Source organism: Trichocoleus sp. FACHB-591 (assembly GCF_014695845.1).
Taxonomy (GTDB): Bacteria; Cyanobacteriota; Cyanobacteriia; order FACHB-46; family FACHB-46; genus Trichocoleus.
Map to the genome: position 1 here is coordinate 1 of NZ_JACJPA010000017.1, position 57671 is coordinate 57671.

47 protein-coding genes (1 of these 47 running past the window's edge) are annotated in these 57671 nt (G+C 48.7%); 25 read left to right on the forward strand and 22 right to left on the reverse strand.

Annotation, left to right across the window (positions count from 1 at the left end):
- Positions 1-161: 161 nt before the first annotated feature.
- From H6F90_RS01210 to H6F90_RS01220, 3 genes are all read left to right on the forward strand, one after another.
- Positions 162-734, forward strand: coding sequence for a hypothetical protein (locus H6F90_RS01210; RefSeq protein ID WP_190549510.1), 573 nt, complete (start codon positions 162-164; stop codon positions 732-734).
- A 114-nt stretch (positions 735-848) separates the two neighbouring features.
- On the forward strand, positions 849-1454 hold the full coding sequence (locus H6F90_RS01215; protein ID WP_190549512.1) for a cytochrome b/b6 domain-containing protein: 606 nt from the start codon (positions 849-851) through the stop codon (positions 1452-1454).
- Positions 1455-1506: 52 nt separating this feature from the next.
- Complete coding sequence (locus H6F90_RS01220; RefSeq protein WP_190549515.1) at positions 1507-2238, forward strand: molybdopterin-dependent oxidoreductase; 732 nt, start codon at positions 1507-1509, stop codon at positions 2236-2238.
- A gap of 24 nt (positions 2239-2262) precedes the next feature.
- On the opposite strand, the gene H6F90_RS01225 is transcribed toward H6F90_RS01220, so the two are convergent.
- Positions 2263-2751, reverse strand: a complete 489-nt coding sequence (locus tag H6F90_RS01225) for a hypothetical protein (protein WP_190549516.1) — start codon at positions 2749-2751, stop codon at positions 2263-2265.
- Between the two features lie 185 nt (positions 2752-2936).
- Between H6F90_RS01225 and H6F90_RS01230 the strand changes: the two genes are divergently transcribed.
- The 5 genes from H6F90_RS01230 (at position 2937) to H6F90_RS01250 (ending at position 10609) form a co-directional block, all read left to right on the forward strand.
- Positions 2937-4379: a bifunctional orotidine-5'-phosphate decarboxylase/orotate phosphoribosyltransferase gene (locus tag H6F90_RS01230; RefSeq protein ID WP_190549518.1), complete on the forward strand. Its 1443-nt coding sequence runs from the start codon at positions 2937-2939 to the stop codon at positions 4377-4379.
- Positions 4380-4587: 208 nt separating this feature from the next.
- Positions 4588-6522, forward strand: coding sequence for a diguanylate cyclase domain-containing protein (locus H6F90_RS01235; protein ID WP_190549526.1), 1935 nt, complete (start codon positions 4588-4590; stop codon positions 6520-6522).
- A gap of 152 nt (positions 6523-6674) precedes the next feature.
- Complete coding sequence (locus H6F90_RS01240; RefSeq protein WP_190549528.1) at positions 6675-7172, forward strand: hypothetical protein; 498 nt, start codon at positions 6675-6677, stop codon at positions 7170-7172.
- Between the two features lie 10 nt (positions 7173-7182).
- Positions 7183-7620 (forward strand): GNAT family N-acetyltransferase, encoded by a 438-nt coding sequence (locus tag H6F90_RS01245; protein WP_190549530.1) that lies wholly within the window; start codon positions 7183-7185, stop codon positions 7618-7620.
- 262 nt (positions 7621-7882) lie between these two features.
- Positions 7883-10609, forward strand: a complete 2727-nt coding sequence (locus H6F90_RS01250) for an ATP-binding protein (RefSeq protein ID WP_190549532.1) — start codon at positions 7883-7885, stop codon at positions 10607-10609.
- 217 nt (positions 10610-10826) lie between these two features.
- Here the strand turns inward: H6F90_RS01250 and H6F90_RS01255 are convergent, their stop codons facing one another.
- Positions 10827-11630, reverse strand: coding sequence for a hypothetical protein (locus H6F90_RS01255; RefSeq protein WP_190549534.1), 804 nt, complete (start codon positions 11628-11630; stop codon positions 10827-10829).
- A gap of 407 nt (positions 11631-12037) precedes the next feature.
- Between H6F90_RS01255 and H6F90_RS01260 the strand changes: the two genes are divergently transcribed.
- Complete coding sequence (locus H6F90_RS01260; protein ID WP_190549536.1) at positions 12038-13141, forward strand: lipase family protein; 1104 nt, start codon at positions 12038-12040, stop codon at positions 13139-13141.
- Between the two features lie 66 nt (positions 13142-13207).
- Positions 13208-13564 carry a DUF1304 domain-containing protein gene (locus H6F90_RS01265; RefSeq protein ID WP_190549538.1) on the forward strand — a complete coding sequence of 119 codons (357 nt, stop codon included), beginning with the start codon at positions 13208-13210 and terminating at the stop codon, positions 13562-13564.
- A 165-nt stretch (positions 13565-13729) separates the two neighbouring features.
- Here the strand turns inward: H6F90_RS01265 and H6F90_RS01270 are convergent, their stop codons facing one another.
- The 3 genes from H6F90_RS01270 to H6F90_RS01280 all read right to left on the reverse strand — a co-directional run bounded on the left by H6F90_RS01270 (position 13730) and on the right by H6F90_RS01280 (position 15887).
- Positions 13730-14071 carry a DMT family protein gene (locus tag H6F90_RS01270; RefSeq protein WP_190549540.1) on the reverse strand — a complete coding sequence of 114 codons (342 nt, stop codon included), beginning with the start codon at positions 14069-14071 and terminating at the stop codon, positions 13730-13732.
- Positions 14072-14083: 12 nt separating this feature from the next.
- A complete protein-coding gene (locus tag H6F90_RS01275) occupies positions 14084-14800 on the reverse strand; it encodes an ROK family protein (RefSeq protein WP_190549542.1) in 717 nt (238 codons plus the stop codon).
- Between the two features lie 175 nt (positions 14801-14975).
- A complete protein-coding gene (locus H6F90_RS01280; RefSeq protein WP_190549544.1) occupies positions 14976-15887 on the reverse strand; it encodes a branched-chain amino acid transaminase in 912 nt (303 codons plus the stop codon).
- Positions 15888-15984: 97 nt separating this feature from the next.
- Here H6F90_RS01280 and H6F90_RS01285 point away from each other — a divergent pair, with 97 nt between their 5' ends.
- The gene (locus H6F90_RS01285) at positions 15985-17781 is read left to right on the forward strand and encodes a glycosyltransferase family 39 protein (RefSeq protein ID WP_190549546.1); all 1797 of its coding nucleotides are present in this window, start codon (positions 15985-15987) and stop codon (positions 17779-17781) included.
- A gap of 6 nt (positions 17782-17787) precedes the next feature.
- On the opposite strand, the gene H6F90_RS01290 is transcribed toward H6F90_RS01285, so the two are convergent.
- Together H6F90_RS01290 and H6F90_RS01295 are read right to left on the reverse strand one after the other, a co-directional pair.
- Entirely contained in the window at positions 17788-18399 is a 612-nt protein-coding gene (locus tag H6F90_RS01290; protein WP_242024270.1) for a DUF3318 domain-containing protein, read from the reverse strand.
- A 47-nt stretch (positions 18400-18446) separates the two neighbouring features.
- Entirely contained in the window at positions 18447-20174 is a 1728-nt protein-coding gene (locus H6F90_RS01295) for a NupC/NupG family nucleoside CNT transporter (RefSeq protein ID WP_190549548.1), read from the reverse strand.
- Between the two features lie 292 nt (positions 20175-20466).
- On the opposite strand from H6F90_RS01295, the gene H6F90_RS01300 reads away from it, so the two are divergent.
- On the forward strand, positions 20467-20742 hold the full coding sequence (locus H6F90_RS01300) for a hypothetical protein (RefSeq protein WP_190549550.1): 276 nt from the start codon (positions 20467-20469) through the stop codon (positions 20740-20742).
- Between the two features lie 12 nt (positions 20743-20754).
- On the opposite strand, the gene alr is transcribed toward H6F90_RS01300, so the two are convergent.
- Positions 20755-21948, reverse strand: a complete 1194-nt coding sequence (gene alr, locus H6F90_RS01305) for an alanine racemase (RefSeq protein ID WP_190549552.1) — start codon at positions 21946-21948, stop codon at positions 20755-20757.
- 488 nt (positions 21949-22436) lie between these two features.
- Between alr and H6F90_RS01310 the strand changes: the two genes are divergently transcribed.
- The 9 genes from H6F90_RS01310 to nuoK all read left to right on the forward strand — a co-directional run bounded on the left by H6F90_RS01310 (position 22437) and on the right by nuoK (position 32923).
- Positions 22437-25448, forward strand: a complete 3012-nt coding sequence (locus H6F90_RS01310; RefSeq protein WP_190549554.1) for an adenylate/guanylate cyclase domain-containing protein — start codon at positions 22437-22439, stop codon at positions 25446-25448.
- Between the two features lie 83 nt (positions 25449-25531).
- Entirely contained in the window at positions 25532-26029 is a 498-nt protein-coding gene (locus H6F90_RS01315) for an HNH endonuclease (RefSeq protein WP_190435653.1), read from the forward strand.
- A gap of 263 nt (positions 26030-26292) precedes the next feature.
- The gene (locus tag H6F90_RS01320; RefSeq protein WP_190549556.1) at positions 26293-27561 is read left to right on the forward strand and encodes a bifunctional oligoribonuclease/PAP phosphatase NrnA; all 1269 of its coding nucleotides are present in this window, start codon (positions 26293-26295) and stop codon (positions 27559-27561) included.
- Positions 27562-27627: 66 nt separating this feature from the next.
- Positions 27628-28125, forward strand: a complete 498-nt coding sequence (sixA, locus tag H6F90_RS01325) for a phosphohistidine phosphatase SixA (protein WP_190549558.1) — start codon at positions 27628-27630, stop codon at positions 28123-28125.
- 160 nt (positions 28126-28285) lie between these two features.
- Complete coding sequence (locus H6F90_RS01330) at positions 28286-29422, forward strand: citrate synthase (protein ID WP_190435663.1); 1137 nt, start codon at positions 28286-28288, stop codon at positions 29420-29422.
- Positions 29423-29973: 551 nt separating this feature from the next.
- Positions 29974-31092 (forward strand): NADH-quinone oxidoreductase subunit NuoH, encoded by a 1119-nt coding sequence (gene nuoH / locus H6F90_RS01335; RefSeq protein ID WP_190435666.1) that lies wholly within the window; start codon positions 29974-29976, stop codon positions 31090-31092.
- 137 nt (positions 31093-31229) lie between these two features.
- Positions 31230-31835 carry an NAD(P)H-quinone oxidoreductase subunit I gene (gene ndhI, locus H6F90_RS01340; RefSeq protein WP_190435669.1) on the forward strand — a complete coding sequence of 202 codons (606 nt, stop codon included), beginning with the start codon at positions 31230-31232 and terminating at the stop codon, positions 31833-31835.
- Positions 31836-31875: 40 nt separating this feature from the next.
- Positions 31876-32544: an NADH-quinone oxidoreductase subunit J gene (locus H6F90_RS01345; RefSeq protein ID WP_190549560.1), complete on the forward strand. Its 669-nt coding sequence runs from the start codon at positions 31876-31878 to the stop codon at positions 32542-32544.
- Between the two features lie 73 nt (positions 32545-32617).
- The gene (gene nuoK / locus H6F90_RS01350; protein WP_190435677.1) at positions 32618-32923 is read left to right on the forward strand and encodes an NADH-quinone oxidoreductase subunit NuoK; all 306 of its coding nucleotides are present in this window, start codon (positions 32618-32620) and stop codon (positions 32921-32923) included.
- A gap of 88 nt (positions 32924-33011) precedes the next feature.
- On the opposite strand, the gene H6F90_RS01355 is transcribed toward nuoK, so the two are convergent.
- The 5 genes from H6F90_RS01355 to uvrA form a co-directional block, all read right to left on the reverse strand.
- On the reverse strand, positions 33012-33230 hold the full coding sequence (locus tag H6F90_RS01355; RefSeq protein WP_190435680.1) for a hypothetical protein: 219 nt from the start codon (positions 33228-33230) through the stop codon (positions 33012-33014).
- Between the two features lie 72 nt (positions 33231-33302).
- Positions 33303-34160 carry an alpha/beta fold hydrolase gene (locus tag H6F90_RS01360; protein ID WP_242024271.1) on the reverse strand — a complete coding sequence of 286 codons (858 nt, stop codon included), beginning with the start codon at positions 34158-34160 and terminating at the stop codon, positions 33303-33305.
- Positions 34161-34345: 185 nt separating this feature from the next.
- Positions 34346-35695, reverse strand: a complete 1350-nt coding sequence (locus H6F90_RS01365; RefSeq protein WP_190549564.1) for a hypothetical protein — start codon at positions 35693-35695, stop codon at positions 34346-34348.
- A gap of 120 nt (positions 35696-35815) precedes the next feature.
- Positions 35816-36235, reverse strand: coding sequence for a hypothetical protein (locus H6F90_RS01370; protein WP_190549566.1), 420 nt, complete (start codon positions 36233-36235; stop codon positions 35816-35818).
- 111 nt (positions 36236-36346) lie between these two features.
- Entirely contained in the window at positions 36347-39376 is a 3030-nt protein-coding gene (gene uvrA, locus H6F90_RS01375) for an excinuclease ABC subunit UvrA (RefSeq protein WP_190549567.1), read from the reverse strand.
- Here uvrA and H6F90_RS01380 point away from each other — a divergent pair.
- Positions 39375-39560 carry a hypothetical protein gene (locus H6F90_RS01380; RefSeq protein WP_190549568.1) on the forward strand — a complete coding sequence of 62 codons (186 nt, stop codon included), beginning with the start codon at positions 39375-39377 and terminating at the stop codon, positions 39558-39560. The genes uvrA and H6F90_RS01380 overlap by 2 nt on opposite strands.
- Positions 39561-39578: 18 nt before the next feature.
- Here H6F90_RS01380 and H6F90_RS01385 read toward each other — a convergent pair whose 3' ends face one another.
- The 7 genes from H6F90_RS01385 to H6F90_RS01415 all read right to left on the reverse strand — a co-directional run bounded on the left by H6F90_RS01385 (position 39579) and on the right by H6F90_RS01415 (position 51985).
- The gene (locus H6F90_RS01385; protein ID WP_206756143.1) at positions 39579-40625 is read right to left on the reverse strand and encodes a hypothetical protein; all 1047 of its coding nucleotides are present in this window, start codon (positions 40623-40625) and stop codon (positions 39579-39581) included.
- 66 nt (positions 40626-40691) lie between these two features.
- Positions 40692-42881, reverse strand: a complete 2190-nt coding sequence (locus tag H6F90_RS01390; RefSeq protein WP_190549570.1) for a serine/threonine-protein kinase — start codon at positions 42879-42881, stop codon at positions 40692-40694.
- Between the two features lie 42 nt (positions 42882-42923).
- Complete coding sequence (locus H6F90_RS01395; protein ID WP_190549571.1) at positions 42924-45239, reverse strand: response regulator; 2316 nt, start codon at positions 45237-45239, stop codon at positions 42924-42926.
- A 2-nt stretch (positions 45240-45241) separates the two neighbouring features.
- Positions 45242-48553 (reverse strand): response regulator, encoded by a 3312-nt coding sequence (locus H6F90_RS01400; protein ID WP_190549572.1) that lies wholly within the window; start codon positions 48551-48553, stop codon positions 45242-45244.
- A complete protein-coding gene (locus H6F90_RS01405; protein ID WP_190549573.1) occupies positions 48538-49338 on the reverse strand; it encodes an alpha/beta fold hydrolase in 801 nt (266 codons plus the stop codon). The genes H6F90_RS01400 and H6F90_RS01405 overlap by 16 nt, the downstream gene beginning before the upstream one ends.
- 114 nt (positions 49339-49452) lie before the next feature.
- Positions 49453-49956 (reverse strand): hypothetical protein, encoded by a 504-nt coding sequence (locus H6F90_RS01410; protein WP_190549575.1) that lies wholly within the window; start codon positions 49954-49956, stop codon positions 49453-49455.
- A gap of 475 nt (positions 49957-50431) precedes the next feature.
- Entirely contained in the window at positions 50432-51985 is a 1554-nt protein-coding gene (locus tag H6F90_RS01415; protein ID WP_190549577.1) for a YcjF family protein, read from the reverse strand.
- 275 nt (positions 51986-52260) lie between these two features.
- Between H6F90_RS01415 and H6F90_RS01420 the strand changes: the two genes are divergently transcribed.
- A complete protein-coding gene (locus H6F90_RS01420) occupies positions 52261-52785 on the forward strand; it encodes a DUF937 domain-containing protein (RefSeq protein WP_190549579.1) in 525 nt (174 codons plus the stop codon).
- 231 nt (positions 52786-53016) lie between these two features.
- Here the strand turns inward: H6F90_RS01420 and H6F90_RS01425 are convergent, their stop codons facing one another.
- Positions 53017-53292, reverse strand: coding sequence for an RNA-binding protein (locus H6F90_RS01425; RefSeq protein WP_190549581.1), 276 nt, complete (start codon positions 53290-53292; stop codon positions 53017-53019).
- A gap of 651 nt (positions 53293-53943) precedes the next feature.
- Positions 53944-55845, reverse strand: a complete 1902-nt coding sequence (locus tag H6F90_RS01430; RefSeq protein ID WP_348227743.1) for a penicillin-binding protein 1A — start codon at positions 55843-55845, stop codon at positions 53944-53946.
- A 395-nt stretch (positions 55846-56240) separates the two neighbouring features.
- Between H6F90_RS01430 and tyrS the strand changes: the two genes are divergently transcribed.
- Both tyrS and pyrF read left to right on the forward strand, forming a co-directional pair.
- Complete coding sequence (gene tyrS / locus H6F90_RS01435; RefSeq protein ID WP_190549808.1) at positions 56241-57473, forward strand: tyrosine--tRNA ligase; 1233 nt, start codon at positions 56241-56243, stop codon at positions 57471-57473.
- A gap of 6 nt (positions 57474-57479) precedes the next feature.
- Positions 57480-57671, forward strand: the 5' end (the start) of a protein-coding gene (gene pyrF, locus H6F90_RS01440; RefSeq protein ID WP_190549583.1) for an orotidine-5'-phosphate decarboxylase. Its footprint extends 558 nt past the window's final position; the window shows 192 of its 750 coding nt (coding positions 1-192); the start codon lies at positions 57480-57482; its stop codon lies beyond the right edge, outside the window.

Below are 57671 nucleotides of genomic sequence, written 5' to 3' on the forward strand. Positions count from 1 at the left end.
GTAGGTGTCAATAATCTTTTGCCGTAGGTCAAGCGAGTATGCTTTCATTGCCCCTGAAACACTAATAATTCTCTACACTCTACCTGTACCTCACTAGATTGGAAAACGCTCTATCTACTCAAAAGAATAGCTTACTAGTTTTATCTGTTTTGTATGGAACGATGTTGCCACTGATGCTGCTCGGCACTCTTTTGGGTCATGGTTTAGCTTATAAGGTTCGATATTATTTACCCGCAGTTATATTTTTTATTATCGGCATTAGCTTTTTCATTGTTCAGCAATTACACCATAGGGATCAAAGAAGACGATTTTTGGGGATAGGGCTGTTAAGCTTGATATTACTCTCTAGCTGCATCTCCACCTCTAATTTGTTTGTGAAGGTAGTGTCAAATCAGAGTTCAGGCCCTCAGCTAGGCGCAGCTTATGAGTTGGTTGCTCCAGTGATTAATCAGGCAAATAAACCATTGATCATTAGTAGCGAGGAATATATCAAAGTTTTAATGCTAAGCCACCGTCTCAAACGCAATGCTGAATTTCTTCTGCTATCTAATGCGAGCAGTAATTTAGTACAAGTCATTCAACCAAAAATTACTGAATATCAAAACTCATATAGCGAGATTTTCATCTTTAACCCATCGAAAAACATTAGTGAGTCTTTGACCCAAGCGGGCATCAACTCTAACAAATTTCCAGAGCGATGGAGAAAACCAGTTGCTTACCAAGTTCTTAAGTAGTGGTACATCAGAAGAGGCGCGATTTCTTGCCGTAAAACCTTAGTAAGCGAAGTCGGCAGCGTAGGATACAAGTATGCGTCTTTTCGTGCAATCACCCTACCCTAGCCCTACCCTATGACTGCAACGGCTCCTGCTAAAACGATTCCTCCTTGGCTGCCTCGTCAGGCATTTTTGGCCAAGAGTTTTCATTGGATTAATCTGATCAGCTTGTTTCTCATGCTGACCAGTGGGTTGCAAATTTATAATGCGAATCCTGTATTTGGGGGCCGAGCAGGTTGGCAAATTCCGCCTATCTTTGCGCTAGGAGGATGGTTAGCAGGAGGACGACATTGGCACTTTGCGGCGATGTGGTTATTCTCCTTGAATCTGCTGTGGTATGGTCTGTATGTTTTGGTTTCGCGTCGGTGGCGACATCGCTTTGTGGGCAAAAACGACCTCAAAGCTTTACAACACAGCCAGAACCAAAAACGGCGTATCTACGCTTGGCATCGTATTGCTTACACTGTCATCGTGCCAATTTTGTTGCTAGCTGTCTTGACCGGAATTGGCATGTACAAACCCGCCCAGTTTCCCTGGATTGTGGATATGTTCGGTGATTGGCAAGCCTTACGGATTGTGCATTTTAGCTCCGTGCCCATTGTGGTGCTGTTTGCGATCGCCCACTCTTGGCTAGGTTTGAAAGCAGGTGGCTCACGACTGCTGGAATCTATGTTTTGGTAGATAGTGTTTTGGTCGGCAGTGTTTTGATAGAGAGTACTTTGGTGATAGGATAATGGGTTTGATTCGGGTTCCCCAGTCTCAGTTCAATCAGCTCAATCGGCGGCAATTCCTACAAGTCTCTGGGCTTTCCAGCCTAAGTTTTCTTTTGGGCGGTTGCGGTGGGCCGTTATTTGAAGACATTGTTGGCAAAGTGTCTGAGCCGCTAAATCAGCGAGTAGAAACTCTATTATTTCAACCCCAAAAACTGGTTCCAGAATTTCCTTTAGGAGCGATCGAACCTGAAGCCTTGATTGTCAATTCCTTTCGGGGTAACCCAGTAATTGATCCAACCACTTTTCGCTTAGTGATTGATGGAGAAGTCAACCAACCTCTAAGTCTGAGTATGGCTGAGATTCAGCAACTTCCCCTGACTTCGATGGTGATTCGTCATGTCTGTGTCGAGGGATGGGCCGCGATCGTGCAATGGGGGGGCGTCAGGCTGCGAGAGCTAGTGGCGCTGGCAGAACCAAAGCAAGAGGTGAAATATGCCTACTTCCAGTCTGCGGATGGCTACTACGGCAGTTGGGATTTACCTTCGGCCTTGCATCCTCAAACTTTGATGGCTTACCAGAAGAACGGAGAACCTTTGCCTGTAGAAAATGGAGCTCCGTTACGTTTAGCCTCTCCGGTCAAGCTGGGCTACAAACAGAGTAAATGGGTGACTCGCATCACCTTAATGAGCCAATTAGGACGGGTCAAAGGTTATTGGGAAGATCAAGGTTATGAATGGTTTGCGGGATTATAATCTTCAGCTTCCAGGAGAAGTTGCTCAAGGTTGCATTCCTAAAAACTGCCGAATCACAGTGACGATCGCCTCTTTATCTTGACGACTGGCATTGAAACCGCAGTGTAGAGTCAACACGCGATCGCCTCGCAATAACAGCACACCCTGATAGATTGCATTCGAATCATGCTGCCAACTACTCAATTGCAATTGCACGTCCACAATGTCTTTTAGATCAACTTCAGTGGTTTGGGTCTTGGGTAATCTGTGATGTCGCACCGTTAATTTGTGAGCTGTTTTATCAAGCTCATAAGTGATAGCTTGACCCGCAACAATAAACAAAAGCGCTCCACAACCAAACCAAAAGACCACAAATAAGGGAAACCACCAGAGGTAGTTTAGCCAGGAATTGCTTGCACTCAGCCACAACAGCAGTATTGGCAAGACGATCGCTATGCCTGCGGCCAACCTCCAAACTTGAGTAGGACGGTGACGCAGAACCAGTTTTGTCGCAGTTTGTTCCACAGTTTTCATAGTTGCCGCCGAGTCAAGCCTAATGATTTAGTAAAAGCCTCTATGAAAACTTTCCCTAGAAGACTGATCGAATTGTTAAATGCTGTTGTTTTTCGGCGCTGAAACTGGACAATTCCGGTGCAGCCAGCCAATCTTCAGTAGGAGACCGTATCTGCAACTAGACAGCTTAGGGTGGGGAATACTGCATGAGCTTTTTCGACAAACTCAATGAAGCGATCGCTCGCAACCAGAGCTTGCTGTTTTTGGGGCTGGACCCAAACCCAGAAATGATGCCCGCCCATCCTGGCAACACGTCACCGGAAGCGATGATCGAGCAGTTATGGGACTGGCTACAATTCGCGATCGCGGAAACCGCTGATTTAGTTTGTGCCTATAAACCCACGTTAGGTTTTTACACGGCTTTAGGCGCTCCAGGTCTGGAACTACTCCAGCGCACGCTTGCGGCTATCCCAGAGCATATCCCGGTGATTCTAGATGCCAAACATGCGGACCTCAACACCAGCACTTTAATTGCTCGGACTGTGTTCGAGGAGTGGCGGGTGGATGCGATTACGCTCAATCCCTATGCAGGCCAAGACCAAATCGCGCCATTTCTGATGTATCCCGGAAAGGCAGCCTTTGTACTTTGCTGCACTTCCAACCCAGCCGCGATCGCCCTGCAAACTTATCCCAACGCCCAGGAACCACTGTATGTTCAAGTTGTGCAGGAAGCGAGAAGCTGGGGTACGCCAGAACAAGTAGGCTTAGAAGTCGGCACCACTTCACCCGAAGTATTGAGAAAAATTCGAGCGATCGCGCCAGAACGCTTGATTCTAGCCCGGAGTATCTGGGCCGAAGATAGTGATTTAGCCGCATTGCTAGCCGCAGGCTTGAGCTTCGAGGGAGATGGGTTACTGATTCCGGTGCCCCAGGATTTAGTCAGCAACAAGCATTTGGGTAGAGCCATTCAGTCGTTGAGCGAAGAAGTCAACCAAATTCGAGTAGAACTGGTGGGTCAGGCTTCTAACTGCGACCTATGGATACCCGATGTTTGCCCTTTAGATCAGCACCCACATTTAGATCTAATTCTGCAGCTCTATGACATTGGCTGCATCCTATTTGGGGAGTTTGTGCAAGCCTCTGGTGCTACTTTTCCCTACTACATCGATCTCCGCAAAATCATCTCCAATCCTCAAATCTTCCACCAAGTCCTAACCGCTTACGCGGATATTCTGCAAGATCTAAGTTTCGATCGCATTGCTGGGATTCCCTACGGTTCTTTACCGACTGCTACTGGCCTGTCACTCCGCCTCAATTACCCAATGATTTTCCCTCGTAAGGAAGTTAAAGCTCACGGAACCCGTCGCGTGATTGAAGGCAACTTTCAGCCTGGTGAAACGGTAGTAGTGGTAGATGACATTTTAATCAGTGGCAAAAGCGCGATCGAAGGAGCCGAAAAGCTGAAATCAGCAGGCTTAAATGTGGAGGATATTGTGGTGTTTATCGACCATGAACAAGGCGTTAAAACGCGACTGCAAGAGCAAGGCTATCAAGCCCACTCAGTTTTAAGCATTTCTGAAATCACGCATACACTCCACCAAGCTGGACGACTCACTGACCAGCAATTTCAAGCTTTTGTAGAACATTGAAAGTGATCGCGAATTTGGCTTTCAACCTATTAGCTTTTTCCTTGTTTTTTAGCAAAGCGATCGCGTTAGGAAAGCTGTGATTCAGGGCATTCTTGCCTTCAGAGAAATAAACTTTATGCTTAATACACGGCTGAGAAATTAATTTGGGTTGTCTCAGGAAAGCTTTACAGTCGTTCGGTAGCCCCCTTTGCAACAACTCCATAAGCCTATGTCGAGCAAGCTTGAGCGACTGGTTACGGTGCGTCCCACAGTAAATCTGCCCCAGTGCCCCCTGCGGCAGCCTAGAAATTTACCCCTGCGTGGACTGCTAATTGTCCCTTTTATCCTACAACTGGTCATTACAGTAGGGTTGGTGGGCTACTGGTCGTTTCGTAATGGGCAACAAGCGGTCAACGAACTCGTCGTTAATCTCCAAAACCAAGCAACTCAACAAATTAATCACCATCTTGACTGCTACTTAACTAACGCTCGTCAGCTCAATGAACTGAACGCTACAGCCATTAGTTCTGGCTTGGTTGATCCCAAAGATCAAGATGGTTTAGGACGCTTCTTTTGGAAGCAAGCAAAGCTCTATCAGGTCGGCTATATCCTCTTTGGGGCCAAAATCGGAGAATATGTAGATGTAGGACGACCACAAACCTATCCTCTGGAGCTGATTACCGAGCGGATGAGTAGTAAGCGATATGGAGATAATCGTCTCTATATCTATGAGCCAGACTCGCAGGGAAATCGCGGTAGGTTTGTGGAAACAGGGAAATATTACCCGTTCCAAAAGGAGGCTTGGTATACAGAGGTCATGCGGACGAGTAAACCGAAATGGACCTCCGTCTACACGTGGCAGAGCCTTGCGACTAATCCTTTAGCGATCGCCATTAGTAGCCCAGTTTATGACAAAAACAAAAATCTAATTGGAGCGATCGCGATTGAGCAACGTTTGTCTCAAATTAGCGAGTTTCTCCGGCAACTCAAAATCAGCGCCTCTACTACCATCTTTATTGTGGAAAGAGACGGACGGATGATTGCCAGTTCCAGCTCTACAGAGTCTTTCAAGGTTGTCAATGGCACCCCCACCCGCCTCAAAGCCTCAGACAGCCCTGATTCCCTCATTCAATCAACCGCTACTGCTTTAAATCAGCAATTCGGTAGCCTGCATGGAATTCAGCATCGTCAACAACTGAGGCTTGTTTCACAAAACCAGCATCAGTTTGTGCAGATCATGCCCTGGCAAGACGACCTGGGTCTGGATTGGCTAGTCGTAGTTGTCATCCCAGAATCAGATTTTATGCAGCAGATCAACATTAATACTCGTCATACGATTCTGCTCTGCACGATCGCCCTGATGATTGCCATTCTGACTGGGATTGTCACAGCTCACAAAGTTATCCAGCCGATTCTACAAATCAATACCTCAGCTAAAGCGATCGCAGATGGCAATCTAGCCCAAACCGTGAACACACAAGGAGTCCATGAATTAGAACTGCTCAGTCATTCATTTAATCGCATGGCTGATCAATTGCAACAATCTTTTACCGCTCTAGAAAACGCCAACTATGTGTTGGAACGACGGGTCGAGGAACGCACTGCCGAACTAGAGAGAGCCAACCGAGAACTGCAACGCCTCTCTGAAGTAGATGGATTAACCCAAATTGCCAATCGTCGCTATTTCGATCAATACCTGGCGCAGGAGTGGCATCGCTTACAACGCGAACAGCAGGCTTTATCGCTAATTCTCTGTGATGTTGATTTTTTCAAAAAATACAATGATTTCTATGGACATCAAGGCGGAGATTGTTGTTTGCGCCGAGTGGCTCAGGTGCTACAACAAACCGTGAAGCGGCCAGCTGACTTAGTAGCTCGGTATGGTGGTGAGGAATTTGCCATTGTTTTGCCATCTACAGATTTCAAGGGAGCGATCGCGGTGGCCCGATCCATTCAGCACGAAATCTACCAATCTCAATTCCCACATCCTAATTCAGAGGTGAGCGAATTTCTCACCATTAGCATAGGTGTGTCCAGTGTGGTGCCAACTAACACAGCTTCTCCAGAACAGTTGGTAGCAGCAGCAGATGAAGCTCTCTATGAAGCCAAACGCCAAGGCCGCGATCGCTACATCTTTCACTCCATTACCCAGCCAACCGCCTAATTTCTCCCCATAGCAAGTTTCTACCCGAAACCTGGCTCCGTCAGCTTGTATCCCTTCACTGGAGTGAATAAACTTCAGGCTCCAAGCGATAAGTCAGCATGAGAAATTTTCAGGGTAGATTTGGAAAACACCGATCGGGATATAGCTCATTTATGCTTCAAGGCGCTTCCACCGAATTGGGGCAAGCGTGTGTGACAACGCTGTTCACAATCCTTTTGCTGACTCAAGGTGGAATATTCTTAACCCATCCTCAGCTTGCAACCTTAAGCTGCGATCGCCCCAACTCCAATCTCGGCATTTGCAAGCTAATGCTATCTAGTTTATTAGGAAAAAAAGTCGTTCCGTTCCCGCTGACGCAACTAGAAGGCGCAGAGGTTAAACACCACGGAAAATTAAGACAGCTAGTTTTGCTCTTACCCGATGGCAAACTTCATTTTCCAGTGAATCATGGCTTTAGCGATACGGAAGGAAAAGCTGCTCAAATCAATGCGTTTCTACAAAATTCAGAAATCCAATCTTTGTCACTGCGGCAAGATAGCCGTTGGGCCACATATTCAATGGGGCTAATTATGACAGGGTTTGGTAGCTGGTTGATATGGTCTTACATCTCCAATTTACTCAAACGTTTTTCCTCCCGCCCTGATCTCTAAGGTTCTTTAAATGCATATCCGAGTCGGGCAACTTGAAGACATCGAAATTCTATTTGAAATCAGAACCAGCGTCACTAAAAATCATCAATCCCGTGAGGAGATTGCGGCGCTAGGTATTACTCCAGAAACCGTGGCTGGGATGTTGCAAACTGATTGCGCTGCCTGGCTTGCGGAAATTGACAATCAACCCATTGCTTTCTCCATCGCCAATGCCACAGAGAAAACTATTTTTGGGATGTTTGTCCTCCCCGCTTATGAAGGTCGAGGAGCAGGCCGCGCCTTGATGCAACAAGCTGAAGCATGGCTATGGTCGCAGGGAGCTGAAGAGATTTGGTTACTGACAGGGAATGACCCAACCCTAAGAGCCTATGGGTTCTACCTCCACTTAGGTTGGCTGCCTACCAGTGTTGAGCCAGATGGTGAAATGAAATTTGTCAAACAAAGATAACTTGCGTTGCGATCGCACTTCAACCCCTAACCCACTCACCTAATTGACCATCGTTGAAAATTTTCCGGACGTAGTTTAATTAGCTAGGAATAAAGGAGTGGTAGATGCACCCTGATTTCAGCCCCTGGCCTCGGCTAGGGCTTTTTTGTTAGGAAGCAAATTGGTTTCAGGAAAATTTGCGGCTCAGTTCTTTAAGAACAGCGTTCGATCGCTTGCAGTGGGCATACTAGAGACGTAAACTGACACAGGCCAGACGCTCACTATGAAGCCCTTGAAGAGAGTCACCTCTGAATTGGTTGGTTTAGCGGCAGACGATCGCGAACCCATCCACATCATTGGGCAAATCCAACCGCATGGATTACTCTTGGCCTTGCAAGAGCCAGACCTCACGATTACCCAACTCAGCGAGAACACCCAAGGATACTTTGGTCTAGCTTCAGAGTCTTTACTGGGTCAGCCGTTATCGCATATCTTTACTGACGAAACAGTCGAGTCTATTACAGCGCTGTTGCAAAATGGGGCGGACACTTCTCATCCCTTTGCTATCAACCTCAAAGCACCACCCGCTTGCGAGGCCTCTAGCTCACAAGCAGCGGCCTTTCTAGCCACGATGCATCGAAATGATCAGGCGATCGTGTTGGAACTAGAACCGATGCCGTCAACCAATCCAATTCAATCGGGTGAATTCTATAGCCAATTGACTCAGGCTTTGGTCAACATCAAACAAGCTTCCACCCTCACAGAGCTGTTTCAGAATGTGGCAAAAGAAGTTCGCAAGGTGATTCAGTTCGATCGCGTGATGATCTACCGCTTTGATGCCGACCACAGCGGTATTGTCGTAGCGGAGGAACTGAATTCCGGCTTAGAGAGTTACTTGGGCTTACGCTATCCTGCCGCTGACATCCCCTCTGTCGCTAGGAATTTATTTACCCGCAAGTGGCTGAGAGTCATTCCAGATGTGCATTATCAGCCTGTCAATTTAGTTGCGGTTGAAAGTGTTGAGGCTCCTCTTGATCTTAGCCAATCAGGATTGCGTGGCGTCTCTCCCTGCCACCTAGAATATCTGCGAAACATGGGAGTTTCGGCCTCTCTGTCTATCCCTTTGATTGATCAAAATCAATTATGGGGATTGGTGGCTTGTCATCACTACAGCCCTAAGTTGGTGGGATATGAAACGCGGCGGGTATGCGAGTTGCTAGGGCAACTGGTTTCTGTCGAGTTGGTTTTGCAGCAAGAGCGAGAACTACAAAACTATCGTGAACGCATTAGACGCATTGAAGAAGGATTCAGACAAGATCTGCTGAAGTATCCCAACCGGATTGACACCGTACTCAAACGCAACCAAGAGACGCTCTTAAATCTAGTACAGGCCCAAGGAGTCGCGATCGCCCTAGGTAATCAAGCTATTTTGGTAGGTCAAACTCCCAGCAACACCCAAATTCAAGACCTGTTGAATTGGTTACTCGTAGACAAAAAACAGGAGATATTTTACACAGACAGCCTCGTTGAAGAATACCCAGAGGCTGAACCTTTCAAAGAAGCCGCTAGCGGAGTTTTAGCCATCTCCATCATGGTGAGACATACGTCTTATCACATCATTTGGTTCCGCCCAGAACAGCGTTACACCGTTAAGTGGGCGGGCAATCCTAGTGATGCAGTTTCAGTCACCGCCGAGGGAGTAGTACGGCTCTCTCCTAGAGGCTCCTTTGAAGTGTGGAAAGAGCTAGTCCGAGACCACTCCTTACCTTGGGAACCCTTAGAAATTGAAGCGGCTCAAGAACTAAGACACAGCCTCCTAATTGCGGCCCTAGAATCCTCTCAGACAGCCCTGCGAGAAGCTGCAGCCCAGGCAGAGAAGGCAAACCAAGCCAAAAGTGAGTTTCTTACCAACATGAGCCATGAAATTCGCACTCCCATGAATGCGATTTTGGGCTTTACGCAGTTGCTCGAAGTCACTTCCTTGGATGAACAACAACAAGAGTATATCCAGTCTATTAGCCACGGTGGCGAAAGCCTACTAGCGATTATTAATGACATTCTTGATTTGTCTAAGTTAGAAGCTGGGGAGCTCAAACTCCACTCCACCAAGTTCGCCCTGCGGACTGTGATTAAAGATTTGACCAATCTGTTTCAGCCCCAAGCAGATGCTAAAGGGTTGCCCCTAATTACGAGCATCGCTCCAGAGATTCCCCAATGGCTAGTCGGTCCGGTCGATCGCCTCCAACAAGTGCTGACCAACCTCATCCGCAATGCCATCAAGTTTACTACCACCGGGAAGGTGGTTCTTAGAATTGAGCAGCGAGAGCAGTCGGAGGAAGACTCAACCGTAACCCTGCACTTTAGCGTGCAAGATACAGGCATTGGCTTGGCTCCAGAAGACCAATCCAGAATCTTTGAACCCTTTACCCAAGTTGAGACATCAGCCACTCGGCAGTATGAAGGCACTGGATTAGGGCTCACCATCTGCCGAAAAATTGTGCGCTTGATGGGAGGAGACATTGGGGTTGAAAGTACCTTAGGACAAGGGTCCACTTTTTGGTTCACCGCTCCTTTAGAGCTTGCTCCCAGCCAACCCCAGAAACTCGCCACTCAAGCGGTAGGAAACATTAGCACCTACGCCATACCCACAGCTCGAATTTTAGTGGTAGAAGATACTCCCCTCAACCAAATGCTGACAATCAAAATGCTGCAAAAGCTGGGCTATCAAGCGGATGCAGTTAACAATGGGCAAGAAGCTTTGGATCAACTCGCGGCAACCTCCTATGACATTGTTTTGATGGACTGCCAGATGCCTGTGCTGGATGGATACGAAGCAACTCGACGACTACGCCAGCGCCAAGGACAGGAACATTATCCAGTCATTATTGGGGTCACTGCCTACGCAATGGTTGGAGACCAAGAAAAGTGCTTAGCGGCAGGCATGGATGATTACCTGAGCAAACCAATCAAGATGAAGGATTTAAGTAACCTCTTGGAGCGTTGGTCGTAATTTAGCCAGCCAGATTAACGAATAGGAGCCAAAGGATGCGATCGCTTCTGCTGCGAAGCTAGATGTGCTAAATCACACATCCTTTGCAAATCCTTCCTGATTCTTCTCCGGGAGTTGCGAATAAAGAACTGGTAGATGCACCCTGAATGTGACCCCTAGCTACGGCTGGGGGTTTTTTGTTTGGGGCGATCGCCAGCCTAGATTGAAAGTTCTAGATTTACTGAATCGTGATTTGCAATTCATAGGTAGCATTGCCGCGGGTACTCCCGACAATCACTTGATAGTCGCCAGTATGGGGCAAAGGCACCGTTTCTGACTGTGCCCCGGTAGTCAGAATATATCCGCTGGGAGACACCACATCAAAGGTGGCGTTCTGTTCTGTCGAGACTAGGACGATCTTCATTTGCTGTCCTCCTTGAGCCTTGAGCAGGTACACATCTCGTTCTCCCCGAATGACAGCATGGTTAATGACAGTGCCATTACGACCTGCCTCAAACTGTACTTGCTTCGTACGTACGGCAGAGGCCGCATCTAGGAGATCACGCGCTTCCAATCCATCTTTATTTGTAAAACGCGATCGCACCTCTTCGCAATCGGCAGCAACCAATTTAGCCTGCCGCGTCACAACCTCCTTGGGCGTAGTGCTCCAGGTTTCCTGGGTGTCTTGAACGTCATACTCAATCCAGGTGCGAATTTGAGCCTTTAGTTGATTTCCTGCCAAAGATCCAGAAATCTTTTGAGCATAGGAAGAATAGTAGCCCTCAGACTTATTTTGTATGGTGGCCTGACTGTCCCCAGTGACCGTCTGATCCGCTGCTACCGCTAAACGCAATACCGATGTGAGGGTTGGCAAATCGGCACGGTAACAATATTGTCCTGGTGCGATCGCGTTCGTAGGGCTGGCTGAGGGTGCAGGCGAAGCACTCGGGCTGGGTGATGTAGCAGGACTAGCACTGGACACTGGGGCAGTGGGTGATAATTGCTCGGTACAGGCGATCGCGATCGGGAGTATCCCCAGCATCGCTAGGCCTAAGAACTTAAATGAGAACACAACACTACTTCTAAACACAATTGATAAAACTCATGTAGTCAGCCGGGATACTCATCATCCTACTCGACGGACTATTAGAGCCATACCGGGCGATCGCTCAATAGAATGACTGCTTGCCCAAATTTGAGCAATTAACAATGAGATCAAATAAACTTACTAGTCGTAATAAATTTCTTAACCAATAAAGCTTAACAGGGTTTGGTTGGATAGTTGCTTTAGATATGCCTGACTTTTGTCTGACTTTATTCCTGACCTTTTCCAACTGACAAACCAGATAGGTAGAGATTAAAGTAAAATCAGTCAACTAAAGTCCTGCTGGAATATAGAGAAAATCTATTTGATCACTGTTTTTAACTTTTAGGATTTAAGGAAACGTTATGCCCTCTTCATCCCATCCCAACATGACAGAAGACAGAGTAATTGTTTCTCAAGTTAATACCTATCCTGAAGGATTTGATCCTTCTATGGCTCGAACCTTGGCAGGGTTGATCCAGCAAGCGTACCAGCAGTTTGATTTGTTCGAACAAAAAAATAATTCACAATCAAGAAGTGATTTACAAATATTCAATCTAGAGAAGCCGTACCAATTACATACTGAACTTGCAGAGAGAGATATCCCTTTTGGATTTGTTGCTTCTGACGCTAGCAGTGAGAATATATATGTGATCTTCCGAGGTACTAGGCGCTTCGTGGAGTGGTTTAAGGATGCAAATATCCAGCTTGTTTCTTTGAAAGATAGTACTGATAGAAAAAAACAAAAAGTAGAGATTAAGGAGGAGATTGTAGAGCGTATTGTGCAGGAAAATCAAAGTTCGATTGTTATTCCGCAAATTGATAATGAATTTGGGTTTGTAACAGCAGGTTTTAGAGGTATCTACATAAGCCTAAGACAGAAACTCATTGCAGCACTTAATCAAAAATCACCAAATGCTAAAGTTTTTGTCACAGGCCATAGCTTAGGTGGGGCGCTGGCAACATTAGCAATCCCAGATATTTTAAAGAACACCCATTTTACGAACCCTGAAAATATTGTACTTTACACCTTTGCCAGCCCTCGGTGTGGAGACAGAAATTTTGCGATGAGTTTTCAAGGATTAGGTATTCGGCACTGGCGGATAGCCAACACAGAAGATTTTGTCACTATGCTGCCATTTCCAACTGGAAACGTCTTCAAGTCAGCACCAATTGATGCACTACCAGAGGAAGAACTTGGAATTGGCGGAGTAGCTGGAGTGGACAAAAACCCAAATCCAATTTTTGGTTTTTTCAAAGCAATGTATGACAGGAACAAAAGAAGGATGCCAGATTATGCACATACTGGTACACCCATTTATTTCACCATTCATGAATCCGCATTGGAGAAGCATCATAATCTAGATGAGGTGTATATGCTTGGAATTTCACAAGACCCTCTTACTATGACAGCGAAAACGCTGAATAAAGCTGTCGAGAAAACTAAAGATATGGTTATTAATGAGTAATTAAAAGCTTGTAATTTTCTAGGGTTTTGGTTCTAGAATAGACTGATTTATTTAGCGAGGGACGCTATGCAAACCGTTTCTACCATCGTTGTTGCAATTGTTGGTTTTATCCATATCGCCATTTCGGTGGTAGAGATGTTTTTCTGGCAAAACCCATCGGTTTATGGAAGATTAGGATTTTCTGCTGATATTGCCAGTCAGGTTGCTCCAATTGTTAATAATGCAGGTTTGTACAATGCGTTTCTGGCGGCCGGTTTACTTTGGGGAGCCTTTAGCCAAAGCATATCTATTCCGATCTTCTTTCTAGTTTGTGTTATCGTTGCTGGCCTTTATGGCGCAGTCACACTTAAACCTACAACACTTGTACTTCAAACCTTTCCAGCGACCATTGCTCTTATTATGGTTTGGCTAGCACATTCTTAATCAAGACTATGGATTGAGGAGACAATAATCTAGGCAAGAATTAAGTTTTCTGGAAATATTCAGTACTTGTTAATTCTTCTCATTTGCAATTTCAAGGAAATACTCCAAAGACACGATCGCCCCATCCAATACTCGTAAAACTTGACAGCGTTCACTCTAATTTGCTCATCGTGGTTTTTCGCTGAAAATTAGGTAAGCGGCACCTGCTAGAAGCATTGCGGCAAAGAAATAATTGCGGGTCAGGGGCACCTTCATGTAAGCCACACTGAACCCTGCAAACACCAGCATCGTGATAATTTCCTGCAACACCTTTAGCTGGGGCAGGCTGAAGTAGGTTACACCAATGCGATTGGCGGGCACCTGGAAACAGTATTCAAAAAAAGCGATCGCCCAACTAACAGCAATGGCAACCCAAAGCGGAGCTGCCTTTAGATCCTTCAAATGACCATACCAAGCGAAGGTCATGAAGATGTTGGAGACCAGTAGAAGCAGAACTGGTTTGAGCATGTTTCGCCAGAGTTAGGATGGTTGATCTGGGTTGCCTACAGACGCATCACGCCACAAAGCGATGCCACCAAATAGACCAGTCACATTGGGCACAACTTTGATATTGGCTGGTAACTCGATCGCGATTTTGTCGGTATTGCCGCCCCCGATATGGAGAGCATCGTAGTTAAACAGATGCTCCAAAGACGCGATCGCCTTCTCTAAGCGACGGTTCCACTTTTTCTTACCCACACGATCGAGTGCTTCTCGGCCTAACTGTTGCTCGTAGGTTTCCTCATTGCGGAACTCATGATGCCCCATTTCCAAGTTGGGCACCAAGTGACCGTTGACAAACAGAGCCGAGCCGAAGCCAGTCCCCAAGGTGATCACAAGTTCTACCCCTTTACCTACGATCGCCCCCATGCCTTGCATATCGGCATCATTCGCAACCCGCACAGGCTTACCTAAGCGCTGAGACAACGCAGTTGCTAAATTAAACCCGATCCAGCTAGGGTCAAGATTCACAGCCGTTGCCGTCACTCCGTTACGCACTACACCCGGAAAACCTACCGAAACGCGATCGAACTCGCCTTGGCCCTCAGTCAACTGGGCGATCGCCGCAATCACGGCATCCGGAATAGGAGGTTGGGGGGTTTCCACCCGCGATCGCTGCGTGAGTGCATGGCCCGCCTCGTCCAACACCATCACCTTTACACCGCTACCACCAATGTCTACTGACAGCGTTCGCATCGAATTTCCTCCTGGTTGCAGTTATATGCCGACAGTGTAGTGAATCTGCAACCGCGATCGCTCTATCTCAAGAAACTTTCCGGATCATTGCCACGTAGTTGTGAAACAAGGAGTGGTAGATGCACCCTGATTGTGACCCCTGGCTATGGCTGGGGTTTTTTTGTTGCCAGCCAAATTACACAGCAATCGGAAAGACCCAATCTTGATATTTAGGGTCACGATTTTCGGTAATAGCAGTCAGCTTCTCTCTGAGCTTTTCCGTAATGGGTCTTTCTGTGGATAAGTGGTAATTCTCCACCCGCTGGACGGGCGTAATTTTAGCCGCAGTACCGCTAAGAAATACCTCATCCGCCGCAAATAATTCTGATTTATCCAGCGATCGCTCAATTACTTCAATCCCTAAATCACGCGCGATCGTCAAGACACTGTCTCTAGTGATGCCTTCCAAAATATCTTGATCAAATCCTGGGGTGATGATTTTGCCATTCCTCACCACAAAGATATTCATGCCCGAAGCTTCGCTGACCTTGCCTTGAGAGTTCATCAAAATCGCTTCATCAAAGCCAGATTCTACTGCTTCAGTTTTCGCTAAAGAAGAGGTAATGTAAGCGCCACTAATTTTGCCACGCAACGGTAAACTACGGTCTTCTTGGCGATACCAAGAACTAATGCGGCAGCTCACACCTTCAGGAGATAAATAATCTCCCAACTCTAATCCATAAACAAAGAAATCTTTTTCAATATTGTGCAGTCTAGGAGCAATCCCTAAATCAGAAGTATAAACAAAGGGACGAATATAAAAAGAAGTAGTCGGTCTATTTTTTTTGACAAAATCAACTAGAATTTGCTGAATTTTATCGACTGGTAAATCGTAATGCAGAAACTTAGCACTATTACTTAATCGCTTGCAGTGAGCATCCAAGCGGAACAACAAGAACTGCTGATCGTTCTGAGGATCAGGAATGCCTCTCAAGCCACCAAACGCACCAGTTCCGTAATGTAGGGCATGAGTTGCAATGGAGAGGTTAGCTTCACCAAAGGGCACGAACTGGTCTCTAAAGTAAGCGATGGGCAGAAAGTTATGCATAAACCTGAGGAGCGCACTTCATAGAAAAGCCATTATACTATTCTGGCTTTCCCGATTTTGATGGTTTTACCCCTTTAGCTCGCTGAGGCGGTGTTGATTGAAGGCTCTTTCCCATAGTCGTTGGCTGCATCCCTGTTTGTTGTTGGGGTGGATCTTGCTGGGTGCAGCACTACGCTTTAACCACTTGGCTAATAAGGCATTGTGGACCGATGAATTTTCCACCTTGGTCTTCAGTTTGGGAAATAGCTTTCGTACGGTTCCCCTCGATCAAGTCATTACCATCCGCCGTCTCCTAGAGCCTCTGCAACCTGACCCAACCGCAGGCATTGATGGGTTGCTGCAACACCTGATGAGTGAGAGCACCCATCCACCTTTGTATTTTGTCTTGGCGCATCTATGGATGCAGCTATTTTCTCCAGAAAACGGCTTGGTCTCGATTTGGGTGGGGCGATCGCTGCCTGCTTTGCTGGGAGTTGTATCTATTCCTGCCATGTTTGGCTTGGGTTGGCTCACCTTCCGTTCTCGCTTGGCTGGGCAACTAGCGGCAATGATGATGGCGGTGTCTCCCTATGGCCTGTTTCTAGCGCAAGAAGCCCGACACTACACTCTCTCGATTTTGTGGGTGATTGCGTCGCTCAGTTGTTTTATCCTTGCTACCCAATTTCTCCGCGATCGCCGTCGTTTGCCCATTTGGATCGGCTTGGCTTGGGTGGTGGTCAACAGTTTGGGCATTGCCACGCACTATTTTTTCGGTCTGACACTATTTGCGGAAGCTTTTGTCTTGATTGGACAAGCGATCACTCAGAGTCGCCAAGACCCAAGCGCTTGGTTACGACCTTACTGGCAACGCATCTACGCAGTGGTAGCTGGCACAATCGTAGGTAGTTTAATTTGGCTACCAGCCTTGCAATCTGTCTATGGCAGCGACCTGACCGAGTGGATTGAAACGAGCGATCGCTGGAATCTCATGGCTTGGATTGGCCCTATTTTTCAAGCCTTAGCCGCCTGGATCACCATGCTATCTCTCTTACCTGTGGAAGCGGAACTGCTACCGATTGTGATCGCCTCTGGGGTAATCATGATAATTTATTTCATCTGGGCCATTCCCCTTTTGCATCAGGGTTTCAAAGCTCAATGGCATAGTCAGGAAGTTGGCCCAGGAGTACAAGTTTTGGCAGGATTTGTGCTGGGAGCGATCGCGCTGATCTTTGCGATTACTTACGGCTTGGGCACTGACCTGACTCGTGGTGCTCGCTACAACTTTATGTATTTTCCGGCGGTCATGGCTCTGGTCGGCGCAAGTCTAGCGACTGCTTGGAATTCAGCTTCTGCTAATCGCACCCCCACAGAGCATCCCTCCTCGACTCCACAACGCACCTGGCTTCCCTCCAAAAAATATGGCAAACCAGCCATTCTTGCCGTGTTGTTGATGGGAGTTTTAAGCGGTTTGACCGTCACTAATAATTTGGGCTACCGCAAATATTATCGTCCCGACCTATTGGCTCCCGTGATTCGAGCCACATCACAAGTACCGACGTTGATTGCCACTACCCACAATACCCATGTCCAAACGGGAGAACTAATGGGACTAGCCTGGGAATTTTGGCATGATAGTGCGTCAGACAGTTCCAACAAAAACTCGCCCCAGTTTTTGTTGGCGCACCAGACTTGTAATCCCAAGCAAACTCCCTGCCAACAATCAGCCCAAATTCTTCAGCGAAACTTGACGGCTCTCCCCCGACCGTTCGATTTGTGGCTCGTGAATTTCTACACCAATCCAGAATCAGCGTTGCCCACTTCTCTACAAGATCAAGGCTGTGCGGCTGACCCCAAGGTGAATTCTGGAGTACATGGCTACAGCTATCAGCTCTACCACTGCTTGAAGCAGTCATAATAGGGGCTATTCTTGCCTTAAGGTTTCTGGTGTGGCGACAGGAGACAAACCTGCGATCGCTCGCAAATTCTGGCAACGAACTAATTCTGTAAAGCTCAACTGGAGTCGGCCTTCAATCCGAGCCACTGCTTCGATCGCTTCCAGCAAATGCCTAGCCGCTTCCGCTTCGGTATAGCCCCGACGCAAAGCTACTCGAATCGCGGCTTCATCGGTTTCGAGTTCTCGTTGCGAACTTTGGGTAGAGCGCCAAATTTGAGTGCCCGCGATCGCTGCTAGTCCTCCTGCCATCAGCAGTCCTACGGCATCTCCCTGTAACGCTTCTACACCCGCCCCCACCAAGCCAACGGCAATTAAACCGCGATAGAGGTCTGGTTTAAACCACTTAATCCCAATCAACCAGCTCACCGCTCGCAACAGCGTTAGATCTCGTTGAGGCCGAGATAACTGGCTCCACAGGTCAAAGTTGATGAAGACTGGGCGATTGGGTGACCAAGGCACCGGATAAGAGTAGTCAATCACCCGCGATTGCTCTGGTTTGTTCACAATGCGGCAGAGCATCCGCCCGGAGGCAGGCATGATATCTAGGAGGCGGCGAACTTCGGGGTCAGGATTCATCATGTCCCGATTTTACAAGCTATTGCCTGAGCGATCGCCCCTCTTACCCATTAAGGACGGGGAGAAGCCGATGGGGTAGCTCTGGTAGCTGGTGTTGTTCCTACGGGCGAGGTCGTAGGTGAAGTTGTTGCAGTCGGCGCAGTTTGAGGCGCAGCCTGAACTCTAGGACTGACCGTGGGAGAACTGGTTACGGGAGGAATAGTCGCAGCAGGACTAGCCGCTGGGGATGTCGTTGGTGCGGTTGTAGCGGGCGCAGTTGCTGGAGTGGTAGCGCTGGGGCTACTTGGGGCCACAGTCGTAGCTGGGCTAGTGGGGGATGCCGTTGGTGAGGCACCAGGAGTTACGGCTGGCGCAGTGATCGCTGGAGGTTGGTCACCTAAGATGCTGCCATTCCCTTCTTGGTAAAAGACACCTGCCACTGCTGCGATCATCATGGTCGCTAAGGTGCCGACAAATAACGCTTTCCAACCCAGTTCGGAAATATCTTTGCGGCGAGACGGAATCAGGGCGATCGTGCCTCCCACAAAGATTCCTACTGAAGCCAAATGGGCAAAGCCAGATAGGGCATAGCTAATAATCAATACAGCGCGATCGCTAATCACCCGCTCTGCTCCGGGTAAAGCCGCTGCGGTGGCTAGCGCTTGATAAGGGGGAATCGCTGTTTCTAGCAGTCTGCGGCCAATAATTACCGAGGATTGCCACAGCTCATTCCAATCTAAGGAAACGCCCGTCAAAAAGGTGAGCGGCAAGAAGAGCACACCCTCAATATTAGCCAGCGTCACCACACTAAAAATTTGCCCAATGGGGCCAGGAATAGCAGCTAATGCAGCAAAAATTTGGTTAATTAAGGAGACTAAACCCAAGATCAGAATCAGTACAGCAGCGATCGCCACCGCCATTTTGACCCCATCCAACGCCCCCACAATGGCTGCGTCCATTGGGCTAACGCGCTCGATCGGCTCTCCACCTACCGTTTCATGCTTAGGCGCGTCCTCAAAATCTGACTCTACAACCGCTGCTTCTTTTCGGGTCGTGGCTTTTTCTTCCATCGGAATGCCGCCCGCTGTCAAGGGAACTTCGGTTTCTGGCACTAAGATCTTGGACAGGACAAAGCAAGCAGGAATGGCAATAATCGAGGCTGAAACCAGGTGTCCCAGAATGTTAGGGAAGACAGGCCGCAGGAAACTGACGTAGATCGCCAAGGTCGAGGAAGCAGCGGTGCCAAAACAGCAAGACAGAATGGCACAGAGTTCACTGCGCGTCATTTTGGGCAGGTAAGGCTTCACCACGATCGCCGCCTCAATGCCGACGAAGATATTAGCGGCTCCACTCAGGGCCTCTGCCCCACTCAGGCGCATAACCGCGTAAAAAACCTTAGCAAAAATATTAGTAATAACCTGGATGACGCCAATGTTGTAGAGCAAGGCCATCAAGCCAGAAAAGAAGATGACTGTGGGCAAGGCGCGAAAGGCAAAAATGTAGCCTAAATTGACATCCGCAGGTCTGCTAGGCAAGGGTACGAGGTTTTTGCCGAAGACAAAGCTCGCCCCCGTATCTGCGGCCAAAAAGACACTATCTAATAAACTACTAAATCCTTGGAGTGCCGCTCTAGTAGGAGGAAACAAAAATACCAAGGCTCCCAGCACGAGTTGCAATAGAATGCCTGCTATCACCACCCGCCAAGGAAAAACACGTAGGCTCCGGTTTTCAGAGAATAGCCAAGCGACCGCACAGAGACCAAAAATGCCGAGAAAAGAAAGTAGGTTTAGGTAGCTCATAGGCTTAGTTCGTCTGCTGATGGTGCAGGTTGACTCGTCAAAATCTCTTCAATTCAGAGTTGGCAGCAATATTCCCTGCTTGACAGAAATATCACAGTCCACTGATAAAGTTGCCCAGAAGTCCATAGAAAATAGCACTTCGGTTCTAGTGAAACCTTAAGTAAGGCGATCCAGATCGGAATTCCCTGAAACTTTAAGATTTACTGTAAGTGAACCGACAAATTTCATTTCCTCTGGGAAACAGCAGGACAATCGCGTTAATAATAAACAGTTAATCTCAACAACCTTTGGCATGGACGCTTTCGATCCCATTGCGCCTGACTGGACTCAATCCGCCACACACGCCCATGAGTTTCATTGTCCTCAATGTCATGCACCCAGCTTAGATGCCCAACAAGTTTGGCTTAACCGCCGATCGCCCGTGTATACCGAAAACCATCGTCGCAAATGGCAAGAGTTTTACCAATGCCAATGTGGTTATGCTTGGTGGGCTTGGAGTAGCGATCGCCCCCCTTCTGAGTTTAGCGATCGCGAGTTACCCCAAGAAGATCTACCCGGTTTTTGGTAGTACACCGGACACCTAGCTTTGTCCTACAGCGACCCGTGGCAAACGATGCTTAAACCCACAAAGAATTTCCCAAGAAATCGTGCCGAGAGTAGTGGCCCAGTCATCAGCGGTAATGCGATCGCGGCCATCTTGCCCCAACAGTGTTACCACTTCCCCAGCCTCTAAATGGGGAATATCCGTCACATCAATCATCAGTTGGTCCATTGTCACCGCGCCCAACTGCCGCACCCGTCGCCCCCGGATCAGTCCAGTCAGTTGGTTGGATAAATTGCGCGGCACCCCATCGGCATAACCAATACCTACCACCGCAATTGTCATTTCCCGGTCAGCGACGAACTTGTGGCTGTAGCTGACTCCTGTACCTGGCTGGATTGTTTTCACTTGGGTAACTCGTGCTTTTACTTGCAGGGCTGGCTTCAGGTCTACCACTGTTTGCAAGTGGGGAGCAGGATAGAGACCATACATCGCTAGGCCGACCCGCACTAGGTCGTAATGCAAGTTGGCATCGCTCAGGGTTGCAGCAGAGTTAGCGAGATGCAGCCGAGGTAAAGCTATCCCTGTAGCTTGCAGTTGCGCGATCGCGGCTTCAAATCGTTCCTGTTGCAGCCGCATGATCGTAGGGTCGGGGCTATCAGCAGTCGCTAAGTGCGAGTAAATGCTGGCGATCTTTAAATGGGGTAAGCGCTCTACCAACTGCACAAATGCGATCGCCTGCTGCCAAGGAGTCCCCAAACGAGACATTCCCGTATCCAGCTTGATATGGACAGGTAAGGGTTGAGGATGGGACATGTCACTCAGAGTTTCTGAGAACACCAATGCCTGCTTGGGGCTGCCCAGCGTTGCTTGGAGTTGCCAGTGGGCGATCGCGCGGATTTGCTCTGGGCTGTAAGTCGCCCCTAAAACCAAAATGGGTGCTTCAATCCCTGCCTCTCTCAGCGCAATGCCTTCGGGAATTGTGGCGACTCCTAACCAAGTCGCACCATGCTGCAACACTGTCTCCGCCACAGTCACCGCGCCGTGGCCATAGGCATCTGCTTTCACCACTGCCATTAGCGCTGTCTTGGGCGCTAGCAAACTCTTAAGCTGCCGAATGTTGTAAGCCAAGGCACTCAAATCTACTTCTACCCAAGCCCGCTCACACAGAGGTTCTCTCGGCACCTCACGTTGTATAGAGGCAGTTCTTAAATCTGGCTCCCAGCTCAACATATTCCTTCCCTCCTTCCACTCACACCACTTCAGTTCTACGACTCTCGGCGCATCGTCCTAATAGACTTACCGCACCGTAGCGTTTTAGCCCCCCACCTCGACCCTCTCTAAAGCTAGGAGTCAAGACGAGTTAATAAAATTTACCAGCAGTGTAACCAGTGCGCCGGATTGTCACAAGTTTGTTTGAACTCTCCACCGATCAGCAGCACCATTCCGTTAGGACAAACAAAATAACTTTAAGTACAGAGCCTAAATGAAGAAGTTATGAACAAATTCAGCAGTTTTACTGAGACAAAGACGCAGTTCAGGATATTGATTTGAGATAGAGGTAAACGTATGCTGAGTTTCCTCAGGCTTATACAGCGAGGCAAGGGAAATCATGGTTGAGTTTGAAGCTGCCGCCAGAAAGTATCAGAGGCTACTACGCCTGAAACGGAGAGAAATCTGATGCAAGAGTCAATAATGCCGAATTCTGTGAAGGGAATTCAATGAAACTGCGCCAGCGAACTCTGCTACTGATTAGCGTAGCTCTAGTAGGTCTGGTAGGAGTCCTCTACACTAGCTCCTCCACCATTTTGCTGGGTAGTTTTGCCAAGCTAGAAGCAGAAGATACGCAACGCAACGTCGAGCGGGCGATCGATGCCTTTGATGCAGAAATTGACAAACTGAACTTTACCGTTCATGACTGGGCTGAGTGGAACGATACTTATCAATTTGTTCAGGATAGCAACAGCACCTACCTCACCGCCAACCTCAACGCAGCCACGATCACCCGCCTTCAAGTCAACCTGATGCTCTACACTCAGCTTTCAGGGAAAACCATCTTTGGCAAAAGCTTCGACTCCAAAACTCAGCAACTTACCGCGATTCCGCCGAGCATTCAGAGCTACTTAGCGGCTCATCCTTCCCTGCTACAACCGCCTAGCGCTACCAATCAGCTATCGGGGGTCGTGCTGATGCCAGAAGGCCCCATGTTGGTTGCCTCCAGCTTGATTTTGACTGGGGAAGGCAAAGGGCCTGCACAAGGTACCCTCCTGATGGGGCGCTACCTAGATAGCACCACAGTTCAGCGATTAGCCAATATTACTCATCTATCACTGACGGCTTATCGCATTGATGATCCACAGTTGCCTCCTGATCTAGCGACTGCCAGGACCAGCCTCAGCACTCAAGCTCCTTCTAAAAATAGCGATCGCATTTTTGTTCAGCCCTTAAGCTCAGAGGCGATCGCAGGCTATACCCTCATCAACGACCTCAACGGCAAACCAGCCATTCTCTTGCGCGTAGAGTTACCGAGACGAATTTATCAGCAAGGGCAAGCCAGCCAACGTTATCTGTTACTAACCTTGCTCATTATTGGTTTAGGGTTCGGCATTGGGACACTCTTACTGCTAGAGCGACTGGTGCTACGACGGCTAGGCCACCTGATGGGTGAAGTCAGCAAGATTAGCTCATCTAGAGATTTCTCGCTGCGAGTCGCGTCTCTCGGCTCCGATGAATTGTCTAATTTGGGGTCTGCGATTAACCAAATGCTAGAGGCGTTGGGCAAGTCCCAGTGGCAACTGCGTCACAGCCAGGAAAACTATCGGCTGGTGGTAGATAACATCAAAGAAGTGATTTTTCAAACTGATGGGGCAGGAGTTTGGCAGTTTTTGAATCCTGCATGGAGCAGGATCGCTGGATTTGCCGTAGAAGAAAGTCTAGGCCAACATTTTCTCAGCTACATTCACCCGGAGGATCGCCCCTACCATCGGCAGCAATTTCAGCGGTTGATGACTCAGCAAGCCCCGGACTATCGGGCTGAAGTGCGGTTGCTGACCAAAGACGGCAAGCTTTGCTGGATGGAGCTAGAAGCTCAAGCCACCTTAGATGCCAAAGAGCGCGTTGTAGGACTATCTGGCACGCTTCACGACATCACGAAGCGGAAGCAAGCAGCCACAGCCGTCCAATTACTGCAAAACGTCACTCAGGCAATTAGTGAAGCAGAGGACTTCGCCACGGCTCTCGAAGTCGCTCTCACCAAAGTTTGTGAAGCCACGGATTGGGATTACGGGGAAGCCTGGATTTCTTGCCCAGAGAGAGTTGCGTTGGAACTCAGTCCTGCTTGGTACAGCAATTCCCCAATCATGCGGGACTTCCGCCGCCTCAGTGAAGCCTTCACCTTTCCCTTAGGAGCAGGCTTACCGGGACGAGTTTGGCTTTCCAAACAACCAGAGTGGATTCAGGATGTTTCTCAGGAGGCGTATCAGCACTTTTTACGAGTGCACATTGCCCTAGAGGTGGGTCTGAAAGCAGGGTTTGGCGTGCCCATCACCGCAGAAGGTGAAGTGTTAGCTATCCTCGTCTTCTTTATGTTTGAAGCGCGGGAAGAAGACCGAGGTTTAGTGGAACTGGTGTCAGCGGTCGCCACTCAACTCGGCTCTGTTCTGCAACGCAAACGCGCTGAAGAAGCCTTGCGCTTGGCGGAAGAAAAGTATCGCAGCATTTTTGAGAACTCCTTAGAGGGGATTTTTCAAACTGCACCCAATGGCAGCTACCTCAGCGCCAACCCAGCTCTAGCGAGAATTTATGGGTACAGCAGCTCAGAGGATTTGATCGCTAACCTCACCAGTGCTGAGCAGCTTTATATAGAACCCGATCGCCGGACGGAATTTATTCTGGCTTTAGAACAAGAGGGAGTGGTGTCCCGGTTTGAATCGGAAGTCTATCGGCGAGACGGCAACCTAATTTGGATTTCCGAGACCGCCCGAGCGGTACGCGATGCCAAAGGGAAACTCCTCTATTACGAAGGCACCGTTGCCGATATCACCGATCGCAAGCGGTTTGAGGCAGCTCTGCGGTTACAGCAAGCCAAGGCCGAAGAGTTGTTGCTCAACATTCTGCCCCCGTCGATCGCGGAAAAACTGAAACAAAATTCTGGGGCGATCGCGGATAGCTTCCCAGACGTAACCGTACTCTTTGCCGACATCGTCAATTTTACTCAGCTTGCGGCTCGCATTTCCCCCACCGAACTGGTCAATCTACTTAACCAAATTTTCTCTGCCTTTGACCGCTTAGCCGAACGCCACGGCCTCGAAAAAATCAAAACCATTGGCGATGCCTACATGGCCGTAGGGGGTGTGCCCATCCCCTGTGCTAATCACGCTGAAGCGATCGCCGAGATGGCCCTGGATATGCAAACCGCGATCGCCCAACTCAATCTAGAACAGCACGAAGTCTTTCCCATTCGCATTGGCATCAATACAGGCCCAGTCGTCGCAGGCGTGATTGGCATCAAAAAGTTTATCTATGATCTTTGGGGCGACACAGTGAACATTGCCAGCCGCATGGAATCGGAAGGTCTAGCGGGGTGCATTCAAGTCACGGCTAGTACTTACCAATGTTTGCAAGATAAGTACTTATTTATTGAGCGCGGCGAAATTCCGATTAAGGGTAGAGGAGAGATGAAAACTTATCTTTTGGTAGGCAGAAAAACCGCTTCTGGCATTAAGGCTGCCTAAGTCAGGCTTGATCCCACTAGACGCGGCAGAGCAGATGTGAGCTGTGTTACTATCTGTGAAAATATTCTCTCTGTCAACCATCAATGAGCAAGGTTCTGGTGCTAAACGCCTCCTACGAACCACTCAACATTACGAGCTGGCGACGGGCGATCGTTTTACTTCTCAAAGGCAAAGCAGAACAGGTAGAACACAACGGCAAATGTGTCTACTCTGATTTTCCACTGCCAACGGTGATTCGGCTGCGGCATTATGTCCGGGTGCCTTACAAGGAAATTCCACTCACCCGACGAAATATCCTCCACCGAGACAGTCACTCTTGTCAATACTGTGGTTACACAGGTGATGACCTAACCCTCGATCATGTGATTCCGCGATCGCGCGGCGGTGATGACAGTTGGGAAAATATCGTGACGGCTTGTGTTCGTTGTAATGTCAAAAAAGGCAACCGCACTCCCAAAGAAGCCAATATGCCTCTAGACTATCCACCGCGCAAACCCCACAGTGGCCTGTACTTTGAAGTCACAAAGCATGTCAAGAACGGCGGACATCAGGAGTGGCGTAAATATGTGATTGGTATCTAAGCCCCGTGTGTAGGCAAGCGCGGGGTTTTTAATTGCTGATCTAGCAATCCCAGATGGGTTATGAGAGGCCCACCCCGCCCATTATCTGTGGGTGAAGCGCTGGTCTCTACTGCTTCGTAGATACTCTGCGAGCAGTATGTCGTTCTACGAGTTTTTTGCGAAGATCAGGGTGTACAGATCAACGGCTCAATCGCTGATTTCTGCCAGTTTGTAGCATTGCCGCGATTGGGATACGAGACTCCTAAACCCAACTTTGTGCCAGTATGTCGTCTAACTCGCTTAGGTCTCGCAACAATATCGTTCTAAACTCAGAATCAGCAGCAGAAACCATTGTGGAAGCCAAGTCTGTCGAATATCCAGCAGTTGAGTATCCAGAGGTTCGAGCCATCCCAAATGTTGGCGATCGCCAAGCCCAACGCTCGTTAGATTCCAAGGATCAAAAAGTAGAAGCGCTCCGCCAAAATTTAGAGCGGCATCAAGGCGAACGCCAGCTGATCATCCTGCAAGATTTTCCCGACCCAGATGCCCTCTCTTCAGCTTGGGCCTACAAACTGATTGCTGAGCAGTACAACATTCAATGTGAAATTGTTTATGCAGGGACGCTCAGCCACCAAGAAAATATTGCCTTAGTGAAGCTGACTAATCTACCTGTGCAGCGCTGGACGGTGCAGAGTACCAAAACCAAAGATTTATCGGTTTACCAAGGTTGTGCCCTAATTGATAACCAAGGTACAACTAGCCAACTCCTGACACTAGTACAACAGGCAGGCATCCCAGTGACGGTAGTGATCGACCATCACAGCATGCAGGGTGGATTGAATCCAGAATTCTCTGATATTCGCCCTCATACGCGGGCAACAGCTACTATTTGCGCCCACTACCTCCAAGCAGGCTTGCTGAACCTCGACAGCAGCATTAGCCAGCATGTCAAGTGTGCCACTGCCTTAATGCACGGCCTGCGCTCTGACACCAACACCCTAATGCAGGCGCAAGAGGAAGACTTTCTCGCAGCAGCCTATTTGAGTCGGTTCTACGACACCCAGTTGCTCAACGCAGTCCTTCAGTCAGCTCGCTCTAAGCGGGTGATGGATGTGATTGAGCGATCGCTCCGCAACCGGATTGTGCAAAATAACTTCTCGATCGCTGGGGTGGGTTACTTACGCTACGACGATCGCGATGCTATTCCGCAAGCCGCCGACTTTTTGGTCACAGAGGAAAACGTCCATACTGCCATGGTTTATGGCATTGTCCACGATGAGGACGAAGAACTTGAAGTTGTGATTGGCTCCTTGCGAACGAGCAAGATCACCCTCGACCCCGACGAGTTTATTAAAGAAGCCTTTGGTCAAGATGCCCAAGGCCGTTTTTTTGGGGGTGGTCGCTTCACCGCAGGCGGGTTTGAAATTCCAATGGGATTTCTCTCTGGCTTCAACGAAAATGCTGAATACGCCAAGATGAAATGGGAAGTCTTTGATGCCCAAATTAAGCAAAAGCTGCTGCGGCTGGTGAATCCAGAAGATACGTTTATTTAGTTGAGCTAACCTCGCCCTAAACCCCTCTCCTGCGAAGAGAGGGGCTTTGAAATCGGAAAAGTTTCTATGTCTGACCTCTACATCATTCGTCACGGCATTGCAGCGGAGCGGGGCACCTATACTCGTGATGGGGAGCGCCCCCTAACCGAGGAGGGTCGTCGCAAAACTCGCCAAGTAGCGAAGCGCTTGGTTGAACTCAAGCTGCAATTTGACTTGATTCTCACCAGCCCTCTGGTACGGGCACAGCAAACCGCCGAAATTCTACAAGCTGAAGGCTTAAGTGCTCGGCTGGAAGTATCAGACTATTTAGCGCCTGATGGTAGCTTAGAAGCTTGGCTAGCCTGGTTTGAGGAATGGCAGCGATCGCACCCTGATGCTCCTTTGGCGATCGTCGGGCACCAACCGGACCTAGGCAACTGGGCAGAAACTCTGGTTTGGGGTCAAGCGAGGGATGGTTTGGTATTAAAAAAGGCTGGAGTGATTGGCCTAACAATCCCTGGATCGGGTCAGGCGATCGCAAATAGTTCTCTATTTTGGCTGAGCCCACCGAAGTTCTTGCTATAACACTTCCCTAGCAGTTTTCTGGTAAGTTAGCCTAAATATAGCATTCACACATTGGTTGTGAACTAGGGGTATGAGGGCACCGCTCTCACGCAGGAGTTCCACCCCTGCACCCTGTCGCCATATAACCTCAGTATGTCTTAAGCAACCGGACGGTAGAGCCATGTCTATCTGCGAGTATCGGCCAGGTCTAGAAAATATTCCTGCCACCCAATCCAGTATTAGTTACGTTGATGGTCAGCGCGGTGTTCTGGAATATCGCGGTATCCGGATTGAAGAACTCGCAGAAAAGAGTACATTCCTGGAAACTGCCTATTTGCTGATTTGGGGCGAACTGCCCACAAAAGCCGAACTCGATGCCTTTAAAGAAGAAATTCAGTACCACCGCCGTGTGAAATTCCGGGTGCGGGACATGATGAAATGCTTCCCGGAGAGCGGACACCCAATGGATGCTCTGCAAGCTTCAGCCGCTGCCTTGGGCTTGTTCTACTCTCGCCGTGATTTGCACAACCCCGCTTATATTCGGGCGGCAGCGGTGCGGTTGTTAGCCAAGATTCCCACGATGGTGGCAGCATTCGAACTGATTCGCAAAGGTAACGACCCAGTCCAGCCCAGAGATGATTTAGACTACGCAGCTAACTTCTTGTACATGCTGAATGAGCAGGAACCAGATCCCCTAGCCGCAAGAGTGTTTGATGTGTGCCTGACACTACACGCCGAGCATACGATCAACGCTTCGACTTTTTCAGCAATGGTCACAGCCTCAACTCTGACTGACCCTTATGCAGTCATTGCGTCGGCTGTTGGCACTCTGGCAGGCCCCCTCCACGGTGGCGCGAATGAAGAGGTAGTTTCGATGCTAGAAGGGATTGGCTCTGTCGCCAATGTCCGTCCCTACTTAGATGGTCTTTTGGAGCGCAAAGCTAAAATTATGGGCTTTGGGCACCGTGTCTACAAAGTCAAAGACCCCAGAGCCACGATTCTGCAAAGCTTGGCTGAGCAGCTATTTGAGAAGTTTGGTCGAGACAAATACTACGACATCGCGATCGAGCTAGAGCGAGCTGTAGAAGAAAAGCTAGGTTCCAAGGGAATTTACCCCAACGTTGATTTCTACTCTGGTCTGGTTTATAGCAAATTGGGCATTCCCACCGATTTGTTTACGCCTGTCTTTGCTATCTCACGGGTAGCTGGCTGGCTGGCTCACTGGAAAGAACAACTGGCCGAAAACCGCATTTTCCGCCCCACCCAGATCTATACCGGGACTCACGAAGCGCCCTACATTCCGATCGAAAAGCGCTAGTTGTTCTTCCCTGTCAACGCTATAACTTAGCTGCGATCGCCCCCTAGATCTACTAGTGATGGGTCATGCCCCCCTTGCTGTTCGGGATCAAGCTTGTCAGGATAAGCAAAGTGACGATTTTCAGGAACTCCAGCCCTCAAGCGTGTTGTTTGGGGGTTTTTTGTATGGCAATTCCCAATGAGTTGTGAAAGGCCCACCCACAGGAAGTACGCCTCTCACAACTCGCTAAAAATTTTCTATGGAATCCATAGAGTTTTAGCAAATTAGATTTTTAGATGGGTTGAAGCGAGGGCAGAGCCGCCATCCTCAGCTAAAGATGTTAAGGGTTGAATAGGTACAACTTCTTATGGCTAAGACCGCTGACAAGACCGTCCAGCGATATACTAGGCACTGTAGAAGTCAAACATTCTTCATAAAGAAACTTAAGTGATCAGTCCATTCTAATTAGCTGCTGGATTGAGAATTTAGACAGCGACCACAAACTATGAAGTTGCCCAGTCAGCAGCTTTTAATTTGGTTGAACGAACTCAGCGATCGCCATTATTGAAAACATGAATCCAGGAATTGACCTACAAGGAAGTTTTATCCAAGCGCTTGTGCAGCTAGGCTTACCCGCCGATGTTGCCAGACTCGTTTGGCTGCCCCTGCCGATGGTTGTGATGCTTCTAGGCGCTACAGTCGGCGTATTGGCTTGTGTTTGGCTAGAGCGGAAAATCTCAGCCGCCGCTCAACAACGGATTGGCCCAGAGTTCATTGGTCCTTTGGGAGCCCTCGCTCCGGTGGCTGACGGCCTCAAGCTAGTCCTGAAAGAGGATATTATTCCGCTCAAAGCCGACCCTATCCTGTTTACCCTAGGACCCGCGATCGTCGTGATTCCGGTGTTTCTGTCCTACCTAATCGTGCCTTTCGGACAGAATCTGTTAATCACTGACTTGAACATTGGCGTCTTTCTCTGGATTGCCCTCTCTAGCATTGCCCCCATTGGCCTGCTCATGGCTGGGTATGCCTCGAATAACAAGTACTCCTTGATTGGGGGACTGCGGGCAGCCGCTCAGTCAATCAGCTACGAAATTCCCCTGGCTTTGTCGGTCTTAGCGATCGTGATGATGTCGAACAGCCTCAGCACGATTGACATCGTCAACCAACAAGCGGGCTACGGCATTCTAGGGTGGAATATTTGGCGGCAACCTGTAGGCTTCTTGATTTTCTGGATTGCTGCCCTCGCTGAATGTGAGCGCCTCCCCTTTGACTTACCAGAAGCGGAAGAAGAACTGGTCGCTGGCTATCAAACTGAGTACACCGGAATGAAGTTTGGCCTCTTCTACCTCGGTTCTTACGTCAACTTGGTCCTCTCAGCCCTCTTCGTCGCTGTGCTATACCTGGGTGGTTGGGAATCCCCCATTCCCCTGGGTTTAATTTCCAACTGGTTCGGCATTAGCGAAACGACGCCTTGGTTGCAAATTATCACTGCAACTTTGGGCATCACCATGACCCTGCTCAAAGCCTATTTCCTGATCTTCCTGGCGATCTTACTGCGTTGGACAGTACCACGGGTACGGATTGACCAACTCCTCGACTTAGGATGGAAGTTTCTTCTACCTGTAGGCTTGGTGAACTTATTACTGACTGCGGCCCTTAAGCTCACCCTTCCCTTTGCCTTTGGTGGCTAGGTTGGGTAGCTAAACCTACAGTTTAGACAGCCTCGGATGAAGCTGGATATCGAATTGTTAGCCAACTGTATCCTGACTTCATCCCTCTCCCTTCAAGAAGCAAGCTCCATCCTTCATCCTTCAAGAACGGTGACTCCATGCTCAAGTTCCTCAAACAAGTTGGCGACTACACCAAAGAAGCGGTACAAGCCGCTCGCTTCATTGGTCAAGGCTTATCTGTGACCTTCGACCACATGCGCCGACGACCCATTACAGTCCAGTATCCCTACGAAAAACTAATTCCCTCTGAGCGGTTTCGGGGGCGGATTCACTTTGAGTACGACAAATGTATCTCCTGTGAAGTTTGCGTCCGCGTTTGTCCGATCAACCTGCCAGTCGTCGATTGGGAATTTAACAAAGAAACCAAGAAGAAACAGCTCAAGCACTACAGCATCGACTTTGGAGTTTGCATCTTCTGCGGTAACTGTGTGGAATATTGCCCCACCAACTGTCTGTCGATGACGGAAGACTACGAGCTATCAACCTACGATCGCCACCAACTGAACTATGACAATGTGGCTCTAGGTCGCTTGCCGTATAAAGTCACAGATGACCCAATGGTGACACCGCTACGAGAGCTGGTTTACTTACCCAAAGGTGTCATGGACCCTCATGATCTGCCCCCCGGTAGCCAGCGAGCAGGCCAGCGCCCGGAAGAGATTTCGGAACAGCTTGAGCAAAATTCTGAGAAGACCCAAGCGTAATTAGCTTGACGCGCATGCATTCTAAGGAGATCAAAGGATAGTGAATCTAGCGGAAGGAGTTCAGATTGTCTCATTCGGCCTGCTAGGTCTGATGATGATTGGGGCAGCTCTTGGTGTGGTACTGCTGTCTAATATCGTTTATTCAGCCTTCTTGCTTGGTGGTGTGTTCATCAGCATTGCTGGGCTGTACATTTTGCTGAATGCGGGCTTTGTCGCTGCGGCTCAAGTACTCATTTATGTGGGAGCCGTCAACGTCTTGATTCTGTTTGCCATCATGTTGGTAAACAAGCGAGAAGACTTCAAGCCTATGCCCAATGCTTGGGTGCGGCAGGCACTCACTGGATTGGTTTGTGTGAGCCTATTTGCCCTGCTCAGCACCATGGTGCTTTCAACTCCTTGGTCTCTCTCGAATGCGCCTGGTGCTGGAGATGATGCCATTGTAGTGATCGGAAAGCACTTCTTCAGCGACTTTTTGCTGCCGTTTGAGTTGGCTTCGATTCTACTACTGATGGCTTTGGTGGGCGCAATTATCCTGGCTCGTCGTGAGTTCCTACCAGACGACACCTCCACTCCGCAAACCCAACGCCAAGTTTTTACTTTGCAAGAACGGCCCAGAGAAGCAGTTCCCGCTTTAAGTGGTGGCCGCATCAAATCATCTCAATCGGGTGCTGAAGGACCAGTGACCCCCAGCGATCGCTTAGATCCTTAATCCTACTCATTCCATGAATGGTGTTGATTTCTAAGCTTTTAGTTGATTCGTTTAGTCACCCGTGAGGAGATTTATGCAACTTGAATACTTTTTGCTGTTAGCGGCTGCTCTTTTTTGCATTGGCATTTATGGCCTCGTCACCAGCCGGAACGCGGTACGAGTGTTGATGTCGATCGAATTACTGTTGAACTCTGTCAACTTAAATTTGATGGCGTTCTCGAACTACCTCGACTCCGCAGAGATTAAAGGTCAGGTATTCACAGTATTTGTGATTACGATCGCGGCAGCAGAAGCCGCAGTGGGTCTGGCGATCGTGCTAGCCATCTACCGCAACCGCGACACCGTAGACATGGAACAGTTTAATCTCTTGAAGTGGTAGTTATAGCGCCTTCAACCGCGACCTGCCCTCCAAATGGTCAATTAAAAAGCGATCGCTCTCCTAGCTTCAAAGAGGGCGATCGCTTTTTCTATAGTTCGGCTTGGTAGTAGTCGTTCGGTTTCATCTCTCCGACTGCATCTCTGTCTTTGTTGATGCAGCCTGGTTTTTGAGTAAATTGGCAAACTCTAGCCCATAGCGTTGCCCTAGTCCCCGGTGGGCCGACAGAGAACAAGACGCGATCGCCAGTCGGAATTCTCAAAATTTTGACACCACAAGCAGAGCAAACTTCGGTGTTTCCTTGACTCATGACTTCGTTTTACCTTTGAAGGTCAGACCACTGGTATACAAGCTTTCCCGGTATAGTAAATCACCCTTAAGACTACTTCTTGGCTAAAAACTCGCGCATGTACTGATTCACGAGCTGGGGTCGCTCTTGTTGTACCCAATGGCTACAGTCAGGAATATATTTAATCTGAAAATCTCTCACATATTGTTCTGTTCCGTACGTCAGTTCTTTTCCTAGGGCCGTATCCTCCTCACCCCAAATCATGAGTGTGGGCACCTCTAGCACTCCCCAATCCGGCTTAAATAACCCTTGCTGAAAGGCGTTGCGATAATAGTTCAGCATGGCGGTGAGGGCACCTGGTTTAGCTACTGCCTGTTTATAAGTTTGTATGTCCGCTGCGGTAAACGCATCTTTATGCACTGCCATCCCCTTAAAAGCTGCCTCTAGCGGTTGATAATCGCCCGCTTGGATCAGCCACTCCGGGAGCCAAGGTAATTGGAAGAAAAAGATATAGGAACTGCGAAGCAACTGCTGGGGTGTGCGAAGTCCTTCGGCAAACCTGGCTGGGTGCGGTAAGTTCAGGATGATCAGGCGATCGAGCATTTCTGGATGGGTATAGGCGAAATTCCAGGCGATCGCGCCTCCCCAGTCGTGGCCCACCAGCACGCACTTGTCATACCCTAAGCCCTGGATCACGCCTTTGATGTCTTTGATAAACTCCGCCATCACATACGCAGATTGCTTAGATGGCTTATCACTGTCGTTGTAACCGCGCAGATCCAACGCTACTACTTTGTAGTCCTTGGCAAACTCCGGAATTTGTTTGCGCCAGGAATACCAAAACTCCGGGAAGCCATGCAGCATCAACATCAACGGCCCTTCGCCTTGAGTGACGTAGTGCAGATTGATATTATTTGTTGTGATGTAATTGTAAGAAAGATCTTTTAACATAGCCATTACTCTCTTCTCTACTGAGATTAGCTTTCATAGTAGCTAGAGCTATCAGGAGCAGAAACATCCTAAGTAGGAAATTAGAGATAAGTAGGGGCAAACAGCGGGGCGAAGAGTAAGCCAAGAAATTACTGAATCAGGTCACTAAACTCTGCTTTATTTGTTACTCAAGCTTTATTTGTTACTCAAGTTGGTCGGGATTCAATAGATTGGCTCACTGTTAAATTCATCTCTTTGTGTCTTATACGAATCACCAAGAAGCACGTAAATACTGAAACAGGCCACAATTGTATAAGAAGACGATCTAAACTACTAACTAAATGCCAACTAAGGTCATAGGGAGTGATTAAATAAACACAGGCATAACCTAGTAACATGAGAAAAATAGTAAGAAGCGCAGTTGTTATGCCTGCTAGCTTTTGTTTCTCTAGCTTAAATCCCAGAAACAATAAACAAGCACCTAAAATTGCCACATAATAACCAAGCTGCTTTGAGAATTCTTTGACAATTACTATATATCTTGAAAAATCCGATATTCTACTAAATACATTTTTTAAGTTTTGAGAATCAAGAAATTCACTGGATGGAGCAATATTACCTTTAAAGTAGAGCAGTAATCCAAGTAGTGGCAACAAGCCTAGTAAAAATAGACATACTTGTTTAAGTTGAGACCTGTATTCTTTCTTGGTATTAGCAAAAGGTAACAATAAAATTTGAGCTGTGCTAACTGCAACCAAGAAAAGCATACCCTCATTTTTCGTTGAGGCTGCAAATCCCGTCATGAAGCCTGCCAGAATAGTTAAAGTGTAGTTTTTTCTAAGAGAATTGTAATTGTAAATGTCTCTATAAGTTAAAAGAACAATGGTACTTAGGATAAAAAAACCTAACGGAATATCAGCACATTGACTAGCCCCAAACTTAATAAAAACTGGAGAGCTTAATAATAACAAACCTGCTATGGATCCCTGTTTTTTGCCGCTGAGAACTGACAGAGAAGAAACGAGGAAACCAAGAGTGGAAAACGTGAAAACTGCTGCTAGTGTGGCTGGAACTAAAGTTGTTTCATCTCCAACATAGGCCCACGAGCGTGTAACAAGACTAGGAATCAGCAGAGGGTAGTCAATATGTGACCAGGCCATAGCACTGGAAAAAGCATTTCTCCAGTGCTCTCCAGATCTGAATATGAATCGTGCGCGCATATTCCAAATCGCCCAAGCATCCCAGCCACCATGTGGCTCTCGAACTGAGAGCAGTAAGAAGGAGAAGATATTAACAATCAGTGCAATTAAGAATGCAAAAGGTAGAATTCTCTGAGGTTTAGGTTGAAGTACACTTCTAAGATCAAAACAGGGCAGTTTTAGTTCAGATTTGATAAAACATCTTTTTATTTTTTCAAAGCTGATAGAAAACAACAAAAATACTAAAGATATTTCAATAGCAAAAAAGACGAGGGTTGGCAAACCAAGTAATAATTTCCCTAACAAGTAAAGGGAGGCAGAGGATCCCAAACTTAATCCTAAAGCCGTAAAAATCATACTGGCAGTGTAGGCGGAACTCAAAAGGCCCAAAGGCCAAAATATAATAGCAAGAGAGAGACCTAGGGCTAAGGATATTACTAGCGAGATAAGGAACGAGAGCATATGGTTAAATGTATTTTATTTAAGATTATTTTTTAGCAATAAAACACCATTCCCATAATCCTTAATAATTGTTAGATTTTTATCAGTTTCAATCTTAATGTCTGGACGATAAAAATTACCCACTACAAACGAGTAGTCTTTACCCCTTTCAAGAACAACAGGAGATAAAGCATATTGAGCCAAATAGTATTCTTGTACTTCATGAGTAATGTCATCCACGCTTAATATATTTTTGGGATCGCTCAAGCTAGATATATAGCCAACTGTGGTATTTTGAGGCAACGCTTTTCTAATTTCGTGATAGCGTTTGTCATGTTGAGTGATTAAGTCAATTCTTAAGAACTTAGTACTAGTAAGTTCTTTGAATAACTGAAAGCTTTCAAAAAAGCTATACCCAATTATTAGGCCCATTCCGAGCTTTGAAAAAAACCGCATTATTACCCTACTGCAACTTGTAACGGCTTATACTAGTTGATTCTGTAAGATTCTATCCGCTTGTTAACTATGATCAACCTTCTTTGCACTCAAGCCAAACGAAGATGCAAGCTAACTAGAAGACACAGGCGAATACTGCTCTAGCACTTGCTTAAGATAATGTCCGGTGTGCGATCGCTCGTTTTCGGCCACCTCTTCTGGCGTGCCCACGGCAATAATCTCGCCACCTTTGTCGCCGCCTTCTGGCCCTAGGTCAATTACCCAATCGGAGCAGCGAATCACATCCAAGTTGTGTTCGATCACCAGCACCGAGTTGCCCTTGTCTACCAAGCGCTGCACCACATCCAGCAACTTGTGGACATCGTAGAACGAAAGTCCCGTCGTGGGTTCATCGATCAGATACAGAGTTTTGCCTGTGGCGCGACGGGATAGCTCAGTGGCGAGCTTCACCCGCTGAGCTTCTCCGCCAGAGAGGGTGGGTGCCGTTTGGCCCAGACGAATATAACCGAGACCCACATCCACTAAGGTTTGCAAGCGATTAGACGCTTGGGGAATGTTTTTGAAAAACTCGTAGGCTTCCTCTACGGTCATGTTGAGAACATCCGCGATCGATTTGTTTTTGTACTTCACCTGGAGAGTTTCGCGGTTGTAGCGGGCTCCCTTACAAACATCGCACTGCACATAAACATCAGGCAGGAAGTTCATCTCAATCACGTTTACCCCCTGACCACCACAGGCTTCGCAGCGTCCGCCTTTGACGTTGAAGGAGAACTGCCCTGGTTTATAGCCTCTGGCTTTGGCTTCAATCGTCTCCGCAAACACATCTCGAATGACATCGAACGCACCTGTGTAAGTGGCGGGATTGGAACGAGGCGTGCGACCGATCGGAGACTGGTCGATGACAATCACTTTGTCGAGGGCATTCAGGCCATCTAGAGCTTCCATTTCCTTGGGGAAGGGAACTTTGTGGCCGAAATGGTGTTGTAGCGCTGGATAAAGCAGTTCATTAATCAGGGTGGATTTACCAGACCCCGAAACGCCTGTGACGCAAACTAATTCGCCTAAAGGAATCTCGACACTCACTTGCTTGAGGTTATTGCGAGAAGCCTTTTTAATCTTTAAAGCTCGACCATTGCCTTCTCGGCGTTCGGTGGGTGTGTGAATCACTTGGCGACCCGACAAGTAAGCCCCGGTCAGAGAATCAGGAGCCGCTAAAATGTCCTCAAAGCTACCTTGGGCAACAATATGGCCGCCATGAATCCCCGCGCCAGGGCCAATATCCACGAGGTGATCAGCAGCGCGAATGGTTTCTTCGTCGTGCTCGACCACAATCAGCGTATTGCCCAAGGTACGAAGCTTGTCGAGGGTGCGGAGCAAGCGGCCATTATCGCGCTGGTGTAAGCCGATGCTGGGTTCATCCAAGACATAGAGCACCCCTGTGAGCCCCGATCCGATCTGCGTAGCGAGACGAATTCGTTGTGCCTCTCCTCCTGAGAGGGTCATGGCGGTGCGATCGAGCGTCAGGTAATCTAGACCCACATCCAGCAAAAATTGCAGGCGAGCTTTAATTTCTCGCAGCACCAAATCGCCAATTGTGGCTTGGCGATCGCTCAGCTTCAAACCTTCCACTCGGCTCAAGCATTCTTGAATAGAAACGCCAGTCAGCTCAGTAATCTGGTATTGGCCCAGCCGCACGCTCAGCGATTCTGGCTTCAGCCGTCGCCCCTGACAAACATCGCAAGGTTGATCAACCAGATATTGCTCTAGCTTCTGCTTGTAGAGGTCAGAACTGGCTTCTTCGTACTGGCGTTGCAGGATATTGAGGGCACCTTCGTACCGCCGCACGTAGCTTTTCTGATCGCGATAGCGCGAATCAACTTCAATTTTGATCGCGTCTTTGGAGCCATTCAGGATGATCTGCTGTTGCTCGCGGGTGAGCTTGTTCCAGGGTGTTTGGATATCAAAACCGAAGGCTTCCCCGACGCTGTAAAGCAGGGAGAGATAGTAAGTGTTGTCTTTGTCTGACCAAGGAGCGATCGCGGCATAGACGGGTAAGGCTGGATTCGGCACCACCAGGTCTGCTGAGAAGGTGCGGTGACTGCCTAAACCGTGACAGTTGGGACAAGCACCATAAGGCGAGTTGAAGGAGAACAAACGGGGGGACAGTTCTTCCATCACCGCGCCATGTTCTGGGCAAGCGAAGTTTTCCGAGAACACCAATTCTCGCGGTAGCCCGTACTGCCCACCAGATTCTGCGGCTACTGGCACTGAATTCTTAGCTGCACTTTTACCTGTCGGGAGAGCCACCACATTAGAATCTGCACCAGACTCAGCATCCGAGGCAGACAGAATATCAATGATAGCGATGCCTTCGGAATGCCGTAAGCAGGTAGTGAGCGAATCGACTAGACGTTCTTCTAGGTCAGGTTTCTTGACCAAGCGATCGACCACGATCTCGATGTTGTGGGCTTGGTTTTTCTCTAGCTCGATCGAGTCACTGAGGTCACGCACTTCGCCGTTGACCCGCACTCGAACAAAGCCTTCGGAGGTGAGGCTAGAGAGCAATTTCTTGTGGGTGCCCTTCTTGCCCCGAACCACGGGAGCCAAAATTTGGAAGCGGGTACGATCGGGCAATTCCATGATGCGATCGCACATCTGATCGATCGCTTGGGGGGCAATGGAGCGATCGCAGTGGGGGCAGTGGGGTTCGCCTGCCCGTCCGAACAAGAGTCTCAGGTAGTCGTAAATCTCTGTGACGGTGCCGACGGTAGAGCGGGGGTTGTGGGAGGTGGATTTTTGGTCGATGGAAATGGCAGGGCTGAGTCCTTCGATCGCATCGACATCGGGTTTATCGACTTGGCCCAGGAATTGCCGCGCGTAGGCACTGAGGGACTCGACGTAGCGCCGCTGCCCTTCGGCGAAAATGGTGTCAAACGCTAAAGAAGATTTGCCGGACCCAGACACCCCGGTAAAGACGATGAGGCGATCGCGGGGTAGTTCTAGGTCGATGTTCTTGAGGTTGTGCTGGCGGGCTCCCCGAATCCGAATGGTGTTTTGGTCCACTGAGTTTGCCTGGGATGGGTGGTGTCCATTGGTAGGCTCGGTGGATTTGCGGTTGGCAGAACGGGAGCGTTGAGACATGAAGGGCAGCGCTAAACAGTCCTTAATGATTCTATCGCTGCTAATCCCTCAACTGCGATCGGCATCCCGTACTAATTGGTTCATTTTTACTAGATTTATCCAAGCAGGCGATCAGGTTTTAGCTAAGCAGTGGCAGAGTGGAGCAGTGGTAGGAGACTCTAAATCCGCACCAAAGTTTTATTAGTCTGCCTTATTGAAATTGCTATGTAGATGATCCTTCTATTAATGGCTTGTCATAACCATTTTCTTCAGACCACTGACGCAAATGTTCTAATCTTTGCTCGTAAATTGCTGTTTCATGCTCGGATAGTTTATTGCCAGCTATTGATATAGATTGATGCATCATATTAGCCCAGTTATTAAATCCCATAGCCTTAATCAAGGATTTGTCACCCTCAATTAATTGAGTCTGAGCTTCCGCCTCAGATATATCGGGTAAGCTTGTAATCCAGTTGAGCAGATTTTGGACTGTAGAATCTGATGCTGCAATTGATTGAATGATTTGGAAGGCTGCCTGGCCGATAACTTGCTCTAATCGATCTACTTCAAATTCATCAAGCCCCCCGAAAAAAGGTATATTAATACCAAACTTAGCTGAATAATCAAAGCGAATAACCCCAATTGGATATTTAACTAAGTGTAAGGAACATAGTATGTCAACTACCTCTTTATATGCCGAAAACCATGTATCAAAAGCAGTTTTTTCGAAAGTTTGCTTGTTAGACTTGGAAATCCCAAAAGCATTTGAAAACTTATGCCCTTTTGCATGAACATAATCATGAAGATACCCAAGATCAAGCAATCGCTGCTTAATATTATGATGCTGTTGATATGTTAAAAAATTAGGGTGTTGTTCAAGTTTTCGCCAAATGTCACCGAAGCGAGGAGTATTTTCGTCTGATCTAAGCCAAGACTGGATTATCTCATGTCCATCATCATTCAAATTCCAGTACACCGATAAAAGACCCAACTCAAAACTGCCCCGCAGAGAGGTCATTGCTTGTTTATAAAACCCTAGCATGCACAAATTATACGAAACTTGAATTTCTTCCCATGAATCATGCCAAGGGAAAAAATGTCCCGACCATAAATTCTCTGTTGTTGTAGGAATAACTTTGCCGATACTTTTGTAAGCCCATGCTAATTCTGAGAGTTGCTTAGCTATGTCTGATTGTTCTTCAAGATACTGCTTCGACTGCTCATATACTGTCAAGCTCACATCACAAGTGTATGTAAAGGGAAGCATCATAATATATGCCACTGATATTGTTACTAAGAATCTCGCAGTTTGATTTTTTGTATTTTATTTAAATACCTAAGTCCGATTGCCCTCTGTCCCTTGATCATCAGAGTTTTGCTCTTCTGCTGGTGGTTCTAGTTCCTGCCCCTCTGAAGTCCGATCGCTTTCTGCTTTGGGTTCCTTAGGTTTTTGCTCCCGCTCTTGGGCCTCTAATTGCCGCTTAAGTCGATCGCGGGCTTCACTGGCTTCTCGATAATCCGACTTGTACTGCAACGCCCTGTCATAAGCCGCCAAAGCATCTGGGTAGCGTTTTACATTCGTCAGGGCATTGCCCAAGCTGTACCAACTTTCGTAGTGGTCAGGTTTGATTTGGACCGCTTGATCGTAAGACGCGATCGCCTTGTCGTAACGCTTCAAGTTGTAGAGCGCATTGCCGCGGTTGTACCAAGCCAAGTAATCGTTAGGGTTCAGGTCTAAAGCTTTGTCGTAAGCGGCGATCGCCTCGTCGTAGCGTTGCAAGCGATGCAGCGTCCAAGCCCGACTGTAGAAAGCGAGATAGTTGCTGGGCTGGAGCTTCGTCACCTGCTCATAAGACTCCAGCGCCGCCTCATATTGCTGGAGATTGCTCTGCATATTGCCCCGACTGTACCAAGCTTGATAAAAGCGTGGCTGAAATTGCACTGCCTTGTCGTAGGACGCGATCGCCTCTTGATACTTCTGCAAGCTACTCAGCGAATTGCCCCGGTTGTACCAAGCTTGGTGATAATCCGACTTAATTTCGACCGCTTTGTCGTAGGCTTTCACTGCTTCGTCATACTTTTGCAGATTGTGCAGCGCCCAACCCTGCCCATACCAAGCAGGAGCCGAATCTGGTTCCAACGTCACCGCTTGCTTAAAAGCTGCGATCGCTTCATCGTACCGTTTGGCTCCAATCAAGGCTTGGCCTTTACCGTTCCAGACTTCCGGAGCATCAATGTTGAGGGCGATCGCCTGATTAAAAGACTGCAATGCCTCGTTATGTCGTTGCCAAGTGTTCAACAGCAGGCCGCGATCGCTCCAGCTTTCCCAAGACTTCGGATCGATTTGGATGGCGCGATCGTAAGCATCTAGCGCTTTGGGGTACTGCTTGAGCTGAGTCAGCACCTCACCCCGACCGTTCCACGCTTCGGGATAATCTTGGCGGATCTGGATGGCTTTGTCGTAAGCGGTTAAAGCTTCCGGATAGCGTTGCAGTGCGGCCAGGGTTTCTCCCTTCTGGTACAGTTCTGTCGCACTGGAGAAGTTGAAATACCGCACGCCAAAAACTGCCGCGATCGCTCCAATTGTGACTACCACTCCCCCCAGCAAGGCACTTTTTCGCCAAGAACCAAGTTTCGGCAGTTGGGTTCGCAGGAGCGAACGGGGTTTGGGTGCGATCGCCACGGTAGCAGGTGGAGACGTGCTGAGATCCTTGAGGGCCGCTAAAACTTGAGTGGCGGATTGGTAGCGATCGCGAAAGTCATAGCGCACCATCTTATCCAAGATATTTTGCAGCTCAGGACTCACCGTGGCAGACGAGTGCCAAAGCAGCTCTCCGGTGTTGGGGTCTTTGGGTAAGTCTTGAGGCGCTAAACCTGTCAGCGCTTGAATCGTCACCATGCCGAGTGCATACAAATCACTGGTGGGTTGTGGGTTTCCGGTGGCTTGCTCAATTGGCAAATATCCGGGAGTACCGATCGCGACTGTCCGAGGGCTTTGTCTCGCTTGCAAAAGCGTGGTGCTGATTTGCTTTACGGCCCCAAAGTCAATCAAGACTAACCTTTGGTCTTGGTGCCGCCGAACTATATTGCGCGGATTCACATCACGGTGAATCACCTGTTGCTGATGCACAAACTCTAAAGTCTGCAACACATCTTGCAGCAACACGATCGCTTGAGCCTCGCTCCACCGTACACCCGGTTGCAGTTCTTGGCTTAGGTCGTGTCCTTCAATCAGCTCTTGGACTAAATAGAATTCTTGATTTTCCTCAAAGTACGCTAGCAACCTGGGGATTTGATCGTGGTTGCCCAACTGGTGTAGCACTTGCGCTTCGGTGTCGAACAAACGTCTGGCAACTTCTAGCGTTAAAGGATCGCTTGCCTGTGGCTTCAGTTGTTTCACCACACAGCGAGGCTTGTTGGGCAAATACTGGTCTTCTGCTAGGAAGGTGGCTCCAAATCCGCCATTGCTGAGGGCGCTGATGATTTGGTAATGTCCCCCCAGAATTTGCCCAGACACCAAACTCATACGACGCCAGAAACCCGTAAGTTGAAGCGTTGCGATCGCAACTTAAGCCTTGCCATTCAGTATAGTCTGCAAGTTTTTCAATAATTCTTCGGCTGTGTAAGGTTTGGGTAAAAAGGTTTGAACCCCAATACTGTTATTTTCACCCACCTCATAGCCAGAAACCAAACCGCTCACCGCAATGATTTTGACTTCCGGGTCAAGTTTTTGCAGCATCCGAATCGTCATCGGGCCATCCATCGATGGCATCATCATGTCAATCAACACCGCGCTAACTTCTTGTTGGTGCTGAGCGTAGACCGCGATCGCCTCAATTCCATCATTGGCAGTCATGACGCTGTAGCCATAAGCTTCCAAGGAAATCCTGGTGGTTTCTCGAATCGGTTCTTCGTCATCTACCACCAAAATCAATTCGCCATGCCCCTTCGGTAAGTGGTGCTGCACTTCAGCTTGCCGCTCTAAAGTCGTGGCTTTAGCCGGGAGATACACCTTAAAAGCCGTCCCTCTCCCTACTTGGCTATGGACCGTGACAAAACCGCCATGACCTTTAACAATGCCAATCACCGTAGACAGCCCCAGTCCAGTGCCTTTGCCAATCTCCTTCGTAGTAAAGAAGGGTTCAAAGATTTTATCCAAGTTGCTCGGCGAAATTCCCATGCCTGTATCTGCCACTGTCAGCACCACATAAGGGCCAACCTTGGCATCTAAATACATGCGAGCATAGTTCTCATCGATCCATAAGTTCTCGGCTGCCAAGCTGAGCGTGCCACCTTCAGGCATTGCATCACGGGCATTCACACACAAATTCATCAAGACCTGATGCAATTGCGTCGCATCTCCTAAAATCACCCACAGATCTGACGGCAGCAGCTCTGTAGCGATGGTGATAGAACGCGGAAAAGTTTGCTTCACCATCTGCTCAATCTCAACCAACAAATGCTTAATTTGCAGGAGTGTATGTTCTCCTTCTAAGCCTCTAGCAAAGGAGAGTACTTGCTTCACCAAATCAGCACTGCGCCTGGTGTTGGACTCCAAGATTGAGAGTAGGGTGCGGCTTTGTGGGTCTTGCACTTTTTTCTCTAGCAACTGTACCGACATCAAGATCGGCGCTAGAGAGTTGTTCAGGTCATGAGCAATGCCACTCGCCAAAGTACCGACGCTCTCCAGTCGCTGAGAGCGCAGAAACTGAGCTTCTAGTTTTTTTTGCTCTGTGATATCGGTGTTCACCATCAAGATTGATTTTGGCTGGCCGCTCTCGTCCTGCACCAAGGTCCAACGGCTGGCGACCACAATAGCTTTGCCCGTTTTAGTTACCTGATTTAGTGCTCCTTGCCACTCTCGATGCTCTTGCAACCAAGTTAGATCTTGGAGGAAGCGCGGCAGTGCGGCTTGAGGTAAAAACTCATTGACATTTTTTCCAATAACTTCGCTAGCCAACCAGCCGTAGAGGCGCTCTGCTCCTTGGTTCCAAAACACAATTTGGCTATCGAGATCTTGCACCACGATCGCATCGGTTGTGACATTCAGAAGCGCTGCTTGCTCGCGAATTTTCTGTTCGGCTTGCTTGCGCTCGGTGATATCCATCGTGACGCCTAGCATCCGGATAATCTGACCGTTGGCGTCGTAATCTCCTTGACCTTTAGCCGCAACCCAATGAATGCTGTCATCAGGCCATTTCACCCGTAACTCAATATCTAGGCTAGTACCAGAGGCGATCGCTGCCTCAGTTGCTTGGTTCACAACCGCAGCATCCTCCGAATGCACCATTGCTAGCAAATCTTCTGAGCTGCGAGTGAGGACGGTGGGGGCTAGCCCTAGGTTATAGGCTGTGGTGGCCGACATCACCACTTGCCCACTGCTCATGTCCCAATTCCAAGTGCCCATATGGGCCGCTTCTAGCGCTAGCCTGAGCTGATCTTCACTCCGACGGGCACGTTCTGTCTGCTGCCGTAGTTCTGTGGTAGTGCGGTTCGTTTCTAACAGTCTTCGCACCCGTTGCCGCAACACTGCCCAATGGATCGGCTTGGTGACATAATCCGTGGCTCCAGCGACAAAGGCTTGATCCACCGAAGCAGGGTCATCTAAGCAGGTAATCATCAAAACAGGGACGCGATCGCCCCCTGGCAATGTGCGGAGTTGGGCACAGCAAGCAAAGCCATCCATAATAGGCATCAAGGCATCCATGAGAATAATGTCTGGATGCACTTGCTGGTAAAGCGTCAGTCCTTCTTTTCCATCTTTCGCTTCTACAACCTGGTAGCCCTCTTGCTTAATCGCTTGAGCCAACAGAAGGCGCATCGAGCGGTCATCGTCGATCAACAAGACGAGGGGAGAATCAGAGAAGGGGAACACACTGGTCATCGTTAACAAGTTTGCAGTTCTAGGTTCAAAGTCGCTTTAACTCGTTCGTATTCAGCCTCTAGATGCCGCAATTGAGGCAAGCTGACTTGCCAGTCTGTTGCCATCATACCTGTACGCCCTATCACCTCTAATTCTTGGCACAACTGAGCCAGAGTCACAGCTCCTAAGGTGGCGCTGCAACCTTTTAAGCTATGAGCGGCATATCGCAGCGCTGCGGCATCTTGTTGCTGTACAGCCGCTTGGATTTGGGCGATCATTTTGGGGGCATCTTCCAGATAGTTATGAATCACCACGGCCAGCATTTCAGCCGCATTTTCACCTAACATTTCTTGCAGCGCTGCGATCGCCTTGGCATCTAATGCGCCCTTGGTATCCCATTCGGTAGGCGTAGCCGTCATTGGGGTCAGGGCTAGTTCTGTACCTGGATTCAAGGGTTGATCCGGTAAAACCACAGCTTGATTCACTCCTGCTAGCGCTGATTCTGAAGCTTGCCAGCCTTGCCTGAGTAATTCCGCTAGCGCTGCCAGTCGGATGGGTTTGACTAAGTAGTCGCTCATGCCCGCCGCTAAGCAGGCTTCGCGATCGCCCTGCATGGCATTGGCAGTCATGGCAATAATGCGGGGGCGGGTGGCAGGCGACCAATTTTGGCAGATATAACGAGTTGCCGTTAGGCCATCCATTTCTGGCATCTGCACATCCATCAAGATCACGTCGTAACTGCGTTGTTGCAGTGCCGCGATCGCCTCTCGCCCATTGTTGACGACATCGATTTCATATCCCCACTGCTTGAGTCCACTCAGAATCACCTTCTGGTTTACCCGATTGTCTTCAGCCATCAGAATCCGCAGGGGAAGATGAGGCACTTGAGGGGAGAGAGGTGGCGAGACAGGCTGGTGATTAGTTTTGGCTGAACCTTGATTTAGCACCTGCAACAAAGCTCGTCCAAGCTGCGACTGCTTCACAGGTTTATTGACTAGAGCTACTCTGTCTTTGATTAGGGCAACTTTGCTGGGGTCTAGACTGCCCAAGGTCGTCAACAGCACCATAGGTAAAGTTTGAAACTGAGGCAGTTGTCGTAATTCCTGCGCAAATGCCAGACCATCCTTCTCCGGCATTTGCACATCAATCACGGCCAGATCAAACTCTTCTCCCTGGTGCAGCCACGCCAGCGCCTCAGCTCCAGAGGCAGCCGTACGACAATCCATTCCCCAAAATTGCATGTGCCCCGTTAAAGCCTGACGACTCGCGGCATTGTCATCTACGATCAGCGATCGCTTACCCGACAACAGAGAGAACTGCTTCAGATAAGTTTCAGAAGGAGAGCCGACCAAATCCGCTGTTGTGGCTGTTGCGATCAGCGTGAAGTAAAAGGTAGAGCCTTGGTTAACGGTGCTCTCGACCCACATGCGACCACCCATCATGTCGCTGAGTTGCTTGCCAATTGATAGACCCAACCCGGTACCGCCATACTGTCGAGTTGTCGAAGCATCCACCTGGCTAAACGACTTAAACAAGCGATCGCGGCGGTCTGTAGGAATCCCGATGCCTGTATCCTTAACCACAAACTGGATTTCATAAGTTTGGCTAGCAGAACTTATTGCCAGAGGGCGAGCCTGTACCGAAACCACCACTTCTCCTGACTCGGTAAACTTGACGGCATTACCTAATAGGTTCACCAAGATTTGGCGCAATCGGGTGGCATCTCCCACGATCCATTTTGGTGTTGTCGGCTCAATCCAACAGACCAGTTCAATGGCTTTTTCAGCAGCTTTAGGAGCCAGCAAATCTAGAGATGCTTCTACACAATTGCGTAGCTCCAACGGAGCCAACTCTAGCTCTAGCTTGCCAGATTCAATTTTAGAGAAGTCCAAAATGTCATTAATAATCGTTAGCAGGCTGTCCCCACTACTACGAATCGTGGCGGTTAAATCCTGTTGATATGAGTCAAGGTCAGTCGCTAACAGTAAATCTGTGAACCCAATCACCGCATTCATGGGTGTCCGGATTTCGTGGCTCATATTAGCCAGGAATTCACTTTTAGCTTGGGTAGCCGCTTCTGCCACTACTTTTGCTTGAGCTAGCGCCTGATTTGCGCGTGAGAGTTCTTCAGTCTGCTCCAAAAGCTGACGCTGGGCAAAGTAGCGCTCTGTAATGTCATCGATCACCCAGAGCCGTCCCGGTACGTTGCGGACCTGAGTCATGGTGCTAGAAAAGCTCAACACTTTGGGCTGAGGCTGACTATAGATCCAGTTCCAATTACGAATCTCTGGGCGTGGTTGCGAGAAAAACTGTGCTGCTTGAGTCGCAATTTCAGCTTGGTTGTCGGCGCTAGACCTTAACTGCGCCATTGCAGCGGCCAGAAGCGGCGGATCGATCGCCCCTGGACCTAAGTTAAGGTGGGTCGCAGCCGCTAAGTTAACCCAGCCCTGCTCACCACTTTCATCCACAAACACCACACCTTGATGGATAGTTTCGAGGATGGCTTCAAACCGAGCTTGCAGTTTATCGAGATTCAAGGTGATGTCATTGAACTGCAACAGAGTGCGTAATTCTCCAATTACAGATTCAATCAACTGCCGCATGTGAACTGGAATGGCGATTCGACGCTGCCAGATCAGTAAAATGGCCCCCTGAAAACCCCCAGGATGTTGCAAGGGCAAAATAGCGACAGACTGGGCACCTTGAGCAAGTAAAACGTGGGAGGCTTCTGGCGTAGAATCATAATCTGTGTAATAAAGGCAGCGATTTTGGGCGATCGCACTGGCAAATAAACTAGGTGTGGTCAAGGCGTTAGGTAGAGCCGTTTCTGGTAAACAGACCAATGCCTCTGCTGTCACCTCATCCAACTGACGCAAAGCGATCGCCGCATCGGAAACCGTCACCTCTTGCAGAGACACCAACACCCGCCTCAACAAAGCGTCAGGTGTCGCTAAAGTCTCTACTTCGGTGAGTTTGGCTAGTAGCGCTTGTGAAGCCAGCCGCCACTCAATCTTTTGGCAAAATCGCCGCAACCCTACGATCAAGGCGGCAGAAATACCCCAAGCGATCGCCTGCCAAATAATGGGTTCTGGCCCCAAGACAACCGCCAACCCCATTCCTGCACCTAGCAGCAACATCAGCGGTAGCGGTGGCAGTGGCAAGAGGAGCCCTAACCCTAAAACTAATCCCACCCACAAATCAGATGCGTCCCCCAATACAACTAACCCGCCGCAGCCGCTCATCGCCAGCATCAGCAGAACAGGCCGAAAAGTAGGCAACCAGTCAGGATGACGTAGAGACAACTGCAACCAGGAAGTTGTTAAGTAGCCAAACATGCAGCGATCGCTTGGGTAACTGTCTCTGGAGCACTGAGATGAGGCAAGTGCCCTTCAGCGGCAATGGGGACGAGCCGACCAGAGGGGATATGATCTGCCAAATACTGCCCCACCTGGGGTGGCACCGCAATATCATTATTCGATTGTAAAATCACAGTCGGGATGTTGAGCCGCCCTAACTCAGCTCGGTGGTCCGACTGAAAGATCACGCGAGCCACCGCTTGGGCAATATCAGGCCGAATCTGCGCCAAAGTCTTGGCAAATTCCAGAGCTAGCTCTGGTTTATCCGGATTACCCATCACAATGGGCGCAAAACCACTCGCCCAAGCATAGTAGTTAGAGGCCATCGCGGCATAAAGTGCATCTAAATCAGCTTGCTCAAACCCACCGAAATAACCTGCATCATTGAGATAGCGAGGAGAAGCACTAATGAAAATCAGTTGGCTGAAGCGATCAGGCTCTACTAAAGCTGCCAGCAAACTAGCCATCCCACTGACTGAGTGAGCCACCAAAACCGCTTGCTTAAGCTTTAGCTCAGCACATAAATCTAATAAATCTTCTGCATAACTATAGAGGCTGCTGTAGCGACGTGGGCTGTAAGCCGAGAAATCGGATTGACCCGCTCCTACATGATCAAACAAAACAATCCGAAAATTGGGGGCAAAGGCAGCGACTTGATGCCGCCAAGCACTTTGGTCGGAGCCAAAACCATGGGCAAAAATGATGGCTTGTTTGCCATCGCCCAACTGATTAACGTTGTTTCGCTTTAGCACGCTCGCTGCCATGAGTCGGTATCCTTAGAACCATCCTCATCTTACAAACTAAAACGAAATTGGCTTTTCAGCTCACCTGGCGTGACTTTCTTAGCTTCTCTAACATTTAGCGATCGCGATCGCTGCTTACACCCGTTCTGGTACCGCTTGGCAACTACCTGTAAGGCGTTGGTACTCTTTAGTTGCCACCTGATATGCCTTGTCGCTTTCGGCCTTGACTCGCCAGATAGCAAAAATAATTTGGCTTTGACTCAATCCTAAAGCTTGCAGGTGGTGGATACGATACCGGAGTTCCAAATCCCTTTGGTAGGCATCATGCAACAACGTCACTGTGCCCTCTGGATCGACAAAATATTCTTCAGCTAGAAGCTTAAAGTGATTCCCATCGTGAATCATGCCGTGAATTAAAGCCTTCACACTTAAATAAGTGCGATAAGCTGAGCCGTTGCCGCCTCGATTGCCAAACAAATAAACTCGTTCTTCAATTTCTCGCAGCTTTTTCTGAGCTAAGGTAATTTTTTGAATTTGTTGTTTAACTGACCTCGGGTTAGCCGGAAGCTGCAACTGAATACTGGGTTTAATTTGGTCAATCTCTTCAATAATTTGCCGAAACACACTACTGGTATTCATTGATACTTAGTATTTAATTCTACGGATAGAGATACCCACCTTTCAATTTTTAATAGAGATGGGGAGATTGGCTAAAAATTAATCGTAAAGACACGATGAAAGAATAATGAACTTTACAAATCTGTCTTTAAAGATACAAACACTAGGAAACCGATTACAGGAATCGTAAATTTTTATACAAGGAATTAATTTTCAACCCACGCCATCGGGCTCAAAATCACCACTTGTGTGCCCCCAGTCGCTTTCTCTAAACCAACTCACGCTGGAAATCACACATTTCTAGCGTCCAGCTAGGGTACGCCTATGGCAGAGTGGAAGAGTAAGAATAATCAGATGCAGTTTTAGGTACGGGTAAGAGGCATGGACCGCTCTAAGTTTGTCGCTATCATCACCGGCGTAATTGCTGTCGTGCTCAGCATTGCTTACTTGCTGGTGGTGCAATTTTTAGACTTTCGCGGGGAGATGATTCCAGCCCCTATCGACGATCTTTCGGTTCTACCTCTAGCGGCTCCCCTGCTGTGGCATTTTCTGTCAGGGGTCTAACCACACGAGCGATCGCTTCTTGAATAAACGCTTTGACAAACTCATCACGGCGGTTGAGCTGAAATTGCCGCTGCACCACTTCCGTCATGCCGCCGTCTCCCCAATTCTGATCATGGCGAAAGTATTCAATAAAGCTTTTGCCTGCAATCCGCGTTAGGTAAGCAGCACTAACTCCCTGAATCGCTTTCCCAACTAGAAACGTGGCTACATTCAATCGCAAAGCAGTTGAAATCAGATCGATCGCGCCTTTGACAATGCCTAGGCTAGCCAGGGTTTTCGCTAGGGAAAGGGCCAGTTCCTTGCCCCGATCGGCATTAATGTCGCAGCCATACACCTGACCAATCTCCACCACCATCTGGGCATTCACGGCCGCAGTAGCCAGCAAATCGATCACGGGCAATGGGGTTACCGCAATCACCCCTGCTCCAATCCATTGAAACCGCTCCACAATCTTATCGGCTTCGCGACGACGTTCAGTGTCAATTAGCGTCCGAGCTTCGTCACCCAAGCGCTGAGATTGCAGCAGGATATTGTCAGCTACTAAGTCTTCGCCCTCAGCCCGTAACACCGCCGCCATCCGCTTGAGCAACGGCATAATCTCTGGTTCTGGTTGTAACCAGTCGCCACTTTCGAGCCGCACGGTTTGAGGCTGAGCCGCTACCGCCACAATATCGGCAGCTGCTACGAGATCTCGCAGGCGATCGCGCAAACGGGCCAAAATGGTTTCTCGGTCTGGATCGGGATACAAATCAGTTTTGTTCAGAACCACCAGCGATCGCTTCCCAATCTCGGCCAATCGCCGCAATGGTTCGTATTCAGACTGTCGCAGGTCGTTATCGAGAATAAAGAGTAGCAAATCAGCTTCAGTAGCTAATTGGCGGGCTCTCTGTTCACGCTCAGTTCCCGCTACTCCCGCTTCTAGAATGCCTGGAGTGTCAGTTACCCAGATTTCTCGATTCAATTTTTTCAGCTTTAGGTGATAGGTTGCTCCCACATCCGTCGTTCCCATCGGGGCTCCGACTTGCCCGACAACTCGACCAATCAAGGCATTCACAATCGAAGTTTTGCCTGCCGATCCTGTACCAAACACCACGACTCGCAGTTCTCGCCGGGAGAGATTTTGCTCAATGGTACGAGAACGGTTGATCAAGGCTTGACGCGCTACCTCATCCTGAATTTGCGCCACTTGCTGCCGCACCGCTCGTAAGTTTTTTTCGGCTACATCGGCTTTGGCGGTTGGCAGCTTGGGTTGGGGTCGGCGAGCTTGGCGCTTTTGCAGTTGTGGCAATACGAGCAAGTAGTAAACAAACGCAGCCACCAGCACCCCTAGCAGCACAATCAGCAGTAGGAGCAGTAGATTGGCTAGGAGAGGGGCGGTAAACGCGATCGTGTAGTAGAGCCGAGAGAGCGAATCAATCAGCCACAACATCAGCCCCAGCAATAAGGTGAGGCCGACAATCAGTATGATCAGGCGCGACGAAGGCATGAACTCAGCCTAACCTTGCTTGATGGCACGAACTCAAACGGCGATCGCTCAGCAAATATGGCAACTGGCATGGCTACTGGCAGGCCGATGCTTTTCATTCTAATCGTCTCTAGTCGTGAGATTGACAACCTCTGCTAATAGCTAGACGCGAAGTTATTCCGGAGCAGGCAAAATTTTAGACGAATGAGTGAACGGTCGCTTTGTTATGGAAGCGACAGGCAAGAAGGCTAAGACCTTTGGGACTCAAGTAGTAGTTCAGTAAACAAGGAAAAACTATGGGACTTTTTGACCAAATCGTCAGCGCCATCGATAACCCAAACCAACAAGCTAATCATGGTCAACTAGGCGGCATTGTCAATGTCGTTCAGCAACTGAGCCAAAGTTCTGGCTCGAATCCGGCGGTGATGCAATCAGTTTTGTCTATTGTGGGCAACCATGTCCGCTCAGCGTTGCAGGAGAAACAAGCGATCGCAGGTCCAGAGCAAGCTCAAGCGATCGTCAATCAATTCGGCGGCACCCAGGCAAATCCCCAAGCAGTGCAGAGTTTGTTTACACCAGGACAGCAGCAGCAAGTCACTCAAGAAACAGCTCAACAAACTGGTCTGAACGCTCAGACCATTCAAGCGATGCTGCCAATTTTAGTTCCTATTGTCTTAAATCTTTTGGGGAGTGGCACCAATACTCAGAACCCACAAAATTTAAATCCCGTGCTGGGTTCCTTTTTAGACACCAACCGGAGTGGCGGGGTTGATGTGGGAGATGTCGTTAACCTGGCGAGCCAATTTCTCGGCCATCGGTAATTAGCCGCCTTAATTGACCAACAGAGCAAAACTTAGGGTAGGACCTTTGAACCCTAATCCTTGGCTCTTTAGTTCACTTAATTCTTTGTGCCCCAAGAGCCTTAATTAGACAAACTCAAGGGCACAAAGAAAAATTATTTGCGAAGCGCTACATCACGTCGACCACCTAACTGAGTCAACTCAATTTAGGCATTGCAGTCGATTGCTAAATTGGTCTGTAACTGTAGCGACTTAGTAGCGATTTCTGGAGGCAGCACCACTACTTTCCCGTGGCTTAGCTTTGTTGACTTTTAGCTCTCGACCTAACCACTCTGCTCCATCAAGCTCAGCGATCGCAGCGTCTTCCTTTGCGTCATCTTCCATTTCGACAAACGCAAAACCCCGTTTTCTTCCTGTCTCACGGTCTGTAGGGAGGCTAACTCGGCTGACTTTGCCGTATTCCGCAAAGATCTCCTTTAGATCCTCTTCAGTAGCCTGAAAAGCCAGGTTGCCAACGTAAATAGTCACAATTCTCTCCAAACCAAACGAACTCAATAGCCTGCTAGTTCTTATTAGGCCAGAGTAATAGTTCAAAAACTACATTCTCGTTCTAATACTGAAGCTAGCTTCGGTAGCGATCATATCCGATCTCTTTAGAAATGCAGCCTAATGTTAACAATATCTATACAAAAAATTTCTCCTTTACAGAAGTTGCGATAGAGCCGATCTAATAGGATTGATATCAATAGGCTAGAGCTTTTGTGGAGCCAGCTCAGTTAACTTACTCTTAACCAAAAAAGTGGTAATCCCTTCCTCGGAAAAGACCGCTGCAATACTTAAAGCATGGTTCTGCTGCACCTAATTTAAGAACTCACAATTTCAATCTAAAAGTATCGAGGAATACTCCTGACGCTAATAAGAATTGCTATTATTACGCGCTTTAAACTCATCGAACTTGAAGCATCAACAATTCAGGCGGCCTAGTACTTCGCTTGCTCAAGCATGAGGCATTGCTTCAAGAATCGCAGTCGATAAAAGCACAGCAAGCTAAGGGAGAAGTCAGCGATCGCCCTAATAGTTATGCTGCTTTTGGGCGATCGCTGTGTTCTACTTTCCCCGACGCTGCGTTATACTGGCTGGCCTCTGAGCGCGGCTACTCTGAGGTGCTCTATAGGCTGCTTAAGGCCGCTCAAAGTCCGAAGCGGGGCGGAAACTCTGTGCGGGTACGCCTCGAAGCGCTTGTTCCATGAAATCGCGCCAGATCGGAGCGACTAGAGTTCCCCCTGTAGCTCCATATCCGAGCGGAGCATAGTTATCATTTCCTACCCAAACGGCTACCGAAAGCTGCGGTACATAGCCAACAAACCAAATATCCCGCTCGGAAGAAGTCGTGCCTGTCTTACCAGCAGCAGGGCGATCGAGGCGGGCTGAGGTAGCCGTTCCTCGCTCAATCACTCCTTGCAACACACTATTCAGCGAAGCTGAGGCCCAAGGGTCGAGTACAAGCTGAGGCTTAGGCGTATTGTCTAGAAGTAGATTGCCACTGCTATCCGTAACCTGAGCAATAAAGGTAGTCTCGGAGTGCCAGCCATTATTAGCAAAGGTGGCATAAGAGCCCGCCATTTCTAGAGGTGTCAAATCAACTGCACCGAGAGGCAAAGAAATTACGGGTTCCATTGGGCTTTTGATGCCCAATGTCCGACAAATTTCAATCACCTTATTCAGGCCAATTTCTTGCCCCAGCTTCACTGCTGGAATATTTCGTGACATTTCTAGCGCCCGACGCAGGCTCATCGCCCCGGCAAAGGTGCCATCGTAGTTCTGAGGCGAATAGTATTCGTAGCCATCTGGATAGCTCACAGGCGAGTCATAAACAGTCGAGTCAGCACCATATTTACCAGAGGCCAAGGCAGCATAGTAAACAAATGGTTTGAACGCGGAACCAGGCTGTCTCAGGGCTTGCACAGCCCGATTGTACTGGCTCTGTTTGTAATCGACCCCACCCACCATCGCCTTGACAAAGTGAGTCCTGGGGTCAACAGCAACCAGTGCCATCTGATCGGCCATGTAGGAGAGACGATAGTGACCCCGGCTTACGGTATCCTCAGCAATCCGCTGGAGCTTGGTATCAATCGTCGTCTGTACCCGCATCCCGCCCTTGAGGACTGCATCGCGGCCAAAGCGTTTAGTTAGCTCCTGTACCACAGCCTCAGTTACATAGGGCATATTGCTGGCTTGGAAAGAAGTTATTTGCCCTAATTTCAGCGGTTGTTTACGAGCCGCAGCTTCTTCTTGGGGGGTGATCCATTGCAGCTCTCGCATGCGACGCAGCACTGTTAGTTGACGCTGCTTAGCCAACTTATAGCTAACAAAGGGACTATAGTTTTCGGGAGCCTGAATTAAACCCGCCATCATGGCGGATTCGGCTAGATTAAGCTCGGAGGCATGTTTGCCAAAATAGCTGGCAGAGGCTGTTTCAATGCCGTAGGTGTTATGCCCCCAATAAACCTGATTCAAGTACATTTCCAGAATCTGGTTTTTGGTCAAAATCTGCTCTAGCCGTAGAGCCAGCACGCCCTCTGCCACTTTCCGGCTAAAAGCCCGCTTAGGCGACAGAAACAAGTTTTTGACCAACTGCATGGTTACGGTGGAGCCCCCCTCCACGGTTCTGCCCTGCTCCAAGTTAGCCATGAAAGCCCGGGTAACCCCGACTGGGTTGATGCCGTGGTGCGAGTAGAAGTGACTATCCTCAATCGCGATTACAGCTCGCTTTAAGTCAGGAGAGATTTTGTCTAGGGGCACCACTTCCCGGTTTGCTTCTCCGTGGATGCTAGAGAGCAGCTTGCCCTTGATGTCATAGACGTGGGTGGTTTCGGTAGGAACATAGCTACGCAGTACCCGCACATCAGGGAGGTTACGGAAGCTAATCGCTAAACCAACTAACCCCCCAGCCAGCACAGAGCTAGATAGCATGGTGATTCCCAGGAGGGTACCTCCTGTCACTTTGGCAACTGCCTGCACAAATTGCAGCATCGGTGCTGGGTTAGCCGGTTTTTTCTGTCCGATGGTGTTAGATGACACGGCGATTTCACTTCCTCAACACAAAAGGCGTTATTTAAGATCAAGCATTCCGAAGCGGGGGCTTCCGGAGAATTTTAACTGCGATCGCAGCTAGGTGAGCGTCTAAAAATCCCGACTTAAATCTGCGGGTTCAACTATCTTAGGTGAGATGATCAAAGCAAATAAGGAATAGATTAACCTCAATCTGGAGATTGAGAAGCGCGAATTGAAATTCAAGATCAAGGTGGAGTCAAGGTAAGTATTTCTGAAATGTTGGCAATATAGTAGTCTGACTGTTGAGGCTTTACCACATAACGACTGGGCACACAGTCTGCCCAAGTTTGCCCAAATCTAAATTTTTCGTATCTCCAGTTATTCCAGTGAGTTTAGCGAACCCCGTTGCCACATTGCAAAGTATGACCTCTCTTGAAGCATCTCGTGTTGAGCAAAGCCTGGCATGGCTAGACCGGGGGACGAGTGAAATATTCCCAAACCGACCCGATAGTGATGATCTAGATGAAAATCTAATCCAACGCTTAGCTCAAGCAGACAGGCCGTTGCGAGTTAAGTTTGGTATCGATCCGACTGGAGCAGAAATTCACTTGGGGCATAGTATTCCCGTGCGCAAGCTCCGGGCTTTTCAAGATGCTGGCCACACTGCTGTTTTAATTATTGGAGATTTCACCGCTCAAATTGGCGATCCGACTGGTAAGTCTGAAGTGCGCCGACAGTTAACGCCAGCAGACGTAGCTCAAAACGCTCAAACCTATCTCGATCAAGTCCGACCGATCCTAGACTTCGACACACCAGGTCGGTTAGAGATTCGCTACAACTCCGAGTGGCTCGCCAATCTTGACTTGTCAAAAATTCTGGAATTGCTCTCAACCATGACGGTGGGGCAGATGCTGGCTAAAGAAGGCTTTGCGGAACGTTACGAGCGAGGCAATCCAATTTATCTGCATGAATTTCTCTATCCCTTGATGCAGGGCTACGACTCGGTAGCAGTGCAAGCAGATGTGGAACTGGGCGGCACTGACCAGAAATTTAATATTGCCGTGGGCCGAGATTTACAACGCCACTTTGGACAAACGCCTCAATTTGGCTTGTTAGTACCGATTTTGATTGGCACCGATGGAACTCAGAAAATGTCGAAGTCTTTAGGCAACTACATTGGCTTGCTCGAAGACCCCTTGACCATGTACTCGAAGCTAGAAAAAGTACCCGATGCACTGTTACCTCAGTACTGCGAGCTACTAACTGCTCGCGCCTTAGATGGGTTGCCCGAAAATCCGCGCGATCGCCAGAAGCTCTTGGCTCTTGATGTTGTCAGCCAGTACCACGGGTCAGAAGCCGCAATTGCCGCTCAAAAAGCTGCCTTAGATTTAATCGGTGGGGGCACTGCTCAAGGTAACGCGGTTCGAGAATTTTCTCTGACAGAAATCCAATTTCCTGCCAAGCTGTTCTACTTAGTTAGCGCCAGCGGTCTCTGCAAAACCAGCTCAGAAGCGCGGCGACAAATTCAAGGCGGAGCTGTAAGGCTGGAGGGCGATCGCGTAGATCAAGCAGACCTCACCTTCAACTCCCCAGAGGAGTTGCACGGACGAGTGTTACAGCTCGGCAAAAAGAACTTTGTCCGTCTCGTACCGTGAGGCCCAATGTCAGTCACAGAAAAGTCAGCCACAGAAAAATCAGTCGCAGAAAAGATTATTGTGCCTCTAGATGTGCCCACCGAGGCAGAAGCGATCGCCTTAGTGGAGCGCTTACCCCAAGTGAGTTTCTGGAAGGTGGGACTAGAGCTATTTGTCAGCAGTGGCCCTAGCATCTTGACTGCCTTGAAAGAGCGGGAG

Coding starts and splice junctions, on each gene's coding strand:
- H6F90_RS01210 (WP_190549510.1), top strand. CDS start 162: ATGTTGCCACTGATGCTGCTCGGCACTCTTTTGGGTCATGGTTTAGCT.
- H6F90_RS01215 (WP_190549512.1), top strand. CDS start 849: ATGACTGCAACGGCTCCTGCTAAAACGATTCCTCCTTGGCTGCCTCGT.
- H6F90_RS01220 (WP_190549515.1), top strand. CDS start 1,507: ATGGGTTTGATTCGGGTTCCCCAGTCTCAGTTCAATCAGCTCAATCGG.
- H6F90_RS01225 (WP_190549516.1), bottom strand. CDS start 2,751: ATGAAAACTGTGGAACAAACTGCGACAAAACTGGTTCTGCGTCACCGT.
- H6F90_RS01230 (WP_190549518.1), top strand. CDS start 2,937: ATGAGCTTTTTCGACAAACTCAATGAAGCGATCGCTCGCAACCAGAGC.
- H6F90_RS01235 (WP_190549526.1), top strand. CDS start 4,588: ATGTCGAGCAAGCTTGAGCGACTGGTTACGGTGCGTCCCACAGTAAAT.
- H6F90_RS01240 (WP_190549528.1), top strand. CDS start 6,675: ATGCTTCAAGGCGCTTCCACCGAATTGGGGCAAGCGTGTGTGACAACG.
- H6F90_RS01245 (WP_190549530.1), top strand. CDS start 7,183: ATGCATATCCGAGTCGGGCAACTTGAAGACATCGAAATTCTATTTGAA.
- H6F90_RS01250 (WP_190549532.1), top strand. CDS start 7,883: ATGAAGCCCTTGAAGAGAGTCACCTCTGAATTGGTTGGTTTAGCGGCA.
- H6F90_RS01255 (WP_190549534.1), bottom strand. CDS start 11,630: ATGCTGGGGATACTCCCGATCGCGATCGCCTGTACCGAGCAATTATCA.
- H6F90_RS01260 (WP_190549536.1), top strand. CDS start 12,038: ATGCCCTCTTCATCCCATCCCAACATGACAGAAGACAGAGTAATTGTT.
- H6F90_RS01265 (WP_190549538.1), top strand. CDS start 13,208: ATGCAAACCGTTTCTACCATCGTTGTTGCAATTGTTGGTTTTATCCAT.
- H6F90_RS01270 (WP_190549540.1), bottom strand. CDS start 14,071: ATGCTCAAACCAGTTCTGCTTCTACTGGTCTCCAACATCTTCATGACC.
- H6F90_RS01275 (WP_190549542.1), bottom strand. CDS start 14,800: ATGCGAACGCTGTCAGTAGACATTGGTGGTAGCGGTGTAAAGGTGATG.
- H6F90_RS01280 (WP_190549544.1), bottom strand. CDS start 15,887: ATGCATAACTTTCTGCCCATCGCTTACTTTAGAGACCAGTTCGTGCCC.
- H6F90_RS01290 (WP_242024270.1), bottom strand. CDS start 18,399: ATGATGAATCCTGACCCCGAAGTTCGCCGCCTCCTAGATATCATGCCT.
- H6F90_RS01295 (WP_190549548.1), bottom strand. CDS start 20,174: ATGAGCTACCTAAACCTACTTTCTTTTCTCGGCATTTTTGGTCTCTGT.
- H6F90_RS01300 (WP_190549550.1), top strand. CDS start 20,467: ATGGACGCTTTCGATCCCATTGCGCCTGACTGGACTCAATCCGCCACA.
- alr (WP_190549552.1), bottom strand. CDS start 21,948: ATGTTGAGCTGGGAGCCAGATTTAAGAACTGCCTCTATACAACGTGAG.
- H6F90_RS01310 (WP_190549554.1), top strand. CDS start 22,437: ATGAAACTGCGCCAGCGAACTCTGCTACTGATTAGCGTAGCTCTAGTA.
- H6F90_RS01315 (WP_190435653.1), top strand. CDS start 25,532: ATGAGCAAGGTTCTGGTGCTAAACGCCTCCTACGAACCACTCAACATT.
- H6F90_RS01320 (WP_190549556.1), top strand. CDS start 26,293: ATGTCGTCTAACTCGCTTAGGTCTCGCAACAATATCGTTCTAAACTCA.
- sixA (WP_190549558.1), top strand. CDS start 27,628: ATGTCTGACCTCTACATCATTCGTCACGGCATTGCAGCGGAGCGGGGC.
- H6F90_RS01330 (WP_190435663.1), top strand. CDS start 28,286: ATGTCTATCTGCGAGTATCGGCCAGGTCTAGAAAATATTCCTGCCACC.
- nuoH (WP_190435666.1), top strand. CDS start 29,974: ATGAATCCAGGAATTGACCTACAAGGAAGTTTTATCCAAGCGCTTGTG.
- ndhI (WP_190435669.1), top strand. CDS start 31,230: ATGCTCAAGTTCCTCAAACAAGTTGGCGACTACACCAAAGAAGCGGTA.
- nuoK (WP_190435677.1), top strand. CDS start 32,618: ATGCAACTTGAATACTTTTTGCTGTTAGCGGCTGCTCTTTTTTGCATT.
- H6F90_RS01355 (WP_190435680.1), bottom strand. CDS start 33,230: ATGAGTCAAGGAAACACCGAAGTTTGCTCTGCTTGTGGTGTCAAAATT.
- H6F90_RS01360 (WP_242024271.1), bottom strand. CDS start 34,160: ATGTTAAAAGATCTTTCTTACAATTACATCACAACAAATAATATCAAT.
- H6F90_RS01365 (WP_190549564.1), bottom strand. CDS start 35,695: ATGATTTTTACGGCTTTAGGATTAAGTTTGGGATCCTCTGCCTCCCTT.
- H6F90_RS01370 (WP_190549566.1), bottom strand. CDS start 36,235: ATGCGGTTTTTTTCAAAGCTCGGAATGGGCCTAATAATTGGGTATAGC.
- H6F90_RS01380 (WP_190549568.1), top strand. CDS start 39,375: ATGAAGGGCAGCGCTAAACAGTCCTTAATGATTCTATCGCTGCTAATC.
- uvrA (WP_190549567.1), bottom strand. CDS start 39,376: ATGTCTCAACGCTCCCGTTCTGCCAACCGCAAATCCACCGAGCCTACC.
- H6F90_RS01385 (WP_206756143.1), bottom strand. CDS start 40,625: ATGATGCTTCCCTTTACATACACTTGTGATGTGAGCTTGACAGTATAT.
- H6F90_RS01390 (WP_190549570.1), bottom strand. CDS start 42,881: ATGAGTTTGGTGTCTGGGCAAATTCTGGGGGGACATTACCAAATCATC.
- H6F90_RS01395 (WP_190549571.1), bottom strand. CDS start 45,239: ATGACCAGTGTGTTCCCCTTCTCTGATTCTCCCCTCGTCTTGTTGATC.
- H6F90_RS01400 (WP_190549572.1), bottom strand. CDS start 48,553: ATGTTTGGCTACTTAACAACTTCCTGGTTGCAGTTGTCTCTACGTCAT.
- H6F90_RS01405 (WP_190549573.1), bottom strand. CDS start 49,338: ATGGCAGCGAGCGTGCTAAAGCGAAACAACGTTAATCAGTTGGGCGAT.
- H6F90_RS01410 (WP_190549575.1), bottom strand. CDS start 49,956: ATGAATACCAGTAGTGTGTTTCGGCAAATTATTGAAGAGATTGACCAA.
- H6F90_RS01415 (WP_190549577.1), bottom strand. CDS start 51,985: ATGCCTTCGTCGCGCCTGATCATACTGATTGTCGGCCTCACCTTATTG.
- H6F90_RS01420 (WP_190549579.1), top strand. CDS start 52,261: ATGGGACTTTTTGACCAAATCGTCAGCGCCATCGATAACCCAAACCAA.
- tyrS (WP_190549808.1), top strand. CDS start 56,241: ATGACCTCTCTTGAAGCATCTCGTGTTGAGCAAAGCCTGGCATGGCTA.